General features: G+C 47.0%; 50 protein-coding genes, 1 pseudogene and 1 other annotated feature (2 of these 52 only partly in view). Of the genes and pseudogenes, 28 read left to right on the top strand and 23 right to left on the bottom strand.

From position 1 onward, the window contains the following. The 3 genes in view from pgsA to uvrY are tightly spaced (at most 47 nt apart) and all read right to left on the bottom strand, a layout consistent with a single transcriptional unit that may run on beyond the window. Window positions 1–482, bottom strand: the 5' portion of a protein-coding gene (gene pgsA, locus PUN32_RS04695; protein ID WP_274722003.1) for a CDP-diacylglycerol--glycerol-3-phosphate 3-phosphatidyltransferase. 76 nt of this gene lie to the left of the window's left edge; 482 of the gene's 558 nt are visible here — the first part of the coding sequence; its start codon is at window positions 480–482; the stop codon falls past the left edge of the window. A 47-nt stretch (window positions 483–529) separates the two neighbouring features. Beyond that, window positions 530–2,353: an excinuclease ABC subunit UvrC gene (uvrC, locus tag PUN32_RS04700; RefSeq protein ID WP_274722004.1), complete on the bottom strand. Its 1,824-nt coding sequence runs from the start codon at window positions 2,351–2,353 to the stop codon at window positions 530–532. An 8-nt stretch (window positions 2,354–2,361) separates the two neighbouring features. Continuing rightward, window positions 2,362–3,006 carry a UvrY/SirA/GacA family response regulator transcription factor gene (gene uvrY / locus PUN32_RS04705; RefSeq protein WP_166013154.1) on the bottom strand — a complete coding sequence of 215 codons (645 nt, stop codon included), beginning with the start codon at window positions 3,004–3,006 and terminating at the stop codon, window positions 2,362–2,364. Window positions 3,007–3,540: 534 nt separating this feature from the next. Between uvrY and PUN32_RS04710 the strand changes: the two genes are divergently transcribed. Continuing rightward, entirely contained in the window at window positions 3,541–5,904 is a 2,364-nt protein-coding gene (locus tag PUN32_RS04710) for a DNA polymerase II (RefSeq protein WP_274722005.1), read from the top strand. Between the two features lie 60 nt (window positions 5,905–5,964). Here the strand turns inward: PUN32_RS04710 and PUN32_RS04715 are convergent, their stop codons facing one another. Further along, window positions 5,965–6,732: a nucleotidyltransferase domain-containing protein gene (locus tag PUN32_RS04715; protein WP_274722006.1), complete on the bottom strand. Its 768-nt coding sequence runs from the start codon at window positions 6,730–6,732 to the stop codon at window positions 5,965–5,967. Window positions 6,733–6,926: 194 nt separating this feature from the next. On the opposite strand from PUN32_RS04715, the gene yeiP reads away from it, so the two are divergent. From yeiP to PUN32_RS04735, 4 genes are all read left to right on the top strand, one after another. Then, window positions 6,927–7,493, top strand: a complete 567-nt coding sequence (yeiP, locus tag PUN32_RS04720) for an elongation factor P-like protein YeiP (RefSeq protein ID WP_166013157.1) — start codon at window positions 6,927–6,929, stop codon at window positions 7,491–7,493. Between the two features lie 4 nt (window positions 7,494–7,497). Then, window positions 7,498–7,818 carry an HI1450 family dsDNA-mimic protein gene (locus tag PUN32_RS04725; RefSeq protein WP_274722007.1) on the top strand — a complete coding sequence of 107 codons (321 nt, stop codon included), beginning with the start codon at window positions 7,498–7,500 and terminating at the stop codon, window positions 7,816–7,818. A gap of 139 nt (window positions 7,819–7,957) precedes the next feature. After that, window positions 7,958–8,905: a DUF3187 family protein gene (locus PUN32_RS04730; protein ID WP_274722008.1), complete on the top strand. Its 948-nt coding sequence runs from the start codon at window positions 7,958–7,960 to the stop codon at window positions 8,903–8,905. 132 nt (window positions 8,906–9,037) lie between these two features. After that, complete coding sequence (locus tag PUN32_RS04735) at window positions 9,038–9,763, top strand: DUF3581 family protein (RefSeq protein WP_274722009.1); 726 nt, start codon at window positions 9,038–9,040, stop codon at window positions 9,761–9,763. 63 nt (window positions 9,764–9,826) lie between these two features. On the opposite strand, the gene PUN32_RS04740 is transcribed toward PUN32_RS04735, so the two are convergent. Further along, entirely contained in the window at window positions 9,827–10,288 is a 462-nt protein-coding gene (locus PUN32_RS04740; RefSeq protein ID WP_274722010.1) for a methyltransferase family protein, read from the bottom strand. A gap of 48 nt (window positions 10,289–10,336) precedes the next feature. Then, window positions 10,337–13,372, bottom strand: coding sequence for a D-2-hydroxyglutarate dehydrogenase YdiJ (ydiJ, locus tag PUN32_RS04745; RefSeq protein WP_274722011.1), 3,036 nt, complete (start codon window positions 13,370–13,372; stop codon window positions 10,337–10,339). Window positions 13,373–13,585: 213 nt separating this feature from the next. Between ydiJ and PUN32_RS04750 the strand changes: the two genes are divergently transcribed. The 6 genes from PUN32_RS04750 to PUN32_RS04775 all read left to right on the top strand — a co-directional run bounded on the left by PUN32_RS04750 (window position 13,586) and on the right by PUN32_RS04775 (window position 18,445). After that, a complete protein-coding gene (locus PUN32_RS04750) occupies window positions 13,586–14,263 on the top strand; it encodes a DUF3334 family protein (RefSeq protein WP_274722012.1) in 678 nt (225 codons plus the stop codon). A 135-nt stretch (window positions 14,264–14,398) separates the two neighbouring features. Then, on the top strand, window positions 14,399–15,082 hold the full coding sequence (locus tag PUN32_RS04755; protein ID WP_274722013.1) for a DUF2786 domain-containing protein: 684 nt from the start codon (window positions 14,399–14,401) through the stop codon (window positions 15,080–15,082). A gap of 94 nt (window positions 15,083–15,176) precedes the next feature. Then, on the top strand, window positions 15,177–16,190 hold the full coding sequence (locus tag PUN32_RS04760; protein WP_274722014.1) for a J domain-containing protein: 1,014 nt from the start codon (window positions 15,177–15,179) through the stop codon (window positions 16,188–16,190). Between the two features lie 132 nt (window positions 16,191–16,322). Then, window positions 16,323–16,505, top strand: a complete 183-nt coding sequence (locus tag PUN32_RS04765; protein WP_274722015.1) for a hypothetical protein — start codon at window positions 16,323–16,325, stop codon at window positions 16,503–16,505. A gap of 282 nt (window positions 16,506–16,787) precedes the next feature. Then, on the top strand, window positions 16,788–17,189 hold the full coding sequence (locus PUN32_RS04770; RefSeq protein WP_274722016.1) for a hypothetical protein: 402 nt from the start codon (window positions 16,788–16,790) through the stop codon (window positions 17,187–17,189). Window positions 17,190–17,338: 149 nt separating this feature from the next. Beyond that, window positions 17,339–18,445 carry a phosphoribosylaminoimidazolesuccinocarboxamide synthase gene (locus tag PUN32_RS04775; RefSeq protein WP_274722017.1) on the top strand — a complete coding sequence of 369 codons (1,107 nt, stop codon included), beginning with the start codon at window positions 17,339–17,341 and terminating at the stop codon, window positions 18,443–18,445. 74 nt (window positions 18,446–18,519) lie between these two features. Here PUN32_RS04775 and PUN32_RS04780 read toward each other — a convergent pair whose 3' ends face one another. Further along, entirely contained in the window at window positions 18,520–18,885 is a 366-nt protein-coding gene (locus PUN32_RS04780; protein WP_274722108.1) for a transporter, read from the bottom strand. A 423-nt stretch (window positions 18,886–19,308) separates the two neighbouring features. Between PUN32_RS04780 and PUN32_RS04785 the strand changes: the two genes are divergently transcribed. The 6 genes from PUN32_RS04785 to cydC all read left to right on the top strand — a co-directional run bounded on the left by PUN32_RS04785 (window position 19,309) and on the right by cydC (window position 26,842). Beyond that, entirely contained in the window at window positions 19,309–20,997 is a 1,689-nt protein-coding gene (locus PUN32_RS04785) for an NAD-dependent malic enzyme (protein WP_274722018.1), read from the top strand. A gap of 59 nt (window positions 20,998–21,056) precedes the next feature. Next, a complete protein-coding gene (locus PUN32_RS04790) occupies window positions 21,057–21,386 on the top strand; it encodes a DUF3392 domain-containing protein (RefSeq protein WP_274722019.1) in 330 nt (109 codons plus the stop codon). Next, window positions 21,359–22,117 (top strand): SanA/YdcF family protein, encoded by a 759-nt coding sequence (locus PUN32_RS04795; RefSeq protein ID WP_274722020.1) that lies wholly within the window; start codon window positions 21,359–21,361, stop codon window positions 22,115–22,117. The genes PUN32_RS04790 and PUN32_RS04795 overlap by 28 nt, the downstream gene beginning before the upstream one ends. A 151-nt stretch (window positions 22,118–22,268) precedes the next feature. Continuing rightward, window positions 22,269–23,225, top strand: coding sequence for a thioredoxin-disulfide reductase (gene trxB / locus PUN32_RS04800; RefSeq protein WP_274722021.1), 957 nt, complete (start codon window positions 22,269–22,271; stop codon window positions 23,223–23,225). Between the two features lie 115 nt (window positions 23,226–23,340). Continuing rightward, the gene (gene cydD, locus PUN32_RS04805; RefSeq protein ID WP_274722022.1) at window positions 23,341–25,128 is read left to right on the top strand and encodes a heme ABC transporter permease/ATP-binding protein CydD; all 1,788 of its coding nucleotides are present in this window, start codon (window positions 23,341–23,343) and stop codon (window positions 25,126–25,128) included. Continuing rightward, window positions 25,121–26,842 (top strand): heme ABC transporter ATP-binding protein/permease CydC, encoded by a 1,722-nt coding sequence (gene cydC, locus PUN32_RS04810; RefSeq protein WP_274722023.1) that lies wholly within the window; start codon window positions 25,121–25,123, stop codon window positions 26,840–26,842. Before cydD ends, cydC begins: the two co-directional genes overlap by 8 nt. Window positions 26,843–26,955: 113 nt before the next feature. On the opposite strand, the gene serC is transcribed toward cydC, so the two are convergent. Both serC and PUN32_RS04820 read right to left on the bottom strand, forming a co-directional pair. Further along, window positions 26,956–28,050: a 3-phosphoserine/phosphohydroxythreonine transaminase gene (gene serC / locus PUN32_RS04815; RefSeq protein WP_274722024.1), complete on the bottom strand. Its 1,095-nt coding sequence runs from the start codon at window positions 28,048–28,050 to the stop codon at window positions 26,956–26,958. Between the two features lie 120 nt (window positions 28,051–28,170). Further along, entirely contained in the window at window positions 28,171–29,436 is a 1,266-nt protein-coding gene (locus PUN32_RS04820) for a DUF945 family protein (protein WP_274722025.1), read from the bottom strand. 222 nt (window positions 29,437–29,658) lie between these two features. Here PUN32_RS04820 and PUN32_RS04825 point away from each other — a divergent pair, with 222 nt between their 5' ends. From PUN32_RS04825 to PUN32_RS04835, 3 genes are all read left to right on the top strand, one after another. Then, on the top strand, window positions 29,659–31,605 hold the full coding sequence (locus PUN32_RS04825; RefSeq protein ID WP_274722026.1) for an ATP-binding protein: 1,947 nt from the start codon (window positions 29,659–29,661) through the stop codon (window positions 31,603–31,605). Continuing rightward, window positions 31,602–32,099 carry a response regulator gene (locus PUN32_RS04830; protein WP_166013177.1) on the top strand — a complete coding sequence of 166 codons (498 nt, stop codon included), beginning with the start codon at window positions 31,602–31,604 and terminating at the stop codon, window positions 32,097–32,099. The genes PUN32_RS04825 and PUN32_RS04830 overlap by 4 nt, the downstream gene beginning before the upstream one ends. 198 nt (window positions 32,100–32,297) lie before the next feature. Then, on the top strand, window positions 32,298–32,846 hold the full coding sequence (locus PUN32_RS04835) for a hypothetical protein (RefSeq protein ID WP_274722027.1): 549 nt from the start codon (window positions 32,298–32,300) through the stop codon (window positions 32,844–32,846). A 139-nt stretch (window positions 32,847–32,985) separates the two neighbouring features. On the opposite strand, the gene PUN32_RS04840 is transcribed toward PUN32_RS04835, so the two are convergent. Beyond that, the gene (locus tag PUN32_RS04840) at window positions 32,986–33,573 is read right to left on the bottom strand and encodes a TfoX/Sxy family DNA transformation protein (RefSeq protein WP_274722028.1); all 588 of its coding nucleotides are present in this window, start codon (window positions 33,571–33,573) and stop codon (window positions 32,986–32,988) included. Between the two features lie 386 nt (window positions 33,574–33,959). Here PUN32_RS04840 and PUN32_RS04845 point away from each other — a divergent pair, with 386 nt between their 5' ends. The 4 genes from PUN32_RS04845 (at window position 33,960) to PUN32_RS04860 (ending at window position 38,785) form a co-directional block, all read left to right on the top strand. Beyond that, on the top strand, window positions 33,960–34,880 hold the full coding sequence (locus PUN32_RS04845; RefSeq protein WP_274722029.1) for an HDOD domain-containing protein: 921 nt from the start codon (window positions 33,960–33,962) through the stop codon (window positions 34,878–34,880). A gap of 17 nt (window positions 34,881–34,897) precedes the next feature. Continuing rightward, window positions 34,898–35,803 carry a lysine exporter LysO family protein gene (locus PUN32_RS04850; RefSeq protein ID WP_274722030.1) on the top strand — a complete coding sequence of 302 codons (906 nt, stop codon included), beginning with the start codon at window positions 34,898–34,900 and terminating at the stop codon, window positions 35,801–35,803. Between the two features lie 154 nt (window positions 35,804–35,957). Next, a complete protein-coding gene (gene panP, locus PUN32_RS04855; protein ID WP_274722031.1) occupies window positions 35,958–37,604 on the top strand; it encodes a pyridoxal-dependent aspartate 1-decarboxylase PanP in 1,647 nt (548 codons plus the stop codon). A 311-nt stretch (window positions 37,605–37,915) separates the two neighbouring features. Then, entirely contained in the window at window positions 37,916–38,785 is an 870-nt protein-coding gene (locus PUN32_RS04860) for a MurR/RpiR family transcriptional regulator (protein WP_166013183.1), read from the top strand. Between the two features lie 76 nt (window positions 38,786–38,861). Here PUN32_RS04860 and PUN32_RS04865 read toward each other — a convergent pair. Then, window positions 38,862–40,104 (bottom strand): annotated as a pseudogene (locus PUN32_RS04865) (iron-containing alcohol dehydrogenase). Between the two features lie 304 nt (window positions 40,105–40,408). Between PUN32_RS04865 and PUN32_RS04870 the strand changes: the two are divergent. Together PUN32_RS04870 and PUN32_RS04875 are read left to right on the top strand one after the other, a co-directional pair. Further along, complete coding sequence (locus tag PUN32_RS04870; RefSeq protein ID WP_000498418.1) at window positions 40,409–40,672, top strand: GrxA family glutaredoxin; 264 nt, start codon at window positions 40,409–40,411, stop codon at window positions 40,670–40,672. Between the two features lie 201 nt (window positions 40,673–40,873). Then, window positions 40,874–42,550, top strand: a complete 1,677-nt coding sequence (locus PUN32_RS04875) for an aspartate:alanine antiporter (RefSeq protein ID WP_274722035.1) — start codon at window positions 40,874–40,876, stop codon at window positions 42,548–42,550. Window positions 42,551–42,668: 118 nt separating this feature from the next. Here the strand turns inward: PUN32_RS04875 and clpA are convergent, their stop codons facing one another. Then, on the bottom strand, window positions 42,669–44,936 hold the full coding sequence (gene clpA / locus PUN32_RS04880) for an ATP-dependent Clp protease ATP-binding subunit ClpA (RefSeq protein ID WP_274722036.1): 2,268 nt from the start codon (window positions 44,934–44,936) through the stop codon (window positions 42,669–42,671). Window positions 44,937–44,971: 35 nt separating this feature from the next. Next, window positions 44,972–45,292, bottom strand: a complete 321-nt coding sequence (gene clpS / locus PUN32_RS04885) for an ATP-dependent Clp protease adapter ClpS (RefSeq protein WP_274722037.1) — start codon at window positions 45,290–45,292, stop codon at window positions 44,972–44,974. Window positions 45,293–45,765: 473 nt separating this feature from the next. Here clpS and cspD point away from each other — a divergent pair, with 473 nt between their 5' ends. Further along, the gene (gene cspD / locus PUN32_RS04890) at window positions 45,766–45,987 is read left to right on the top strand and encodes a cold shock domain-containing protein CspD (RefSeq protein WP_166013188.1); all 222 of its coding nucleotides are present in this window, start codon (window positions 45,766–45,768) and stop codon (window positions 45,985–45,987) included. A gap of 115 nt (window positions 45,988–46,102) precedes the next feature. Here the strand turns inward: cspD and PUN32_RS04895 are convergent, their stop codons facing one another. Continuing rightward, entirely contained in the window at window positions 46,103–48,331 is a 2,229-nt protein-coding gene (locus PUN32_RS04895; protein ID WP_274722039.1) for an NADP-dependent isocitrate dehydrogenase, read from the bottom strand. Between the two features lie 323 nt (window positions 48,332–48,654). On the opposite strand from PUN32_RS04895, the gene rluE reads away from it, so the two are divergent. Next, entirely contained in the window at window positions 48,655–49,368 is a 714-nt protein-coding gene (gene rluE / locus PUN32_RS04900) for a 23S rRNA pseudouridine(2457) synthase RluE (RefSeq protein ID WP_274722040.1), read from the top strand. 131 nt (window positions 49,369–49,499) lie between these two features. On the opposite strand, the gene hisIE is transcribed toward rluE, so the two are convergent. The 9 genes from hisIE to PUN32_RS04945 all read right to left on the bottom strand — a co-directional run. Continuing rightward, a complete protein-coding gene (hisIE, locus tag PUN32_RS04905; protein WP_274722041.1) occupies window positions 49,500–50,132 on the bottom strand; it encodes a bifunctional phosphoribosyl-AMP cyclohydrolase/phosphoribosyl-ATP diphosphatase HisIE in 633 nt (210 codons plus the stop codon). Beyond that, a complete protein-coding gene (hisF, locus tag PUN32_RS04910) occupies window positions 50,129–50,902 on the bottom strand; it encodes an imidazole glycerol phosphate synthase subunit HisF (protein WP_274722042.1) in 774 nt (257 codons plus the stop codon). Before hisF ends, hisIE begins: the two co-directional genes overlap by 4 nt. Next, window positions 50,884–51,621, bottom strand: coding sequence for a 1-(5-phosphoribosyl)-5-[(5-phosphoribosylamino)methylideneamino]imidazole-4-carboxamide isomerase (hisA, locus tag PUN32_RS04915; protein WP_274722043.1), 738 nt, complete (start codon window positions 51,619–51,621; stop codon window positions 50,884–50,886). Before hisA ends, hisF begins: the two co-directional genes overlap by 19 nt. A 42-nt stretch (window positions 51,622–51,663) precedes the next feature. Next, the gene (gene hisH, locus PUN32_RS04920) at window positions 51,664–52,275 is read right to left on the bottom strand and encodes an imidazole glycerol phosphate synthase subunit HisH (protein WP_274722044.1); all 612 of its coding nucleotides are present in this window, start codon (window positions 52,273–52,275) and stop codon (window positions 51,664–51,666) included. Next, window positions 52,275–53,348: a bifunctional histidinol-phosphatase/imidazoleglycerol-phosphate dehydratase HisB gene (hisB, locus tag PUN32_RS04925; protein WP_274722045.1), complete on the bottom strand. Its 1,074-nt coding sequence runs from the start codon at window positions 53,346–53,348 to the stop codon at window positions 52,275–52,277. The genes hisH and hisB overlap by 1 nt, the downstream gene beginning before the upstream one ends. A gap of 67 nt (window positions 53,349–53,415) precedes the next feature. Then, a complete protein-coding gene (hisC, locus tag PUN32_RS04930; protein WP_274722046.1) occupies window positions 53,416–54,456 on the bottom strand; it encodes a histidinol-phosphate transaminase in 1,041 nt (346 codons plus the stop codon). Between the two features lie 3 nt (window positions 54,457–54,459). After that, the gene (gene hisD, locus PUN32_RS04935) at window positions 54,460–55,755 is read right to left on the bottom strand and encodes a histidinol dehydrogenase (protein ID WP_274722047.1); all 1,296 of its coding nucleotides are present in this window, start codon (window positions 55,753–55,755) and stop codon (window positions 54,460–54,462) included. Window positions 55,756–55,759: 4 nt separating this feature from the next. Next, window positions 55,760–56,656, bottom strand: coding sequence for an ATP phosphoribosyltransferase (hisG, locus tag PUN32_RS04940; protein ID WP_166013195.1), 897 nt, complete (start codon window positions 56,654–56,656; stop codon window positions 55,760–55,762). A 50-nt stretch (window positions 56,657–56,706) separates the two neighbouring features. Next, window positions 56,707–56,844, bottom strand: a sequence feature (His leader region). A 189-nt stretch (window positions 56,845–57,033) separates the two neighbouring features. Beyond that, window positions 57,034–57,671, bottom strand: the 3' end of a protein-coding gene (locus PUN32_RS04945) for a Na+/H+ antiporter NhaC family protein (RefSeq protein ID WP_274722048.1). 964 nt of this gene lie beyond the right edge of the window; only the last 638 of its 1,602 coding nucleotides appear in the window; its start codon lies beyond the right edge, outside the window — the gene reads right to left on this strand; the stop codon is at window positions 57,034–57,036.

Consider the following 57,671-nt stretch of genomic DNA (forward strand, 5'->3'; position numbering starts at 1 on the left):
GTCGCTATATAAATGGCGATATAGCCAAGCCAAATCATCCAATCGTCGTAGCGCCAAATCAGCACCCACAAGGCAAACATCTGAGTTAACGTCTTAAACTTACCAACCCAAGATACCGCAACGCTGGCGCGTTTGCCGATTTCTGCCATCCATTCACGCAGAGCCGAAATAATAATTTCACGAGCAATCATAGTAACCGCAGGAATGGTGATCCAAATGTTATGGTAATGTTCGGTGATCAAAATCAGTGCCGCAGCCACCAGCACTTTATCCGCGACGGGATCGATAAACGCCCCAAAACGCGAGGTTTGACCTAATTTTCGCGCTAACATCCCATCTAACCAATCGGTAAATCCAGCCACCCAAAATACCATCGCGGCAGCAAATGGCGCCCATTCAAAAGGCAAGTAGAAGATCACGACAAAAACCGGGATCAAAAATAATCTGAGCAGAGAGAGAAGATTAGGAATATTAAAACGCATAATTTATAGGCTCTTTTCGAAGGCGGGTTAATGTTGCGATATTTTTCTTATTGTTTCAATGTTTGATAAATGTTTTCTGCCAATGCGCGGCTAATCCCCGGCACTTTGGCGATTTCTTCAACAGAGGCTCGCTTGAGCTCCTGCATACCACCTAAATATTTCAGTAGTGCTTGTCGCCGTTTTGGCCCGACGCCTTCAATCCCTTCTAGAGTACTGGTACGACGCGTTTTGCCACGCTGCACTCGATGTCCACTAATCGCATGGTTATGGCTTTCATCACGAATGTGTTGGATCAAATGCAACGCTGGCGCATCACTGGGTAAATGGAACTCATCGCCATCAATCGTGATCAGGGTTTCCAAACCAGGTTTACGCGTTGCCCCTTTGGCAATACCCATAATTTTTGGATACTTAGGCCAGTCTTGCCAGCAGGAAGAAATGATCTCATAAGCCCGGTTGAGCTGCCCCTTGCCGCCATCAATAAAAATAATGTCTGGGATCTTCGTGCTATCAAGCTGTTTGCTGTAACGACGCTCCAACACTTGCGCCATCGCGGCATAATCATCCCCGCCCGTAATGCCAGTGATGTTGTAACGCCGATATTCTGATTTAACCGGCCCTTCTTGATTAAACACCACGCAAGAGGCGATGGTACTTTCCCCCATCGTGTGCGAGATATCAAAACACTCCATGCGAGTGATCGCCGCCATGCCCAGCTCTTCTTGTAGGGCTTTAAACCGTTGGTTGATGGTCAACTTATGATTAAGTTTGCTGGTAATCGCAGTCTGTGCATTGGTATTGGCCAGTTTTAAATAGCGGCCACGAGTTCCGCTTGGGTTGGTATGCAACGTCACTTTACGTCCAGCTAACTCACAGATCGCAGTTTGTATTGCGTCTGTATCTTGCGCGAGATGTTGATTGATGATGATCCGGGTCGGAATCGTGCGAGCTTCATGCTGACTTAAGTAGTACTGGCTCAGAAAACTCTCAAACACTTCCTGTTGCGAAGTGGCGGGCGGAATTTTTGGGAAATGACTGCGACTGCCAAGTACCTTACCTTGACGGATCATCAAAATATGGATACATGCGATACCATTTTGTTGTGCAAAACCAAGCACATCCAAATCTTCTAAACTCTCATCCGAGACAAATTGCTGTTCTTGAACTCGGCGAATGGCTTGGATTTGGTCACGCGCTTTCGCTGCATCCTCAAAACGCAGTTCACGGCTCGCCTGCTCCATTTTTTCCACCAGTATCGACAGCACTTGCTTATCTTTACCTTGTAAAAACAGACGCAGATAATTGACGATGTCCTGATAGGCTTGCTCACTGACCAAGCCTGCAACACAAGGGCCTGCACAGCGCCCAATCTGGTACATTAAACAAGGGCGAGTACGATTGCTATATACCGTATCTTCACACTGACGCACTGGGAAAATTTTTTGGAGCAAATGCAATGTTTCGCGCACCGCGCCTGAATCAGGGTAAGGCCCAAAATATTCTCCGCGGCGTTTTTTCACGCCACGATGAGCAGCAAGACGTGGGTGTTGATGAGCACTTAAAAAAATGTAGGGATATGACTTATCATCGCGCAGCAGTACGTTGTATTTCGGTAAATACTGCTTGATGTAGTTATGCTCAAGGATCAGTGCTTCAGTTTCGGTATGAGTCACCGTGACATCAATCTTGGCAATATGGCTAACCAATGCCTTGGTTTTTTCACTGTCGAGATTTTTTCGAAAATAGCTAGTGAGGCGTTTTTGGAGATCTTTGGCTTTACCGACATAAATCACTTCAGCCTCAGCGTTGTACATACGGTACACGCCGGGCTGATGAGTAACGGTCTTTAAAAAATGGGTACTGTCAAACACGACCGACTCTATAATTTCTCAGTATCTAAGATCCCGTGTCGGATCGCTAAGTGGGTCAACTCCACATCACCGTTAATATTCAGTTTGGCAAATAAGCGATAGCGATAACTATTGACCGTTTTCGGGCTCAAACTGAGCTGCTCAGAAATATCGGTGACCTTCTGACCTTTAGTGATCATCAACATAATTTGTAATTCGCGCTCAGAGAGATCGGCAAACGGGTTTTCAGACGCAGGAGAAAATTGACTGAGCGCCATTTGCTGCGCAATGTTTGGTGAAATATAACGCTGACCACTGTGCACAATCCGGATCGCGTTGACCATTTCATCCGGGGCTGCGCCCTTGGTGAGATAACCTGCCGCACCCGCTTGCATCACTTTGGTTGGGAATGGATTTTCGGTATGTACCGTCAAGACAATAATTTTTATATCTGGATTGACACGCAACAGTTTTTTAGTGGCTTCCAAACCACCAATACCGGGCATATTCATATCCATTAACACCACATCAGCATGATTGGTACGGCACCATTTGACCGCATCTTCACCGCTGTCAGCTTCCCCTGCTACTTTCATTCCACGAACGTCTTCAATAATACGTCGTATCCCTGTGCGAACCAGCTCGTGATCATCTACAAGGAAAACACTAATCAAACTTGTATCTCCACACTTATTGATTGGCTCTACCCACTGAAATCGTGGGTGATAGCCAAGCTAACCCCAACCCACGCGGGTAACTTTTGTTTGGTGAATATGATGTGAAACCGACACTTTAGCAAGTACTTATTGTGCAAAGTGTCGAATCGCACTTCCTGCACATAAAAATCAATCAGTTAACAAAAATAATACGCATCAAATTGAGCAATCGAGTGAATATATTCTCCCTAATTGGCAACACACCATTGTTGATGACATTTTGATGAAATTTCTTTTGGCTAAACTTAATCGATTAGGCTCGGCTCCCCTTCCGATCATCCAGGCCACTCAGCATATAATATATCGCTGCAAAAGCCGTATAATGCACCTCTATACCCAAACAACTTGGCGTTGCGGGTAGGCGGCAAGTGAATGAGTCCCCATGAGCATAGGCAAACTATTTGATTGAGGTGAAGGAACGTAGCCAACACCGCTGCACCTTCAAGTAGCAAGGGGATAGCAGCCTAACCAAATGAGTAAAGGTGGATCGGATTGAAGATTGAACAAGGGTTTGTGTTAACACGCCACGCTAAAGATGTGGCGGGACAAACTCAGATTGAGCTGTGGCTGGCCACGGCTTCTGGCCCAACCCAGTTGATCATTCGCGGCGAACGCCCAGTGTTTTTCATCGAGCAAGCCTACTTATCCACCGTGGAGCAGATGGCGGCTGCGCTCAATGTGCCGATCCGTTTAGCGCCACTGGCCTTGCGCAGTTTTGCCGATCAAAACTTGGCTGGCTGCTATTGCTACACCATCCGCGATAGCCAAACCTTAGCCCAACATCTGACACAAGCCGACATTATTCCGCTAGAAGCGGATATCCGTTTGGCCGATCGCTATTTGATGGAACGCTTTATTCAAGGCAGCATCGAATTTACCGGGTCAAGCCAAAACTTAGGCTGTTATCGTCAAGTTCAGCAAGTCAAATGCCGTCCAAGCGATTATTTACCAAACTTAAGCGTGGTGTCGCTCGATATTGAATGCTCAGCCAAAGGGCAACTTTATTCGATTGGCTTGGCAAGTCCAATGGACAGCCGGGTGATCATGATTGGCCAAGCCCAGCCAAGTGATAGCGAGATCCAGTGGGTCGAGAATGAATATCAGCTACTCACAGCGCTGATCGCATGGTTTGCCCAATTTGACCCCGATGTGATCATTGGCTGGAATGTGGTCGATTTCGATTTTCGCGTACTGCATCAGCGCGCCGAATACCACCAGCTCAAACTCACCATTGGGCGTGCCCAGCAAGCCAGTTTTTTCCGCTCTAGCCGTCAATCGCAGCAAGGGTTTATCCATATTCCGGGACGGGTGGTGCTCGACGGCATTGATACCTTAAAAACTGCCACGTATCATTTTCGTTCATGGTCATTGCAGTCAGTCGCACTGGAACTGCTCGGCGAAGGCAAAGCGATTGATGACGCGCACGATCGCATGGATGAAATTAACCGGATGTTTATCCACGATAAACCCTCGTTAGCACGCTACAATCTGCAAGATTGTGTGCTCGTAAATAAAATCTTTGCACTCACTCATCTGCTCGATTTTGCGATCCAGCGTTCACGCTTAACCGGCGTCGAATTAGACCGCGTTGGCGGCTCAGTGGCGGCGTTTACCAACCTTTATTTACCACAACTGCATCGCGCAGGTTATGTCGCCCCAAACTTGCAGCCGGAAAACTGGGTGGCGAGCCCTGGGGGATACGTGATGGACTCTCGGCCTGGCTTATACGATTCGGTACTGGTGCTCGATTTTAAAAGCCTCTACCCTTCTATCATTCGTTCGTTTTTGATCGATCCTCTCGGGCTGATTGAAGGCTTAAAACTCGGTGTAGGCCAGCAGGCTAATCAAGCCGTACCCGGTTTTCGCGGTGGTCAATTTCATCGCAGCCGACACTTTTTACCACAAATGATCGAAAAGCTGTGGGCGGCGCGTGATGTGGCCAAACGCAATCAGGAGCAAGCGTTCTCACAAGCGATCAAAATCATCATGAACTCATTTTATGGCGTGCTCGGCTCATCCGGCTGCCGCTTTTTTGATACTCGACTGGCCTCAAGCATCACCATGCGCGGCCATCAAATCATGATCCAAACCAAACAGTTAATTGAAGCGCGCGGCTACCAAGTCATTTATGGCGATACTGACTCCACTTTCGTGGCGCTTAACGGTCAATATTCTCAATCGCAAGCCGATGCGATTGGTTATGCGCTGGTTAATGAGATCAACCAATGGTGGGCGGATCATCTCAAACATGAATACGCTTTAAGCTCGACGCTGGAATTGGAATACGAAACCCACTATCGCCGCTTTTTAATGCCAACCATCCGTGGCGCAGAAACTGGCTCTAAAAAACGTTATGCGGGTTTAAAAGGCGATGGCGATCAAGCGCAGATCATTTTTAAAGGCTTGGAGAGTGCGCGCACCGACTGGACACCACTTGCACAACACTTCCAACATCAGCTTTATTGGCTAATTTTCCAAGGACAGGATCCAAGCGACTATATTCGCAGCATGGTGGAACAGACCCTCGCCGGGCAACTCGATGAACAATTGGTGTACCAAAAGCGCTTGCGCCGTCACTTGCACGAATATCAAAAAAATGTCCCGCCGCAAGTACGTGCGGCCAGAATGGCAGATCAGATCAACGCCAAACTGGGCAGGCCACTGCAATACCAGCAGCGTGGCAACATTGCTTACCTAATGACGCTCAACGGTCCAGAGCCCAAAGCCTATTTACAAAGCGCGATTGATTATCAGCATTATATTGATAAGCAGCTTAAACCGGTCGCCGATGCTATTTTACCGTTTATTGGTAAACAGTTTGATCGACTGATTGCCGCTCAGCTTGGGCTATTTTAGGCCGACAAGTTAGCGAACCGCTTAGCCGATAGCAGGATGGATTAACCAACCCAACGCTGACTAACCGATCCGAAATTCGGTTTTTTGATATTGCGCTGCTAACCATGGCCCAAAACTGTCGATAAGACCGATCACCGACCGTTTGGGGATCACCCGTGGCTTCAACAATAAACCTAAGCGTTCAATTTCCAGCTGCTTGTCTGGATAATAACGCAGGAAATGTGTACCACATGCCAGCGGATCCTCCAACCACTGTCGATCGCGATGCATAATCAATGAATAACTGGCCCGCAGCAGTTTTTTCGCCATTAATTGTTGAGCTTTGATCTGTAACTGCGGATTGGTCGCTTGAGCAATGCTGTGCCGATAATCGGCTAACTTGACACCAACATCCATATTCCAATGCTTGGCAATCTCCCAGCTCGGTTCATAGTGGCCGAAACATTCCGCCAAATCATCACCGTATACACATACACAGCAGTGACGCAGCATAAATCCCCACGAAAAAATCGCGTCTAAAGTCGCGATCTCCTCAACGCTGGCCAGTTTGATCGAGACATCGGTGATCCACGGATAACTTTTTTGAAAACGCCAACGAATGGTATTGATTAACGTGGCACGGTTTTGTGTAAAAAACCCATGAGTCACCACCACCACATCCAGATTCGAGTGATTGGGCTGCGCCGTTTTACGCGCCACGCTGCCGTAAAGATAAAGACTGTGTAATGCTGTCCCTGCCCCTGCACGCCAAAAGCGTACCAAATCGGCAATCGCGCTTTGATATTCCGGCTGAAAAGGCTGTTGAGGGTCAATTACTGGCAGCGTCATCCGACTCACATAGTGATTTAAGGTGCAAAGGCCTTATGTTCCATGATGCGCGACCATCAATCAATAGCTAGCCGCTGGATTGCTTAGTAAAACACCACTTACTACACCGCACCCCATCAACAAGGGATAGATATTCCTTTTCTCCCCTTCCTTTAGTTATAATGCTGGCACTTTTTACACGAAGGATATATTTCATGCCAAAGGCAAGTGAACTCAAAAAAGGCTTTGCAATCGTTTCTAACGGCAAAACCCTACTGATCAAAGACATCGAAGTGACCACTCCTGGTGGCCGCGGCGGTTCAAAAATCTACAAACTGCGTTGTACTGACCTCAACACCGGTGCACGAGTGGATGAGCGTTACAAATCTGATGATGTGCTCGACACAGTAGAAATGAACAAACGTCCAATCTCTTTCTCTTATATTGATGGCGATGAGTACGTGTTCATGAACAATGAAGACTACACACCATACAACTTCAAGAAAGATGAAATCGAAGATGAACTACTGTTCATCACGGAAGATATTCAAGGTATGAGCGTGGTTTTGGTTGATGGTGAAGCAGTGGCGATTGAACTGCCATCTTCAGTTGAAATGGCGATTGAAGAAACCGATCCATCGATTAAAGGTGCTTCAGCCTCTTCACGGACTAAACCTGCACGTATGCCTACTGGCTTAGTGGTGCAAGTGCCAGAGTATATTTCGACTGGCGAGCGTATTGTGATCAATACTGCGGAACGCAAATTCATGAACCGAGCGTAATTTTATGGCAGAGTTAATTTCTATCGACGACACGATTGATACGGCCTACGACATCTTCTTAGAGATGGCACCCGATAACCTAGAGCCAGTCGATGTGATCCTATTCACCGCACAGTTTGATGATCGCGGCGCGGCAGAATTGGTCGATGTCGGTGATGATTGGGATGCGCACGTGGGTTTCGAAGTCGATAAAGAAATCTATGCCGAAGTACGCATTGGTCTGGTGAATGAGCAGAACGATGTGCTGGATGATGTGTTTGCCCGCATGTTAGTTAGCCGAGATCCAGATCAGAAGTTTTGTCATATGCTGTGGAAGCGTGACTAAACGGATTAACGCCAGCATTCAAGCTGGCGTTACTCTTTTGGCGGTTTATAAAAAGTTCAATTAAGCCTAACAGGCTGACGCCATTCGCAAAAAATTCAGCTAAGCTTAACTCAAGTGCAATCAAACTGTGAGTAAGACGATGCGAATTTTCTCACTGCTTACGCTTATTTGTGCTCTCTGCTCCTTTGATGTTTTGGCCAACCCATATCATTATGGCCCATTCAATCTCTATGCTCAGGCACCTCTTGCCAGCCATTCACTCACCCCACAACTGCGGGATGGCTACTCGCTGCCGTTAGATAGCTTACAACTGTATGGCGGATTTTCCGCAGCCAGTATCTGGAGCGACAGTCCAAGTTATCAAGGGGATTTCTATCAAAACCAATTTGCGATTGGCCTAAAATGGCAATTTGCACCGCGTTGGCAAAGCGAATTGAACTACCGAGACAGCCAAGCGTGGGATAATCAGTTAGATTCGCTGACAATGGGCTTTCACAACCTGTTTGGTCTAGATCAAAATGGGCGTGATAGTGTGGCAAAGCACCGTTTTCATATTGCGATCCCCGAACATAATATCCAATGGGATGGTTTTGCCGGCAGCACTCTCAGCCGTGCGGTTACACTCTACACTCAATATCAGCTACATAGCTCTGCACAACACGGGCTCTCTATCGGTGCCAGCTTATATTACCATCAACGTGGGCTACTGCGCTTCAGCCGCTTTGAGCAAGCATTACAACTCAATTACACCTACCAATATGACTTACATCGAATCTATGTCATGTTGGGGATGGTACATCATGATAGTGCAACCGGCACTTTGCCACTAAAATCCCTTTCCCTCAGCAGCGCCATCGGCTATGAATACCAACTGCATCCCAAGCACCATCTATTTACGTCGTTTCATTTTTACCAAGGTAGCGTCGAAAGTCCTGCTGCACTTGAAAAACCAGCCACTGAATACGTGCTCGGTTATCGCTATCTGCTGCCCAGTAGCGCCATTGAGTTAGCGTTCACCGAAAACGTATTTAGTATGGATAATAGCGCAGATATTGCGCTGCATATCACCTACCGCTATCGGATATAAGTTACCGCAGATTCAATGTGTTGAGTTATGGTATCGACATTCAAACTCAGCCACATTTTTTACACTGGATAGACCAATCATTTGTCGATTGTGCCCTATAATGACCGCTGTTTCATTTAAATAGCGATAACCATGTTTCTGAGCGCATACCATTCAAGTCAACAACAGCAATTTCAATTTACTCGCCAGCAAGCGAGCCACTTTGCCAAGCTGGTGGCGGGCGATTTTAACCCGATCCATGATGAAGACAACAAGCGCTTCTGCGTTCCGGGTGACTTGCTATTTGCAGTATTACTGCAAAAACAAGGAATTAGCCACAAAATGCGCTTTGATTTCTCAGGTATGGTCAGCGATGGCGTTGCACTGCATATTGAAAATAAATGTCAGCGTGAAAGTGCGGTAGTTGATGCTAACGGCAAAGAGTACCTACATATGTCGTGTGAAGGTGAGGTTAACCATAACTCAGACTTTATTGAACACGTGGTCACCAGCTATGTGCAGTTTTCCGGGATGAACTTCCCACATATTATGGTCCCACTGATGGAAGCGCAGCAAATGATGATCAACTGTCAGCGCCCATTAGTGATTTATGAATCAATGGAAGTCGAGTTTAACCGCCTCGACCTCACCCACCCGGAGGTTGAATTTGCTGGGGCAACATTTGATGTTGATGGTAAACGCGGCTTAGTCACCCTCAACTTCGTATTCAAAGATCAAGGCCAAGTGGTCGGCAAAGGGCTAAAACGTATGGTCGCCAGCGGATTAAAACCGTACAACCAGGCTGACATCGATGATCTGGTCAATCGTTTCAATGAGCGCAAACAAGCCTTTCTGCGCCAACTTGAACAAGCAGCTTAAGTACCACCTCTTCAATAACCCGCCAAGTGCGGGTTATATTTTCTCAATTCTCTGTATCGCTGATCATAGCCAACGTCGCACACGCTGAGTGTAATTGAGATAAACTTCACCAAATTTAGCGTGTAAAATCCGCTCCTCTGGCTCAATTTGGTAGTGATTCATATACATCACAAAACCTGCACTGATCACTAAACTAAGCGCATTTTGTTGCCAATAAGCCAAGCCAAATAACAGCAGTAACAACGCGAGATACATCGGGTTACGGCTTAAGGCAAATACACCACTATCCACCACCGTGACCGTGAGATCGGGCGCTAATGGATTGACGGTGGTTTTATAGCGCCGAAATTCCATGATCCCCGCCAGACCTAAAAATCCCGCCATACACAAGCACAATGCCATGATCACATTAGGGAACGGCAATGCGAGAGTCAGTGAACTAAACCAACGTGCGCTGAGATGGATTAAGCTTAACGCCACTAAAAATACCGCAACCGGTGGCACTTTTAACTGCAAGTTTCTCATCTTGCTTTCTCGCTCTGATAAAAAGCCCTGCTCAACTGGGCTAATGGCTTACAGTAACTGCAGCAACGCTTGCAACGGATGCTTAGGTTTGAGTTGCTCAAAGCGTTTCACCTGACTGCGACAAGAATAGCCAGTGACCAAACAACGCTCTTTGGGTAATGCTGATAATGCCGGTTGCCAGCTCAACTGGTAAATATCACGCGACATGGCCAGCTTATCAGCCTCATGGCCGAAAGTACCGGCCATGCCACAACAACCGACCGAAACCACCTGTAGTGCTGCATTAAAGTGACGAAAAATCGTCACCCATTCTTGCTCAGCCTTAGGCAGCTTGGTTTTTTCAGTACAGTGTGCCAGCAGATACCAAGGCTGCGTGTCACTCGCTTGCAAGGCAAACTCGGCTAAACGAGGAGTGAGCCATTCATGTACGGTGAACACGGCAAAATCACCACGATGTTGCGCCAAAGTTTCTACATATTCATCGCGATAACAGAGCACTAGCGCCGGATCGACCCCAACTAACGGAATATTCAGTGCCGCCACTTGTGCTAAAAAGCTCGCCGTATTACTTGCCGTGGCACGGAACTGGCGTAAAAAACCTTTGATGTGCTGCGCTTTACCATTGGGTTTAAACGGCAGCAATACCGGTTTTTTACCCAATTTGAGCAGCAGAGCCACAAAATCTTCCACCACCTCGGCGTCGTAATAGCTAGTAAACGGATCTTGCACAATCAACACGTGTTGATCGCGTTCAGCTTGAGAGAGTGCCGCCAACCGCTGCATATCAAACAACACCACCGGATGACGACGCAACCGCTGTGCCAAAGTGGGCACCGACAAATACGGCGTATCCACATAGCCTACTGTTTTTGCGGTTAATTTCTGCACGGTCGAGCGAGCTAAAATGCCATTCACCAGTTGGGGCGCTTTGGCCATCACTGGCAGTAAGGATTCGATGTTGGCCACCAAATAATCTTTCACCGGACGTGGGTAACGCGTGTGGTAAAGATTCAAAAAGCGCGCGCGAAAACTCGGGACATCAACCTTGATCGGACACTGACTAGCGCAAGCTTTACAGGCCAAACAACCATTCATCGCCTCGTATACTTCATGAGAAAAATCATACTGCTTATCTTTGGTCAGCGCGTGACGGACTCGATCAAGCAGCGACTTAATGGTTGGTGATGATTCCAGTGTCGCTTGCTCAAGATCAAGAATATCCACGCCCTGCTCGCTCAATTGCCGTAACCATTCACGCACTAGACTCGCGCGCCCTTTCGGTGAATGGCGACGATCAGCCGTGACTTTCATGGAGGGGCACATCGGTGAGCTGGTTTCGTAGTTAAAACATAAACCGTTACCGTTACACTCCACTGCAGCTTTAAAGCTGTCGCGCACTTTGACATCTATTTGCCGATCGTAAAAACCGCGTTTAGTATCAGAGACTTTCACCAGCTCAAAGGGGGTATCCAGCGGTGTGCAAATTTTGCCCGGATTCATCTTATTATGCGGATCAAACGCCGCTTTCACTCGCCGCAATTCGGTAAACAGCTCTTCACCAAAAAATTCTGGACCGTATTCCGAGCGATAACCTTTGCCGTGCTCTCCCCACATCAAACCGCCATATTTGGCGACCAGTTTAACCACTTGATCGGAGATTTCAGCCATCAACAGCTCTTGCTTGGGATCACATAAATCAAGTGCCGGCCGCACATGCAGCACCCCAGCATCCACATGACCAAACATGCCATAAGCCAACTGCTTCGAATCGAGCAGCGCGCGAAATTCAGCAATAAAATCTGCTAAGTGTTCCGGCGGAACACAAGTATCTTCAGTGAAAGCCACCGGTTTTGCTCGCCCTTTAGCTGCCCCAAGTAAACCGACGGCTTTTTTGCGCATGGTATAAATTCGGTTGATGCTGGCCAAATCACGGCACACTTGATAGCCGATGATCCCAGCTTGCTGATCCGCCATCATCTGCTCAAGTTGTGTGGTCAGTTGAGCGACTTGTTGATCGATCTCAGTATGATCTTGCCCAGCATATTCCACGATATTAATGCCTTGCATCTCTTTACCCGGCACATCACTCAACAGCTCTTTGACGCTATGCCAAACAATATCTTGCTTGGCCAAATTGAGCACTTTGGAGTCGAGCGTTTCCACCGACAGCGCTTTGGCTTGTACCATCAAAGGGGCATTGCGCAGCGCAGAATCAAAACTGTCGTATTTGACATTGACTAAGGTGCGCGCTTGCGGAATCGGGGTTAAATTGAGTGTGGCTTCAGTAATAAACGCCAGTGAGCCTTCTGCGCCACACAATACACGGGTAATATCAAAGCGATCTTGCGCCTCATCAAATGCATTGCTTAAATCGTAACCGGTTAAAAAACGGTTTAAGCGCGGAAACTTAGCTACAATTTGTGCACGCTTACTACGGCAGACTTGCTCTGTCACTTGCAAAGCTTGCGCAGCAAAACTGTGCGGCTCTGGAAGACCTTGTGTAAGATCCGTTTCAAGCAGTGAGCCATCAGCCAATACCGCTTGCAAAGACAGAACATGATCCGAGGTTTTGCCATATTGCAATGAACCTTGCCCAGAAGCATCGGTATTGATCATGCCACCTAAGGTCGCGCGGTTACTGGTTGATAAATCTGGGGAAAAGAACAATCCGTGACCACGTACCGCATCATTAAGCTGATCTTTGATCACCCCCGCTTGCACGCGCACCCAGCCTTGCTGTGGATTGATTTCCAAAATGCGATTCATATGACGCGATAAATCCACCACCACCCCTTTAGTCAACGATTGACCATTGGTGCCAGTACCACCACCGCGAGGGGAAAACGTCACACGCTCAAATTCAGGTTTTGCATTGAGCTTACCGATCAGTACCACATCTGCCGTCGATTGCGGATACACCACTGCTTGAGGCAATTGCTGATAAACACTATTATCAGTCGCCACCGCAAGACGGCTAGAGTATTGGGTTTCAATGTCGCCGTTAAATCCCGCGAGCTTTAACTGATCTAAAAAGGTTAAAACCACCGGGTCAACGTCGGATTGGTGATGAAGTCTTGGTAACATTTGCTTCCTGCCCCCTACTACGCTGATCCTATCAGCTTTGGGTATTGTTAGATTTTAAAGAATAATCTTTGAGTTGAGTCACTTTACAACATTTAAAAGGGTGATCAAATCAGAATCTGAATGCCAGAATGCGCTGCAACAGAATTTTTTCAACTTTATGTATTGCTTACCTATTCTGTTATTTATCTCTCTAGAACTGTATGGAAAAAAACGATGAAAAAAAATCACATAGTCACCACCGAAGATATTTTACTTATGCTGTGCCAATCGGTTTCTACGGTTCTCACTTCCGCGACGCATTCACCGGTTCACTATTCTGCGATGGTACAAAAAATTAATAAAACCTCGCTAAAACCGGATTTTGGCTGTTTTGTCCTATTCGATGGTGGATTCACTGGATTAGTGGTGATCAACTTTGCCGCCAAAGCTGCACTTGAGATTTACACCAATTACATGCGCAATATGGGCATGCCAGAAGAAGAATTGGCCATTTTACACACCTCAGATGAGGTTGGAGATGTGTTAGGTGAGCTGATGAATCAGTTGGTGGGCGATTTTACCAATAAAGTGCGCAAACAACTGCAAACCAACATCACCCAAAACCAACCGAAAATGCTGTCACTTAACAAACAGGTTGTGCTGTCGGTTGATACCAATTTAGACCGTCCACAAGCACGCCGAGTGACCTTTTCTACCGCCAATAACAATATTTTCTACCTAGAATTGGCGATGGATAAAACTGAGTTTATTCAACTCGAAGAATTTGATGTGCAAGAGGATGAAAGTCCAGACGATATTTTACAAGCCGCTCAGCAACAACTATCATCGGTTGCCGCGCCTTCTGCAACTGAAGCAAGCGCTGAAGATTTACTCGCCCAGCTCGGGCTTTAACTTTACTCTTCACTTATAATCCATTGCTAATCAGAGCCATCTTGCAACAGATGGCCTCTTCCCTTTTCCTTGGCGGCCAAAAAGGCTAGAATGTCGGACTTTTCTTTCGCTGTACCGAATCTGCTTTACTGATCAATGGATAAACAAAAAGCCCTTAAAAAAATCGCTAAATGCCTTGAGTTAGGCAATTCTGCCAACGTCAATGAAGCCGCGAATGCAATCAAAATGGCGCATAATTTGATGCTCAAGTACGGTCTTGATAAAGACGATATTGAGTTCATCAAAATGGGGAAAACCCAGTCAAGCCATTTGCTGCCCGCCGCCATATCCTCAGGTATTTTGCGGGTGATCCGCGGAATTAATACTCGTTTTGGCGTAGAAGCGGTATTGCTTAATCACAAGGGGTTAAAACGCGTTGAGTTTATTGGCGAAGCGGATCGCGCCATCTTTGCGGCATTCGCATTTGATATTATTTATCGTGAAATGAATGAGCACACGGGCCAATTTCGCAACAGCTTTGCCGGCAGCGGCACTTCTTCCCTCGAGGTCACTCGGCGCGTCAACTCTTTTGTTTCCGGTTGGATTGAAGGTGCGTTAGAAAAATTACCGATCATCACTCCAGATGATGATTCAATGAACAAAATCAATAGCTACATTGATAAAGAATTCGAAAATATTGACCGTGAAACCTTCAAACAACAATTAAGAGAAGCGATGAAAAATCTCACCGCAGACTACGAGACTGGCCTTAAAAAAGGGCGCCGTGTATCAGTCAATCGGCCGATCCACGGAGCACAAGCGCCGAAGCAGTTGAGATAATGCTGGGTTAAGCACGGCAAAAATGCATCGGCGAGCCACACAACGCTAGCGGATTGTTGGCTAAACTTTTTATCTTGTTAAGGAAAAAAAGACCATGAGTTTACGCCGTTTATGGTTGTGTTTGCTCTTATCATGCCCACTGGCCGCCAACGAACTGAGCGAACTGCTCTCGCTTGCCAACGCGCAAAACCCACAGGCGCAATACCAACTCGCCCTAGCTTACCAAACGGGCAGCTCGGTAACACAAAATCAACATGAGGCATTTTATTGGTTTTTACAAGCCGCCGAGCAACAGCATCCTGCAGCAATGGCACAAGTGGCCAATAGTTATATGACTGGGCAAGGGGTTGAACCCGATGCACTGCAAACTCAATACTGGCTCACTCAATTAGCCCTTAGCGGCAATATTCGCGCTACCACCACCTTAGCCGCATGGTACCAACAGCAGACAGCCCCCATCTCGACATTCGACTTAGCCGAGATTTGGTATCGAGTGCATGCCAAGCAAGATCCTCAAGCCGAGCAAGGTTATGCGGATTTACTCGAACAAAAATTCAATCAGCAGCGTGAAAAACAGCTCAATAGCATAGCGCAGTTCGACCAATTAATAGATCAAGACCTCAGCTTACCAGCGACAACGCACGAGCCCACCAGCCAGCAAGATACTCAAACCGATTGGTGGCCGTTCACGCTCAGCATATTATCACTGTTAATGATGGCATTGATCATTGTGCTACGCCGCCATTGGCCACCACGACACCGTCGACTTGCAGCGCCTGACCGTGAATTACATACTCAACTCCAAGCACAGCAATTGACGATAAAACGCCAAAAACAACAATTGGATCAGTTACTTCAAACTTGTCAACGCCTGCAACAGCAATCCTACAATGCTGATCAGCAAAAGATGGTAATGGCATTGGCACAGATGGGCTTTGAACCGACTCAGTCACTTGATATTAAATCGGTTAAACTGCGCTATAAGCAGTTATCAAAAATTTACCATCCCGATCTAGGCGGCAGTGAACAAGAGATGAAACGGCTTAATGGCGCCGTAAAAATGGTTATCGATTCGCTACATCATCCACAAATCAAACAAACTGAGTGATGCTCACCACTGTTCAGTCAGATCTTGCGCTGTGCGATCGGTCGCTTCCCATCACAAATCACTCACTTTTTTTGCCCACTCATGCGATAATTTGCGCAAAATTTACGCCTGATTTTGCTGGGAGAATAGACCATGTATAGCGTAATAGGCACCTGTGATTGGTGCAAACAGGCAAAACCACTGATAAAACATCAATACCTCGATGGCAAGGCTCATTATTCCTGTGCCAGTTGTAATGAGTTGGCTCGTTTGGATGTTCGGCAATTTAACTTAGCTGAAATGGCATTGCGAAACACACAGCAAGCTATACGCTAATCCCTCTCTGGCTTGAATGAGAAAAAGCACCTTAGTGTGCTTTTTCTGTTTTATTACCAACCCTCACTGATTTAACTCACGTGCTGCCGCTCACAAAACTCAACCATGCCGAATATCTTGCTTGAACGAACACAAAATTAATAATCAAATAAAATCAATTAGATAAAATTGCACATAGCATCCACAATCGACAGTTGTGTTTTTTTTACCCAAAAATAAGTTGCAAAATCAGCCAACCAATAATACTGTTATTATATACAGCATGGATAAAGAAACAGCATTATGTGGCACTCTGACTTCAAACCTTTTAGCAGACATGTATCGCGCACTCGGCATCGCTTACCCACGACTCATGAGTCAAATAATATCGCTCACTTTATGCGCCAACTCGCTCGTTTATCTGAGCGAGCACAGTGGATCCTGTATACGGCGCAATGCCAACGGCCCAGCACTCAATCATTGAGTACCCATCACATTGACTGCGGCAAAGTGATCCACCTTAAAGCATCAAAATCTCACTCTGAAGCTGAGATTGTCGCGCAAGCCATTGCTTGCCGTACCGCCAGTGCGATTGTGGCCTCCAGCGCGATAGACCAAGAGACTCAGCAGCAGCTGCAACATTTTGCCCAACAGAATGACTGTGCGCTGTTTTTCATCAAGCAAGCCCCACTCGCTCTGCATTGAGCGTGGTAGGAATGGGTTATAACAATTTAAGCAAACGTTTGCTTTTTATCTGGCGACAGAAATTAGTTCTGGTATTATGCGCTCAACAGGTGATTTTCCACCACGGTCAATCACAAAAATGATGTTTGAATCCAGATAGGAATGTCTCAATGAGCCTTGCAGATCAAGTCCTTGCCGTCAATGACGACCTCCCAATTCGTACTCATCAACCGGTTCACAGCGGCAAAGTCCGTTCTGTGTATTGGTTGACCGAGCAAGATAGCCGCCGCCTAATCAAAGAAAAAGGTTATCCGGTGACCGCAGACGCTCCCTTAGCCATCATGGTGATCAGTGATCGTATTTCGGCATTCGATTGTATTTGGCACGCAGAAGGGGGGGTACAGGGTGTGCCGGGCAAAGGAGCGGCATTAAATGCCATTTCCAATCACTGGTTCAAACTGTTTCAACAGCACGGATTGGCAGATAGCCATATTTTAGATATTCCGCATCCATTGGTATGGATTGTGCAAAAAGCACGCCCAATCAAAATTGAAGCCATTTGCCGCCAATATATTACCGGGTCGATGTGGCGTGCTTATAGTAAAGGCGAACGCGAGTTTTGCGGGATCACGCTACCTGAAGGACTCGCAAAAGACCGTCCATTACCAGAGCTGCTATTGACTCCATCAACCAAAGGTATTTTGCGTGGTATTCCCGGCGTACCTGAAGCCGATGATGTCAATATTTCGCGCCAAGACATTGCAGAAAACTACGCTGCATTTAACTTTAACCAACCACAAGATATTGATCATTATGAAATTTTGCTCAAACAAGGTTTCTCGGTGATCCGTGAAGCGCTAAGCGCTGTTGGGCAAATTTTTGTCGATACCAAATTTGAATTTGGTTACGTGACCGATGCTCAAGGGCAGCAAAAACTGATCTATATGGATGAAGTAGGGACGCCTGACTCATCGCGAATTTGGGACGCTGAGCAATATCAACAAGGTAAAATTGTCGAAAACTCCAAAGAAGGGTTCCGCCAGTTCCTGCTCAACTATTTCCCTGATCCAGACATTTTGCTCAATAAAGAGCGGATGCCGGAACGTGAAGCTTTAGCGCGTGATAATGCACTGCCTCTACAAGCGCTATTAGATATTTCACGCACCTATCTTGGGATCGCAGAAAAAATCACCGGTAAGCCAATTACGCTCAGCACTCAACCAAAACAAGAGATCATCGACATTTTGGATAAAGAGTACGGTTTGATCGAACACTAAATAACATAATGCACAAAGGGGCATGAATGCCCCTTTGCTTGCTCACCCTCTCACAATTAACTGGCTAATTTCATTTACCATTTAATTAACAATTCATCTTGATTGGTGGCTTCAATACAGGCCGCACTTTTGGATTGAATCATAGTTAACTGCTGCTCATCGAGAGCATAAGGCATTACTAACGTCAGCTCTTCAATCCCTTGCTGTTTGGCTAATTTAACCAAAGTGATCACATTTGATTCATCACTGCGTCGGGTAGAGAGCTGCTTTAACGCAATATCCCATAGCCGATCTTGAGGACTTTGCGGCTCAAGGCCATGATCTTGCCCCATCGTTTTTGACCAATCGCGGCCAAACACCGAGGCCAATAAGCTAATTGCTTCAGCAAAAGTCCATTTTTGGCTGCATGACACCCCTAAGAAGGCGGTATAATCAAACACAGCGCTGATCCTTGCCTTTTCCATTCTGTTCTCCGACACAATTGGCAACCCAACACACTATTAACTAATCTTTTTTATATAGCAATACGATATATAAAAAAGGTCTTTTATACTTTAAAAACAAATTAAAAGGCTATATAAAAACCAAATTAATAACACTAGAGATACATATTTTATATGATATGTGCTTAGTTGATTAATATTTCCATACTCAAATGAAATCTTTTCCCCAGAAAGCAATAATCCATGTTCATCATATTATCGCTAAACGATTGATGAATAATTGAACCATAAATATGGCAAATTATGTACTCGTGCACAGAAGCATAATAATCAAAAACAGCCATCCGATTGTCCACTTACAATTCAGCTCGCAAATCGGTATTCTTTTGCGGTCTCTGCTACCCTATCAACAGGTCGACTATGAATAACGATAAACGTCCACTCTATATCCCCTATGCTGGCCCAGCTCTGCTCAGTACTCCGTTGCTTAACAAAGGCAGCGCTTTTAGCGCAGAAGAACGTGCTTCATTTAACCTCGAGGGCTTATTGCCCGAAGCCACCGAAACCATCCAAGAACAAGTGGTGCGCGCTTATCAGCAGTATCGTGGCTTTGAAAGCGATATGGATAAACATATTTACTTGCGCAATATTCAAGACACCAACGAAACCCTATTCTATCGCCTGGTACAAAACCATATTTCAGAAATGATGCCGATCATCTATACCCCTACTGTCGGCGCAGCGTGTGAAAATTTTTCTAATATTTATCGCCGTGGTCGTGGGCTATTTATCTCTTATGCGAATCGTGATCGCATCGATGACCTACTCAATAATGCTGCCAACCATAATGTCAAAGTGATTGTGGTTACCGATGGTGAACGCATCCTTGGCCTTGGTGACCAAGGCATAGGCGGGATGGGGATTCCGATTGGTAAGCTGTCGTTATACACCGCCTGTGGTGGAATTAGTCCCGCTTACACTTTGCCAGTGGTGTTAGATGCCGGAACCAATAATCCACAGCGTCTGGCGGATCCAATGTACATGGGCTGGCGTCATCCGCGGATCACAGGGCCAGACTACGACCAGTTTGTTGATGAGTTTATCCAGGCGGTGCAGCGTCGCTGGCCTGATGCTTTAATTCAATTTGAAGATTTCGCCCAGAAAAATGCCATGCCACTGCTTGAGCGTTATAAAAATCGCGTGTGCTGTTTTAACGATGATATTCAAGGTACCGCGGCGGTAACGGTCGGCTCTTTATTAGCGGCTTGTCAAGCCGCTGGAAGTCAACTCTCGCAGCAGCGGATCACCTTTTTAGGTGCTGGCTCTGCCGGTTGTGGGATTGCCGAAGCGATCATTGCGCAAATGGTCTCGGAAGGCATCAGCGATCAACAAGCACGTTCACAAGTGTATATGGTCGACCGCTGGGGACTACTCGAAGAAGGTATGCCCAATCTGCTCGATTTCCAACAGCGTTTGGTCCAGAAAAAAGCCAGCACCCAACATTGGAGTACCGAACAAAGTGGCTACTCACTGCATGATGTGATCCGCAATGCCAAACCGACCGTATTGATCGGCGTTTCTGGCGCACCGGGGCTATTTAGTGAAGAGATCATCAAAGAGATGCATCAGCACTGCCCACGACCGATTATCTTTCCACTGTCGAACCCAACCAGTCGAGTCGAAGCGCTGCCAAGCGATATCATTCGCTGGACCAATGGTGAGGCTTTAGTCGCCACGGGGAGCCCATTTGATCCCGTATTACACGACGGTAAAACCTACCCCATTGTACAATGCAACAATAGCTATATTTTTCCAGGCATCGGCCTTGGGGTGTTAGCGGCCAATGCACGCCGAGTTACCGATGAAATGCTGATGGAATCCAGTCGAGCGTTAGCCAGCAGCTCGCCGATGGCGATCTATGGCCATGGGCCATTATTACCGCCGTTGGAATCGATCCATTCTGTATCGAAAAAAATTGCTTTCGCGGTAGCCAAAAAAGCCATAGAGCAAGGTATGGCACCAGAAATTACCGACGAAGCGCTAGAGGCATCCATTGAGCAGCACTTCTGGCAACCGGCTTATCGCCGTTATAAGCGCACGGCCTTCTAAGCGAAACCGAACAGCCCCGAGTAACAGGGGCTGTAACAACCATCCAATAAGTGGAAACCATGCAACTTTTTGATTTTTTATCGCCCGCCGGCCAAATTCTGCTGCCTTACTTGAATGAAATTGCCACAGCACTGATCGCTTGTGGGTTAGTCATGTTTGGCGGTGAGATGAATGCATTTTTGCGTCAAACATTGCGCAATCAACATTTTCTGGTACGAACCCTAGCATTTATCTTTATTAACGCGTTTGGATACGGTTTAATCATCATCAAAGCAACCCCTTACCTTGCGCAACTCTTCGCGCAGTTGGATTCAGGTATCATGCTGACTGTTATCGTAAGCTGTTTTATTGTGATAGGCCTATGGGCACAAAGAAACCGTCAAATCTAACTCTACGCCGAATCAGCGTGGCTATCGCGACACCATTGTGCCATTTACCTTGGCGTAAAATAAGCAATACCCTGCTATTGGTGTTGAGCTTGGTGTTGGTTAGCTTATTGGCGATTGATCGTTGGGTTACTTGGCAGACGCAAAGTAACATCATTAACGACACACAAAGCGCACCGTCTTTTCAAGTCGCGGTGGTGCTGGGTACCAGTAAATACATAGGTAGAACACTCAACGAGTACTACATCCACCGGATTGATGCCGCGATCGAGCTTTACCAACAAGGTAAAGTTAGCAATTTCTTGCTCAGTGGCGACAATGCGCATCGCTCATACAACGAACCTTGGACCATGAAACGCGACTTACTGCGAGCAGGGATCCCCAATGAGCATATTTCTCTCGATTATGCCGGTTTTCGTACCTTAGATTCGATAGTCCGCGCTAAAGCGATTTTTGATACCGACAATTTTTTGATCATTACCCAGCGTTTTCATTGTGAACGAGCCCTGTTTATTGCTCACTTTCAAAATATCCAAGCATCCTGCCTCGCGGTCCCTGGACCGAGCAGCCATTCCGGCTTCAAAGTGCGTTTACGTGAAGTGTTTGCGCGCGCTTACGCAGTGTTTGATCTCTTTGTGCTCAATACCCAACCGAAGTTTCTTGGCCCTAAAGAGCCTATCATTATTGAACAAAGTGAAGTCACAGCAAGCGAAAGCCCGCCATCAAATCCATAGTTGTCAGCGACGCTAACCAATTTGCTCGGTAAACCACTTTTCTTCACTCACCACATTCCCTACAATCAAAAGCGATTCTTATCATTCGCTTATGTTTTATCACTAGAACAAGCAATGAGCCAATGCCCTTTCGTCCTTATTGGAGTGCTCCATGAGTAACGTGAAACACAGCAAACTGCTAATTTTGGGCTCTGGCCCTGCTGGGTATACTGCCGCGGTTTACGCAGCGCGCGCTAACTTAAAACCGGTGCTGATCACCGGTATGCAACAAGGTGGTCAATTGACCACTACGACCGAAGTCGAAAACTGGCCCGGTGATGCCGAGGGTTTAACCGGACCCGGTCTGATGGAACGAATGCAAGAGCATGCACAGCGTTTTGAAACAGAGATCGTGTTTGATCATATTCAATCGGTCGATCTCTCTACCCGCCCATTTCGTTTAACTGGCGATAGCCAAACCTACAGTTGTGATGCGCTGATCATCTCAACTGGCGCATCGGCGAAATATCTTGGTTTGGACTCGGAAGAAGCGTTCAAAGGCCGCGGGGTTTCAGCTTGCGCCACCTGTGATGGTTTCTTTTACCGCAATCAAAAAGTAGCGGTGGTGGGCGGTGGCAATACCGCGGTTGAAGAGGCGCTTTACCTGTCTAACATCGCCGCCGAAGTCCATTTGATCCACCGCCGTGATAGTTTCCGCAGCGAGAAAATCCTGATTGATCGTCTGATGGAAAAAGTCGCCAACGGCAATATTGTGCTGCACACCCATCGCACGTTAGAGGAAGTGCTCGGTGATGAGATGGGTGTTACAGGGGTGCGTCTGAAAGATACTCAATCCGATGCCACTGAAGATTTGGCTGTTATGGGGGTCTTCATTGCCATCGGCCATCAACCCAACTCGCAAATTTTTGCCGATCAACTTGAGATGAATAACGGTTACATTGTGGTGCAATCCGGTCTAAATGGTAATGCCACCCAAACCAGTATTGAAGGTGTGTTTGCCGCCGGTGATGTGATGGATCATAACTATCGCCAAGCAATCACTTCCGCTGGTACCGGTTGTATGGCAGCCTTGGATGCCGAGCGTTATCTAGACAGCCAAGCCAAATAACCAACCGTTCACGTTAGGCTGGTTTTTATTTCCCCAAGCCCGCTAGGTATTACCGGCGGGCTTTTCTTTGTATACTGGCGCCCATTACAATTATTATGCTCATAAAGTCTTGCCAATGGATAACCAAAAACAGCGCAGTTTAAATCTGTGGCTCAAACAGCAAAGTCAACGCGCTAAACGGTGGCTTGCCATCGCCATAGGATTGGGAGTGTTATCAAGCCTATTTCTAGTGGCACAAGCGGCGTTGCTTGCCTCGATCTTGCATCAGCTGATCATTGAACAAATCGATAAACAGTTGCTGATCCCACACTTTTTCGGCTTAACACTGCTGATTGCACTGCGTGCCCTCTGCGCTTGGGGACGTGAAATCGCTGGCTTTCGCTGCGGTGAAGAGATCCGTCGTTATATCCGTCAATTAATTCTCGATAAGCTGCGGGAACTGGGGCCGGCTTATATTAAAGGCAAGCCAGCGGGCGCGTGGGCAAGCTTGCTATTAGAGCAAGTCGAAGAGTTACACGACTTCTTTGCGCGTTACCTACCACAAATGGCGCTGGCCGTGCTAGTACCGTTGGTGATCTTGGTGGTCGTGCTTCCGGTCAATTGGGCGCCTGGATTGATTTTCCTGATCACGGCACCGTTAGTGCCGCTGTTTATGGCCTTAGTCGGCATCAAAGCGGCAGAAGCGAGCCGTAAAAACTTTAAAGCACTACAACGCTTATCAGGCCATTTTTACGATCGTCTACAAGCGCTCACCACGATCCGCCTGTTTGATCGCGCTGGTGCAGAAACCGAGCAAATGCGAGCTGCATCGGAAGTGTTTCGTCACCGCACCATGGATGTATTGCGTATCGCGTTTCTCTCCTCGGCGGTACTGGAGTTTTTTACCTCAATCTCGATTGCGCTAACTGCGGTTTATTTCGGCTTTAGTTATATTGGAGAGCTGAATTTTGGCTACTACGGTGCCAGCGTAACCCTGTTTGCCGGACTGTTTGTGCTGATTTTAGCGCCGGAGTTTTATCAGCCACTGCGTGATCTCGGCACTTATTACCACGCTAAGCAGCTAGCGGTCGGAGCGGCAGAATCGATTGTCGATTTTCTCGACACTGAGGCCGCAGCACTGCACAGTGGCCAGCAAACGCTCGCGGCCGAGCAAGCGATTGAAATCGTCGCCGATCAACTGATCGTACTCAGCCCGCAAGGTCAACGTTTAGCCGGACCACTCTCTTTTACCCTACAAGCGGGCCAAACCAGCGCCTTGGTAGGGCCAAGTGGCGCAGGCAAAACCAGTTTAATCAATACCATTTTGGGCTTTATGCCCTACCAAGGTAGCTTAACCATCAACGGTATTGAACTGCGTGAATTAGATCATGCACAGTGGCGACAAACCATCAGTTGGGTCGGCCAAAATCCGCTACTACTGCACGGCAGCATTCGTGACAATGTCACACTCGGTAAGCAGGAGATCACTGAACAACAACTGAATCAAGCGCTGCAATCCGCTTACGCGACCGAGTTTGTGGCACAGCATGGTTTAGACTATCCCATCAGTGATCGCTCACAAGGTCTATCAGTAGGTCAAGCCCAGCGTTTGGCTTTAGCGCGTGCCATGTTACAAAATGGCTGCTTCTGGCTACTCGATGAGCCAACCGCTAGCTTAGATGCTCGTAGCGAGCAATATGTGATGCGTGGACTGAAGCGCAGTATTCAACAGCACACCGCTTTATTGGTGACTCACCAGTTACAGCCACTGCATACGGTCGAGCAAATTTTAGTGATGGAACATGGCCTACTGGTGCAAACCGGTCATTTTGATCAATTAAGCCAACAAACCGGCTTATTTGCCACTCTGCTCGCAGCCAACCAAGCACAACAAATCGCGGCGCAAGGGGATCTCGATGCGTGAATTGCTACCTTACCTAAAATTGTATAAAAAACATGCTTTCAGCTTAACCCTTGGTATGCTACTCGCACTGCTCACCCTACTCGCTTCGATTGGCTTGTTGATCCTGTCCGGCTGGTTTTTATCGGCAGCCTCCGTCGCAGGGTTAAGTATTGCCAGAGAAACCTTTAACTACATGTTACCCGGTGCCTTTGTGCGCGGCTTTGCCATGGGGCGTACCGCAGGCCGTTGGGGAGAGCGTGTGGTTAGCCACAACGCGACCTTCAAACTGCTGACCGATTTACGGGTATTTTTCTTTGCCAAGCTTACCCCACTGATCCCTGGGCGCTTAAGTGCAGTACGCGATGCCGATATGCTGAATCGCATCGTGGCCGATGTTGATGCCATGGATCATGTTTATCTACGTTTAATCAGCCCGGTCACCGTCGCGGTATTGGGGATTGGTGCGCTCACCAGTCTTATTGCTTGGTTTGATCGTGAACTCGGCATCACGCTAGGCGCGCTGCTGTTAGTGATCATCCTGGTATGGCCAACGCTGTTCTACCACTTAGGCAATCGCAACGGCCAGCAGCTCACTCAGCATAAAGCCGAACTGCGTATCCGTACGCTCGATTGGTTGCAAGGGTATAGTGAATTAACTATTTTTGGTGCAGAAGCTCACTATCGCCAAGCGATCTTACGCATTCAAGATAAACTGCTACTCAATCAATCGATGAATGCAAAAATTTCAGGATTAGCTCAATCACTACTGCTACTGGCGAATGGCTGGACATTAGTACTCATGCTGTGGCTAGCCGCCGATGGGGTGGGTGGACGCGCGCCCGATCCACTGATCGCACTAGTCGCGTTTGCCACACTAGCCAGCGTAGAATTACTGATGCCAATGGCAATGGCATTCCAACATTTAGGCCAAACCATGACTTCGGCTCGTCGGCTGAATGAAATTATTCTCGCTAAGCCCGAAGTTGAATTTGCGCCACACTCAGCCGCGCACAATGGACGGTACGATATCGCTTTGCAAAGCGTGAGTTTTGCTTACCAAGCTCAGCAATCCAATACGATCGATAACCTAAGTTTAACCCTGAGCACAGGGCAAAAAGTGGCGATCGTGGGGCAAACTGGCTCGGGTAAATCGACTTTAATTCAGTTAATTTGCCGTTATTGGGATGTAGACTATGGGCAAATTACCATCGGTGGCAGCGATATTCGCCAATGGTCAGAAAGTGACTTGCGCGCGGCGATCAGCGTGGTCAGTCAGCGAGTGGATATTCTCAACGGCACACTGCGGGATAATCTGATCTTAGCCAAACCCAGCGCAAGCGATGAGCAGTTAAGCCAAGTTCTGCAACAAGTAGGATTGGATCAACTGCTAGAAGACACCGCGCTCAATACTTGGCTGGGAGACGGCGGTCGTCAACTCTCGGGTGGTGAAAGACGGCGGATCGGCATTGCTCGCGCTCTACTGCATAATGCGCCGATTTTATTACTCGATGAGCCAACTGAAGGCTTAGACAAACAGACTGAGCAGCAAATCATGCAGCTACTGCAAGCGCATTTTGCCGAGAAAACCGTGCTATTGATCACCCACCGGCTGGTTAATCTTGAGCGGATGGATGCGATTGCGCTCATTGAGCACGGCCAGTTAGTGGAATACGGTCATCACCATGATCTGCTTGCCAAGCAAGGCCGCTACCATCAGTTAACTCAAACCCTGTAACCTTATGAAAAAAATCCCTAAAAGCTTTGATTAATCAGCCTTTAGGGATCCATCATTTTTGCAAGTCATCCGCTAGAGTGATCGATTAGCTTAATGATCGCGTCAATGCGAAATTAAGCATATTGCTCAGCAAACTCACGCATAAAATCAACCAAGGCTTGTACACCTTGCAAGGGCATCGCGTTGTAGATCGAAGCTCGCATGCCTCCCACCACTCGGTGGCCTTTCAACGAGACCAGCCCACGAGCTTGCGCCAATTCCAAGAAAGTACTGTCCAATTCCGGTTTCGCCAGTTGGAAAGGCACATTCATCAACGAACGGTTCGCTGGGTGAATATTATTACGATAAAAATCCGAACTATCGATATAGTCATATAGCAGTGCAGCTTTCGCACGGTTGACTTGCTCAATCGCTCGCACCCCACCTTGCGCTTTCAACCACTGAAACACTAACCCAGAAAGGTACCAAGCAAACGTTGGCGGAGTATTGAACATTGAGTCTTGCTCAGCCAAAATCTTGTAATTAAGCACACCTGGTAGTAAATCACTGGCCAGATCTAACAAATCATCACGCACAATCGCAATACAGATCCCAGCCGGGCCGATATTTTTTTGCGCTCCCGCATAAATGACACCGTACTGCGACACATCGATTTCACGAGACAAAATGGTCGATGACATATCGGCGACAATCGGTTTATCGGTTACCGGTAAATCGTTAATCTCAATCCCATCAATCGTTTCGTTAGGACAAAAATGCACATAAGCAGCCTGCTCAGCAATGCGCCATTCGCTGGCCGGTAACACCGCAACTTTGCCCTCTTTTTCAATTTTGGCATCGAAAACATCCACCGAGCAGTATTTTTTCGCTTCTTTGACCGCACTAGCTGCCCAATAACCCGCATCAATATAGGTTGCAGTCTGCGCCGATCCTAATAAATTGAGCGGTACTGCAGCAAATTGCGCCCGTGCGCCACCTTGGCAAAACAGCACTTTGTAATTGTCTGGAATGTTGAGAAGATCGCGCAAATCGCGCTCTGCCTGTTCGGCAACTTGAATAAATGGCTTACTGCGATGGCTGATCTCCATCACCGAAGTACCGAGGTGATTCCAGTTTACCAACTCCGCTTGTGCCTGCAGCATGACCGCCTTAGGCAAGGCAGCTGGGCCAGCGCTAAAGTTGTAAACCGTATCGGTATTGTGCTCCATGTGTTGTTTGCTCCTGCTAACGAAAAGTGTTGTGATTAATACCACTTTTTCCCGCAGATAAAAAGCGCGAAAAGAGACCTTACGGCCTCTTTTCATCAGCAAACCATCGTTAGCAACAAGCTAGCCTTGCGACATCAACAGCGGCATGATCAGCATCATTAATGGCATGGTTTTTCCGCTTGGGAACACCACGTTACCGTCTTTAATTTCGGCTTCCAACGTATAACCTTGCTCATTTTGAGTCATCATCTCCATCATGACCAATTGATCCACCGCCTGCTGAATGAAAGGAAAACTTTCGGCAAGCTGATGAGAGACAAATGTTTTGCTTTGCCCGGTTAAGGCTGGGATCACCGCTAATGGATCTTGCAGCAGATTTTGTGTACCTTCTGGCACCGCGAGTCGCCAATCAGAGGTGACATGACCACCAGAAATTTTGGCGGTAAATTTATCAATCGCAATAAAAAAACCTTGCTGAAACAACGCATCAACTTGCGGCAGAATTTGTGCAATATCTTGCTCACTCATTTCTGGAGCATTTTGATATAGTTGAGATAGCGCCTTAGTCGCCTCGGTATCGAGATCACCCAGCGTAAAATCTAACCCAATATCCTGCCATTCCCCCTCGCTATATTGCAGCTTAGCAATCTGCATTTGATGGGCGGTCGTAAAACGAGTCAGAGTCTTATCCAACGCAGAAGTAAAATGGTAGGCAAAACCATCCAAATCCAATTCGGTTTGGCCTGCTTGATTGACGCCCAGTTTACCCAGTCTGAAATTCTGCGCACCGAGCCACAAGCCATCACTCTCTTTACCTTGTCCCTCTAGCGTCATTTGGCTCAACACCATTTGGGCTTGATTTTCAAAATCAAACACGACGTTCGGCATGCTGAGTTGGAAGGTAATTTCCCCTAATTTGGTCACTGAGCCAGTCAGTTGCGTCGGCTCAATCATCACACTGACCGGCACTTCGCCTTGGAACATATAATTCCATTGTTCCAAATTGACAGTGTAGTCAGTATTGCCATTTAAATGCGTAGTCGAGTGCATCTGCACCGGAAACTGTGGATATTGTGGCAAGGTTGAGATGGCCGCAATACCGAACAGACCATGTTGTAGTTGACTATCGACCAAAATTTCACTGGGGATCCCTTCGGCTTGTAGCTGCGCAGCCAAGATTGGATCACTAATTTGATAACGGGTTTGCATGTGTGATGAGAGATAACCACGCTGATAACTTACCAATTCCGCGGTGATCGATGAGCTTTCGAAACGGTTAAGGCCATCTTTAATCACTGATTCCCCAATTTGCCCAACCGCAAGCGGCCAGCATAACCCTAGCGCAACAGCCCCACCCACGGCACCGATTATTTTTATTGATTTCATCGTCGTCTATTTCCTTGCGATTGAATCTGTGTAGTTTAGGTGACCAAACACTGACAAGATACAAATAATTGTCAGTATTAGGGCAAACTCCTAGCAAAGTATGAAATAAATCAGAGTATTGAATTGCAACACTGTCGATCAGAAATTCTTCAACTCGGCTCCCATTTCCCTTACGCTATCCCTGCTACAGTAACCATCTAACCCGTGGCCAGAGAATACGTTGTGAATCGGTATGCCCTACTCATTTTAGACAACCATCCACTAAGCGTTGCAAATTGGTGTCAAGAATTGGCGAGCTTTGCTGGAAAATTCAATATCTACAGCAGCGGGTCTGTCGAAGAGGCTGAGCAACAACTTGAGTTTATAGAACAAAGTGAACAAATCGTCGCATTAGTTATCGCTAGCCATCATCCAGAGCTCAATGGGGCTGAGTTTTTGATCCGACTCGATAAAATTGCTCATACCAAATTCGCCCGCAAGGTTCTGATCAGTGGTGACGAGGATATCCAAGCTATTCTCAATGCAGTCAATGAAGGGCGTTTAGATTACTGCCTAACTCAACCGCTACCAGAGCATGCTCTCTACAAAACCGTGGTACAAGAACTCACCTCTTTTGTGCTTGAACACGATAAAGACAATGTTCTCTCTTACAGTGCAGTGCTTGATCAGCAACGCTTATTACGCGCGCATATCGATAATAAAATGCGTAGTTATCGTGAAGGATTCATCTCTGACTACCACCGCCTGTCAGATAATGAATTAGCCGAAAAGGTGATTGGTGCTCTGCATCAAATTTTTGCCGAGCAAGATGATACCCAAGCGTGTCGCAGCTATTCGGCCCAACATCTGCTGACTAAAGAAGGCGAGCCAAACCGCTTTCTGTGGTTTATCACTGAAGGCGAAGTGGCGCTGTATAAGAAAGATGACCTTGGTCAGCAACGTGAAGTGGTACGTCACACCAAAGGCAATATTGTCGGTGGCATGTCATTTGTTACCGGTGAGCCATCATTTTCGACCGCCATCACCTTAACCAAAACCGCAGTGATCAAACTCGACCGCGAGGTGTTTGCCAAAGTAATGCATAACGACACCAGCTTATTGCCACTGTTTACCAACTTATTGCTGCGCCATTTCAATCGTCGTTTACAACGTAGTATCACCACCAAATTGGAGTTACAAAAAACCCTCGACTCACTCGAATCGGCCCATCAGCAATTAATGGAACGCGAAAAGATGGCTATGCTCGGTCAATTAGTCGCGGGGGTGGCTCATGAATTGAACAATCCAGTAGCGGCCATATTACGCGGTACCGAAACCCTCTCGAGCCATATTGGCCATCTGCTCAATGAAGAACAACGTACCCAAATCGAATTGGGGGCAAATTTATTGCGCCAAGCAATGCAAGCGCGCCCCATATCCACCTCACAAGAACGCAGCAAAGCCAAACAGTTGGAAACCATCATTCATCATCGACTACTGGCCAAAAAAATGGTCAAACTGGGTCTCGATGACAATCAAAATTTAATCCAATTCGCCAAAAGCGATCCTGACGCGGCACAAAAACAGCTAGAACAATTAGAAAGCTACCATCTCACGGGTAGTACTTTGCGTTCGATTCAAGTCTGTGCACAGCGTATTGCCGATATGGTCAAAAGCCTGAAAGGCTATGCAAGGCCGGACGATGAAACCTATCGCTTAACCGATATTCATGAAGGGATAGAAGATACTCTGGTCATTTTCGAAAATCGCTTGAAACGACACACGGTAGAAAAAGAATACGCCGCACTACCACTGATTTACTGCTTACCTATCGCGTTACAACAAGTGTGGACCAATCTAATTTCCAATGCGATTGATGCATTTCCTGAACATGGCCGATTACGGATTGAAACCGAGCAACAGCATTATCAAGATCAAGAATACGCCGTGATCCACATTACTGACAACGGATGTGGCATTCCAGCACAACTCACCGAGCAGATTTTTGCCCTCAACTATACCACCAAGCGCGAAGGCAACTTTGGGCTTGGTATTGGTCTGTCGGTATGCCAACAGATCATTCAACAACATCAAGGTTGGATTGAGGTCAAATCTGAGCCCAACCAATACACCAGCATGACCGTGTGGCTCCCTTTAGTCGCACCAAAGTTGGCCAGGAGCAAGCCATGAACAAATATCTGATTTTATGTGTAGATGATGAACGAGAAGTGCTCGACAGCGTGGTGCAAGATCTCGACTGTTTCGAACAGCACTTTATTATTGAAGCAGCACAATCGGTGGCAGAAGCCAAATCGGTGATTGAAGATTATCGAGATGAACAGGTCGCGTTGGCGTTAATTCTGTGTGATCACATTATGCCAGAGCAGACTGGGATCCAATTTTTGATTGAATTAAATCAAGATGTGGATACCGCTAAAACGCGCAAAATGTTACTCACTGGTCAAGCAGGATTGGAAGACACGGTACAAGCGGTTAATCATGCCAGCCTACACTTCTATATTGCTAAACCGTGGCAAGGTGAACAATTACGACAAGTGGTCAAAGAGCAGCTCACGCACTATGTGATTGCCAACGAAAGTGATCTAATGCCTTGGATCCAGATTTTGGACGCTGAAAAAATCCTCAATGCGATTGCAGCAAAAAGAATGAGCTTTGGTGAGTAGCGTCAATCCGAATTTGGCATCTAATTTGCTTAAATTTCATCTAAACGACAAAACTCTGACATTTTTTGATAGTAGCGTGATACATCAATGCTTTATGATGTCAAACCATGAACCCGGAGCTGATGTATGGCTTCAGCCGTTGCCTATTCGTCCGCAGCGGCCTTGGAATTAATCTGAAGAGATAGGTTTATCTTAATTATGCGTAAAACAATCCTGGTAACTGCACTACTTCTTGGCGCAGGTTCAGCGGTAGCTCAAGGTGAGCGTGATAACCGCGCAGTAATGAGTAACTTTAGTTATGACTACCTAGAAGCGCGTATCGGCGCTAGCCCTATGACTTTTGGTGCTGCGATGAGCCGCTCTATTCATCCCAATGCGCACGCAATTGCTCGGATCGATTCAGAGTTCGAAAGTGATTTCGACTTTGCTGCAGGATTAGGCTTCCACGCTCCAGTCAACAACTGGGCTGATTTGACTGGGGAAATGTTATTTCGCTTAGTTGATGATCGCAAACGCTCTAGCGCTGATACCGGAATGGAACTGAATATCGGTATTCGCCAATGGTTAGGTCCACAGCTTGAAGTCGGTGGCAAAGCGGGTTATGTCTCGATTGATAATAATGACGACTGGTTAGGCTCAGTGTATGCACGCTTCCATGCCACCGAATTGTTTGCACTCGGAGCGGAAGCGCGCTTTAACGATTTTTACAACGATCAGGTGATGTTTACTGCTCGCTTTAATTTTTAAACGCACTTGGTTAACCACCAATAGCGTTTAACCTTATCCGCTGTAGCAAGTCACAAATGCCACAAACGATTGATAAACATAAAAAAATAAGCCGGTATCATCCGGCTTATTTTTTATCACGTTAATGGTGTGGCATGTTTCAACGTAGCTGACAACTTTCCAGCAACTGACGCTTACGTGGCTCTTGCAGCAGTTTCCAATGAATACTCTCAATCGCACCGGCAAACTTCCACAATAACTTCACATCAACATCGCTACCATAAGTCTGACGCACCTTATTAAACACCGCTGGCGCACCTAACTTAATAAAGGTTTCAACATCATCGATACCGGCTTTTTTTACCATGCGCTCTAAGGTGAGTTGCATATTGGGCAGATCACGTAGACGACGACTAGCGACTGAACGTTGAAACTCACGCTGATCCACCGAAAATTGAATAGAACGCTCGATAATCGAATCTAGCTCTGGATAATTTTGCTCATAAAGATCGGTAATATCATAATAATTCACTGTAGCCGTAGTCTGTTTTTTGACATGACGATATTTTTCACACCCTAAATCAATCAGCTCAGGGTCTAACTCCTCGCAACCGCGGATAAAAATACGCTCTTCACTAACCAACACGTACATCGCATCGTGCTGAAACAACCCGATACCACCAAACATAGAACGTCTTTGATATGCGCCAAACTTAGTTATGTAATTTAAAAACTGTTGCTCATTCATATCCATTGATCCTTTAATCATATTCCCCGATTAAGGAAGATCACCAGATAGCAGCAATAAAGCGAAAATATGAATTTCTTAGCAAGCCTATTCAATCTTTAGTATTGGCTTGCTTTTTTTTGTGTAGACAATGATAGTTAACGAAGCAAAATAAGTCCGGACTTATCTCACACTGATGCAATTTGATCTGGGCACATTATGAGATCAGTATCACAGTGTCAATTTTTTGTTGACGCCGCTAATTAAGCCAAAAACATTCAAGCAATCAATACGTTTTAGCCGTAATTCAAACCAAAGTTATTCGAGGCGTAAAAAGCTTGGAACTGTTTGCTTATTTGGTTTAGCGATAGTAAAAATGCAGCTCACTTTGCTTGATCGTGTATTTTATGAGTCACCTATCTTTTTACTGGTTACCAGAAACAAAACATCAACTCATCCAAGGATTGGAAACTGAGTTTGCGCAATTGGTCGAGCTTTCGATTAGTACTGGGAAAATCTCCCTCCCCCCTATTTCGGATGTGGTACTGAAAATTCAGCGGCTGTGTTTGATTGAGTCAACTTCGATCTCCGATGTGGCCGATTGCTTGATTGAAGATCCAGGCCTGTCGGCTACGGTCATTCGAATCGCCAACTCGGTGGTCTTTAATCGACGTAACATTACCTGCAATGAGATTGTGACGGCCGTTTCTCGACTGGGTATTTTACGGGTACGTGATATAGTCACCGCGCAAGCCATCGAACAGCTCAAACATTCGGTCAATCTGAATAAAGCGTGCCATCATATCTTGGTAAAAAGCGCCATGGCATCGCGTGAACTGGGTGCGACAATGTTACTAGTGGCACAAACATTCAAATCGATTGATCCGAAAAAATACCACTGTCTTGAGTTAGAAAAGGCATTATTAGTCGGTTTATTGGCGGATATTGGTCTATTCTGTCTAGTCAATGAGTACCATCTGTATCTGCAACACGGTCATTATCTCGACCCGAACATTGCGCTGCAAATCTTCCAGTCACAATGTTCACCGATCAGTCAATCAGTCTTGCAACATTGGGGATTCGATAGCGACTTTTTAGAAGTGTCATGCAATAGTGAATTAATCAGCGCCCGACCAGAAGTGAGTTATCTGGATGTTGCGCGTATCGCACATCATCTGCTGCTCTTTAGAAAACGAGATGAAGCACTAGATGATCACGAGGTTGAGATCAACGCGGAAGGCGCAGAAGTGCTTTACCAACTCAGCAATATGAGTGAGATGGAATTTAAACATAAGTTAAGTGATGTGATCAGTGCCAGCGGTATCTGAAGCACAGTGAGGAAATTATGCTATCAGGGATGATGTTTATTTTGGCACCACTACTGGTCGGTTATCTGGTTACCCTCCATAACCCATTACACCTGCATCGGTTGAGCCGCGCGACTTCACATCTAGTATATGTGATCCTATTTTTAATGGGCTTAAGTTTGGCAGGGTTAGATAATCTACAAGCCAATCTACAGACTATCGTTAAATATAGTGCGGTCTTTTTCGTGATACTAGGCACATGTAATTTACTGGCGCTACCTGTAATTGATCACTATTTGCCACTGCGTACCGACACCAACCACACTAAACTATCGCTTTCAAGCATGATGTTAGAGTCAGCCAAACTGATTTTGGTGGTTGGCGCAGGACTAGTAATCGGTATTTTACTTAATCAAAATCTAGCGTGGGTGGAATCAGCTAGCAGTTGGATTTTATTTCTGCTGCTGTTTTTTATCGGTATTCAACTGCGCAATAGTGGCTTGTCATTAAAACAGATCCTGCTCAATAAACATGGCATGATCATCGCTGTGGTCATCGTCGCCACAAGTTGGTTAGGTGGCGTACTCGCCGCCTGGCTGCTCGATATGCCACTCTATCAAGCACTAGCAATGGCTTCCGGGTTTGGTTGGTATTCGTTAGCTGGAATTCTGGTCGGCGACGCATTCGGCCCAGTATTAGGTGGTGCATCGTTTATGATTGAACTGCTGCGTGAACTGGTCGCACTGGTGTTGATCCCGATGCTGATCCGCCGCGTGCCATGCACCGCGATTGGTTATGCTGGAGCCACGGCGATGGATTTTACATTACCGGTAATTCAGACCACTGGCGGGGTAAAATGCGTCCCGGTAGCGATTGTAAGTGGGTTTATTCTGAGTCTGTTAGTTCCGATTTTGATCTTATTTTTTGTCTCTCTTGCCAGCTAAAGCGTAAGATTCGATTTGTATATGGTTGACATTTTTTAGCTGGCACCTAGCATCCATGCAATCAAGGCTTTCCGAATTAAGACGGGACATTGTCACCATTTTGAATTAAATTGTCGCGCCTAATGCTCATCAACTCAAATATCCACGACGCTGTATGGTATCAGAACAAAAAACTGCGCAAGTCAACTTCGATTCCCTGCTCAAGATCTTCACCGTGCCTGAAGGTCCGGATTCGACATTAACCCAAATTGATGAAGAGCTATCGCGCAACTTAAACGATTTCTTGCGCAGACACATTGTCGCTGAAGAAAAACCGCTCAAAGAGATTGAGAAAGATTTTTCTAACCCGTGCATTCCTGAACAGCCGCAATTCGTTTCCGATCATACCCAACATTTACTCGATCGCTTGGTATCGCACTCGGTGCACACCGCTTCACCAAGTTTTATCGGTCATATGACCTCGGCACTACCCTATTTCTTGATGCCGCTGTCAAAAATCATGATCGCACTCAACCAAAATCTGGTCAAAATTGAAACGTCTAAAGCTTTTACGCCCTTAGAGCGGCAAGTGTTAGGCATGATCCATCGTTTGATTTACGGGCAAAGCGACCATTTTTATCAGCAATGGATGCACAGTGCCCAGCACTCGCTCGGTGCATTTTGTTCAGGTGGAACCATTGCCAATATTACCGCGCTTTGGGTAGCGCGTAATAATGCACTCAAAGCCAATGGCGATTTCCCTGGGGTTGAAAAAGCCGGCCTATTTAAAGCGATGCAGCACTATGGCTATCAAGGTTTAGCCATTTTGGTTTCCGAGCGTGGCCACTATTCATTGAAGAAAGCCGCCGATGTACTTGGGATTGGTCAAGAAGGGCTGGTAGCGGTGAAAACCGATGCCAATAACCGGATCTGTCCACTCGATTTACAGCACAAACTTGCCGAACTGCGCACACGTAACATAAAAGTCTTTGCGGTGGTCGGTGTTGCTGGCAGTACGGAAACCGGCAGTATTGATCCACTGCGAGCGATTGCCCAAATTTGCCAACAAGAGCAGATCCATTTCCATATTGATGCGGCTTGGGGCGGAGCAACGTTAATGTCCCATCGCTATCGTGCTCTGTTAGATGGGATTGAACTGGCCGATTCGGTCACCATTGATGCGCATAAACAGCTCTATATTCCGATGGGCGCAGGCATGGTGTTATTTAAAGATCAGCACGCCATGCGTTCAATTGAGCACCATGCGCAGTACATTTTGCGGCAAGGTTCGAAAGACTTGGGTAGCCATACCTTAGAGGGCTCTCGCTCGGGAATGGCCATGCTGGTCTACGCAAGCATGCACATTATTAGCCGCCCAGGGTTTGAGCTCTTAATCGATCAAAGCATACAAAAAGCGCGCTATTTTGCTGATTTAATTGAGGCACAAGCCGATTTTGAGTTGGTGTCTCAACCAGAATTGTGCCTGTTAACTTACCGCTATGTTCCAGCACAGGTACGAAGTGCGCTCACCCAATCACAAGGGTCACAACGGGCACAACTGAATGAATTAATTAATGAACTCACTAAATTTATTCAGAAAAAACAACGCGAAACCGGCAAGTCATTCGTATCGAGAACTCAGTTAAATCCACATCAGTGGGATAAACTGGCGACAATCGTATTTCGAGTGGTACTCGCCAACCCGCTGACTACTCAAGAAATTTTACATAGTGTATTAGAGGAACAGCGCGAAATTGCCCAACAAGCACCGAAGTTAATGCAACAACTTACCGAGCTAGCGGCACGCATTGTCAACCACTAACATCCTGACCAAGAGTGACTAAAAACCGAAATAAACTTTCAGATTGTGGTCACTCTTGGTGCAATCAGCGCCAAGAAATCGCCAATATGACGGAAGCTGGCCATCAAATGTGTAGTTTTTATAAAATTTAATTGAGGCGGGTCATATTCTTACTGTCTTAATGAGAGTTTCATTTCTGCTTCTGTGGTGCTTGGGTTTATACTCTGGCAATTGGCGTTGGTGGGTTCATCATATGGAAACCATTGATTTATCACCGGTTGTTTCCAGCCACACCCTAACCGACGAGTTGTGCTCTAGCCTGCGTGAACACTATGAATACATTAGAAAAAATTCAAAAAAATCTGGAAAATTTCAGCAAGTCAGAGCGTAAGGTTGCTGAAGTGATTATGGCATCACCACAAACGGCGATTCATTCCAGCATCGCTACGCTAGCGAAAATGGCAGACGTCAGTGAACCCACCGTCAACCGTTTTTGCCGCCGCTTAGATACCAAAGGTTTTCCGGACTTTAAATTGCATTTAGCCCAGAGCCTAGCCAACGGTACGCCCTATGTGAACCGTAATGTAGAAGAAGATGATGGCCCAGACGCTTATACGCATAAGATTTTCGAGTCGACCATGGCATGTCTCGATGTCGCCAAAAATAGTCTCGACCCGCTCCAAATTAATCGTGCGGTTGACCTGTTAACTCAAGCCAAACGTATCTCTTTTTTTGGTTTGGGGGCTTCCTCCGCTGTCGCGCGCGATGCTCAAAATAAATTCATCCGCTTTAATATCCCAATTAGCTGTTTTGAAGATATCGTGATGCAGCGCATGAGCTGTATTAACTGCACCGATAACGATGTGATTGTGCTGATTTCACATACCGGGCGCACCAAAAGCCAAGTTGAAATTGCTAATCTGGCGCGTGAAAATGGTGCAACGGTGATTGCCATTACTGCGAAAGATTCACCACTCGACCAAGCCAGTTCATTATCGATTTGCTTGGATGTTCCGGAAGATACAGACGTGTACATGCCAATGGCAAGCCGCGTGGTCCAAATGACCGTGATTGATGTACTGGCAACCGGTTTCACTCTACGCCGTGGTTCCGGTTTTCGAGAAAATCTTAAGCGGGTCAAAGAAGTGTTAAAAGACTCGCGCTACGATAAATTGCCACCTTACTTTAACCCAAGTCATTAATGGCAAGAGGTATCACAACGGAGCCTAATGGCTCCGTTGTCGTATCAAGTATTGGGCTCCCCGAATCATTCACCCATCAATACCATCCACTCAACCGGTTATTCTTGCTGCAACAAATGGGATATTTTTGCAGTGCCGACAGCCTGAATCACGGGCAAATCCTGCGGATAACAAGCACACACTTGCTGCAGAATATGCGTCAAGCGTTGTACGGTAAGTGGCATCGGATTGCCTTTAATGGAGGTCGATTTGAGCGCATCCGTCGCCACCCGTTCAAATGAGGTGGTGCATACGCCAAAATCGGTCAAGTTGGGGATGCTCAATTTTTCTAGCATCATATTAACCCACAAAATACTGTCTTCGACTCCGGCATTTTTACGCCCGGTTAAAATACGCGAAATGGTTTGATAGCGTTGCAAAATATCACTGCGCCCAGCCTCTCGGGCAACTTGAATATTTTCACGCATCACAATCGGCGCTAACCGTGCAGTGATCACGCTATGGGGAGCCTCTAATTTCCCCCCTAACGCGGCGGCTAGTCCATGTGCTGCACCTAATTTGGCATTGGTAGAAGCCATACCACCTAACATGGCAGCAAAAGATAAATCACTGCGCGCCTTTTTATCATCCCGCAAACACGCTGGAATTATCGAGCGACTTAAGCGACGCAGCCCTTCTTCACAAATCATATCGGTCAACGGATTAGACTGACCACATACATAAGCTTCCATCACATGGGTAAAAGCATCCAATGCTCCACGCCCTGAAATCAGCCGATCAGTGCCATAAGTCAACGTGGGATCGATAATCGCCACATCGGCTAACATATCTGGGCTGCGTAAGCTGACTTTAACCCGATCCTGCGCCGATCGGAGTACTGCATTGCGCGTCACCTCAGAGCCAGAGCTGGCAGTGGTAGGTATCGCAATAAAAGGCAGCGGCTTAGCTTTGAGCGGAACACTGCGTCCCACCACCTCCACATAATCATACACATTGCCTTGATTAGGAATGACCGCAGCAACCGCTTTACCCATATCCAGCACACTACCACCGCCAATCGCAACTACCATATCTGGATTAAAACGGCGACCTAGCAGCGCCGTCTCTTCCACCATAGTGATATTCGGTTCACCCGTTACCTGTACATGCTGATAACGCAGTTTTTGCTGCTGTAAATAGGCCACGATCGCTGCATAACGTTGAGGGTTTTTGCCTGAAATGAGTAGCACACTGTAGCCATACTGACTAATGATCGACAGAGCGTTGTCTAACGACCCTTCACCGAAAATGATCCGTGTCGCGGTCATAAATTGAAACATGCAGCCTCCAAGCTCTCTGATACATCATCAACCACTAGCTTGCCCGCAAAGTGGCTAAATTTGTTTGACCCAGTACAACTTGCCAAAATTAACCACAAAAAAATCAAGGCTTATTGCACCATCTCACACCTAAATATAGTCGTTTCAATCTATTCCATTATAATTGCGAGCAAAAAAATCGAACAGTAAAGCGAATGACTGGCCATTTCATCGTTTTTAGCTATTGAATAAAGAGAAAAAAACACACTTTATTTCCCACATCGGATCGGGCATAGTACGCGCAAATAAAATGAGGGAGAAAGTTATGTTTGTGGTCATTTTTGGTCGTCCTGGTTGTCCTTACTGTGTTCGCGCGAAAGAACATGCTGAAACGCTCAAAGCAAAGCGTGATGATTTTAACTACCGTTATGTTGATATCCACGCCGAAGGTATTACCAAAGCAGATTTGGAAAAAACCATTGGTAAACCTGTAGAAACCGTTCCACAAATCTTCATTGATGAGCAACACATTGGTGGTTGCACCGATTTTGAAGCTTACGCTAAAGAAAATCTTGGCCTGTTTGACTAAGCTAATCTAGTTGCTAATAAGCCTGCTCATTTGCAGGCTTTTTATTAACCGGAGCATACAAAATCTCTGTCTTATTTTTAGCGATTAGATGGTGATTCCGACCCATAAATGCAAAAATTCACTTATCTTTTTATATTATTCAGCTACAATTCCCCCAATTTTATTCTTTCCTCTCTTGCCACACGTAAATTGAGTTAAATCGTGAATATCGATGTCGTTTTATTGCTAGAGCAAAATCCTATTTTGCTGATTTTTGTGGTCTTGGCGATTGGTCTCTCGTTCGGAAAAATCCGTTTTGGTAGTTTTCAATTGGGCAATTCCATCGGCGTATTGATCACCTCCTTGATCATGGGCCACCTTGGTTTTGCCTTTACGCCTGAGGCATTAACCATCGGTTTTATGCTCTTTATCTACTGTGTCGGTATTGAAGCCGGCCCCAATTTCTTTGGCATTTTCTTTCGTGATGGTAAGCACTACCTAATCCTAAGTTTGGTGGTGTTGATCACCGCCACATCGATTGCCTATTTTGGTGGCTATTATCTCAACCTTGGCTACGGGCTAGCGGCGGGTATGATGGCCGGTGCGCTAACGTCAACCCCTGTGCTAGTTGGTGCACAAGATGCTTTAAATTCAGGGTTGGCCTCCGTGCCACGACAGATGGATCTCTCGTTGGTGCTGGATAATGTCTCGGTCGGCTATGCGATGGCGTATTTAATTGGCCTGATCAGTATGATCATGTTTGCTAAGCTGCTGCCTAAATTACAAAAACAAAACCTCTCTGATTCTGCGCAACAAATTGCGCAAGAGCGCGGTCTTGGTAGCCAACGTAAAGTCTATCTACCGATTATTCGCGCTTATCGAGTCGGACCAGAGCTGATCGATTGGATTGATGGACGTAACTTGCGTGAATTAGGCATCTATCGTCAAACCGGTTGTTATATTGAGCGCATTCGTCGTCACGGCATTTTAGCCCACCCCGATGGTGATGCAATTTTGCAAGAAGGTGATGAAATTGCACTGGTAGGTTTCCCAGATAGCCATGCACGACTCGATCCTAGCTTTCGTAACGGTAAAGAGGTCTTTGACCGTAACCTACTCGACCTGCGTATCTCGGAAGAGGAGATCGTGGTAAAAAGTGACAGTATCGCCGGTAAGCGGCTCTCCGATCTGAACCTTTCTGAATATGGCTGTTTCCTCAACCGAGTGGTACGGGCACAAATTGAAATGCCGATGGATCTTGATATTGTGCTCGCCAAAGGTGATGTGCTGCAGGTCAGTGGCGAAAAAAGCAAAGTCAAAGGACTCGCCGATAAGATCGGCTTTATCTCCGTCCATAGCCAAATGGCGGATCTCATTGCTTTTTGTAGCTTTTTTATTCTGGGCATTCTGTTCGGATTGATCACGATGACCTTCGGCCAAGTCTCTTTCAGCCTAGGTAATGCGGTAGGACTGTTGCTATCTGGTATCACCTTAGGCTTTTTGCGCGCCAACCACCCGACTTTTGGTTATGTACCACAAGGGGCACTCAATATGGTCAAAGACTTAGGCTTAGCGATTTTTATGGTCGGAATTGGCCTCAGTGCGGGTAGCAAAATGTTCCAACACCTTTCTGAGGTCGGGGTACAAGTGATTGGTCTGGCATTCTTAGTCAGCGTCGTACCCGTAGTGTTTGCTTATTTAGTCGGGGCATACCTGCTAAAGATGAACCGAGCTTTACTGTTTGGTGCCATTATTGGAGCTCGCACTTGTGCACCAGCGATGGATATTGTCAATGAATATGCCAAATCAACCATTCCGGCACTCGGTTATGCAGGAACCTACGCCATCGCCAATATTTTAATGACCCTGACTGGAACAATTTTTATCTTGCTCAACTAAATACCAAGCATATTCAGCACTGCGATCACGTTATTAACCAGCTTGCATGATTAAAAAGGCACCTTACGGTGCCTTTATGTTATTGAGTGTGTGATATTGCGTGAGGTCGTTGATTGGGTTAGTGAACCACTTCTTTACGAGTGGCGAAATATTCGAACGATAACCGCTCACTACTCAAGGTGACTTTGACGGTACCACCATCAACTAAGCAGCCAAACAACAACTCATTAGCCAATGGTTTTTTCAGTTGCTCTTGGATCACTCGCGCCATCGGACGTGCACCCATCTCACGATCATAGCCTTTGTTGGCTAACCAGTGACGCGCATCTTCTGAGACTTCTAGAGAAACACCCCGTCCATCTAACTGGGCTTGCAGCTCCACGATAAACTTATCAACCACTTGATGGATCACTCGCTCATCAAGACGATTAAACCAGATGATGTGATCCAGTCGGTTACGAAACTCAGGGGTGAAAACCTTTTTGATTTCCGCCATCGCATCATGGCTATTATCTTGCTGGATCAAACCAATTGATTTTTTGACCGTTTCCGCTACCCCAGCGTTCGTGGTCATCACTAAAATCACATTACGGAAATCCGCCTTACGACCATTGTTATCGGTCAGCGTACCGTTATCCATAACTTGCAATAACAAATTAAAAATATCGGGGTGAGCTTTTTCGATTTCATCGAGTAACACGACCGAATGAGGATGTTTAATCACCGCATCGGTCAGCAAACCACCTTGGTCATAACCAACATAGCCAGGAGGCGCACCAATCAAACGACTCACCGAGTGACGTTCACCATACTCCGACATATCAAAGCGCAGCAACTCAATTCCGAGCACTTTAGAAAGCTGCAATGTGACTTCGGTTTTGCCCACCCCTGTAGGACCAGCAAATAGGAATGAACCGACCGGTTTGTGTTCTGCCCCTAAACCGGCGCGAGTCAATTTAATCGCCTCGGTCAATACATCAATCGCAGGATCTTGGCCAAACACCAACATCTTCATTCTTTGATCAAGATGTTTGAGGATATCTTTATCAGAAGAGGAAACCGATTTCTCCGGGATCCGCGCCATTTTCGCGACCATAGTCTCAATATCAGTCACACCGATCGTCTTTTTACGCCGACTGGCCGGCATTAAACGCGCACGCGCTCCCGCTTCATCAATCACGTCAATCGCTTTATCCGGCAGATGGCGTTCATTAATGTATTTAGCGGAAAGCTCAACCGCAGCACGTAAAGCTTTGTTGGTGTAACGAACATCATGGTGAGCTTCATATTTGCTTTTCAAGCCCATCAAAATTTTAGTCGTGTCATCCAGTGAAGGCTCGACCACATCGATTTTTTGGAAGCGGCGCGAAAGAGCACGCTCTTTGTCAAAAATATTATTGTACTCTTGATAGGTAGTTGAACCGATACAGCGCAACTTACCGCTACTGAGCAGAGGCTTGATTAGATTGGCGGCATCCACTTGACCACCAGACGCCGCCCCCGCGCCAATAATAGTATGAATTTCATCGATAAACAGAATCGCATCTTGCTCTTTTTCAAGCTGTTTAAGGATCGATTTAAAGCGTTTCTCAAAATCGCCACGATATTTGGTTCCCGCGAGCAGCGAGCCAATATCGAGCGAGTAAATCACGCTGTGTTGGATCACTTCCGGTACATTACCTTCAACAATGCGCCATGCCAGACCTTCAGCTATCGCGGTTTTTCCCACCCCTGCCTCGCCAACCAATAATGGGTTATTTTTACGGCGACGGCATAGGACTTGAATGGTACGTTCCAGCTCTTGATCTCGCCCAATCAACGGATCAATCTGACCTTGTTTGGCTAATAGATTAAGATTGGTCGCAAAGCTCTCCAAACGTTCATCCGCACTGAGTTCTTCTGAACTGTCACTGCCAACCGAATCCCCAGAAGAATCTTCGTTATGGTTCGAGGCTTTGCTTATGCCATGAGAGATAAAATTGACAATATCCAAGCGGCTAATGTCATTTTTTTTCAGTAAATACGCTGCATGTGACTCTTGTTCACTAAAAATTGCGACCAAGACATTAGCGCCGGTCACTTCACTGCGCCCGGAAGATTGGACATGAAATACCGCCCGTTGTAATACACGTTGGAAACTTAAGGTCGGTTGTGTTTCACGAGTCTCATCATTTTTAGGGATCAATGGTGTGGTTTGATCAATAAAGGTATCCAACTCGCGGCGTAAGATGTCAATATCGGCCTGACACGCTAGCAGGGCCTCTCGCGCAGCATCATTTTCCAACAATGCCAGTAGGAGGTGCTCAACGGTCATAAATTCATGTCTTTTATTGCGAGCCCGAGCAAACGCGCTGTTCAAACTCGACTCTAATTCTTTGTTAAGCATACAGCCTCCTTAACCCACAATCACAAAACACAAGCTTAAGCTTGCTCCATCGTGCATAAGAGCGGGTGCTCATTTTCCCTTGCATATAGAGTAACTTGAGCCACTTTGGTCTCTGCCACTTCCGCAGTAAATGTGCCACAGATGGCTTTCCCCTGGTAATGCACTTGCAGCATGATTTGCGTCGCCCGATCGATATCCATGCCGAAAAACCGCTCAAGTATTTCAATTACAAAGTCCATCGGCGTGTAGTCATCGTTGTTTAATACTACGTGATACATAGATGGCGGCTTGATGGCCGTTTTTTCTTGCTCCAGTAAATCAAAGTCTGGAGAGACCCATTCAAAATTTTTACTCATGATCATTCAATATATTAGGACTGCTCACCGACAATTTCACACTGAAGTGCGCTAAGCCAAGTCAGTTTAACACTGAGCATGATCTTAACCCTCTGCAGTGAATTTCAGCTCTTCTTTAGAGACTAATCTAGCAATGGTAACGCTGCAAATAAAACATAGCGAATGGTGATCTGCACAAGGGCGACTGCTTACTTTCCCACCACCGATATCCATTGGATAAACATGCTTGGTATCCGTGGTAAATGACAAATTTATATAACTTACCCTTAAAAAATTGAGCTTTCATATCAAACTGTGTGCTTTTTATACGTTTATGCTATTGACTGCGCTCTATCATCGTCTAAATTGGTCAATTAGTGACTAAGTTTCAGCATCGGCTGAATCGCTATTCACTTTGAGAACTCACCAACGTCACATGACAACATGGGTTTTCTTTTCAACATCAGTTAGATAATGCATGAGGGATGTATAGCATGGCGACAGGTACAGTAAAATGGTTCAATAATGCCAAAGGCTTCGGTTTTATTTGCCCAGAAGGTGAAGACGGAGATATTTTCGCTCATTACTCAACCATTCAAATGGACGGATACCGTACACTCAAAGCCGGTCAACAAGTTTCTTATCAAGTGGAACAAGGTCCGAAGGGGTACCACGCCAGTTGCGTGATGCCGGTTGAAGGCCAAGCGACCAAATAGCGATAATCAGCACCACGGTTTGCAATACGCAAAGCGGCAATAACCATTTAATCATAAGACAAACCCGCCAATCTTGGCGGGTTTGGTTTAACGAAAGCTTAGTACCATGTCGCCATCACTTGCGATCAATTATCGCGTTGAAAGTGGCACTTGGGCGCATCAACGCTGCAGCTTGGCTAAACTCAGGGGCATAATAGCCGCCAAGATCACCAGGCTTGCCTTGCACACCATTCAGCTCGGCCACGATTTTAGCCTCTTGTTCAAACAGTTGCTTGGCGATAGGGGCAAACTCTGCGGCTAATTCTGCATCCTGTTGCTGCTCTGCCAGCGCTTGTGCCCAATAGGTTGCCAGATAAAAATGACTACCACGGTTATCGATTTGACCCACACGCCGTGCCGGTGATTTATCCATATCTAGGAACTTGCCAGTGGCTTTATCGAGTGTCTCTGCTAGCACTTGTGCTTTACGATTGCCGGTCACCACACTCAAATGCTCCAACGATGCCGCTAACGCCAAAAATTCGCCGAGCGAATCCCAACGTAGATAATTCTCTTTTTGAACTTGCTGAACATGCTTCGGTGCCGAGCCACCCGCACCAGTCTCAAACAATCCACCACCATTCATCAGTGGCACTATCGATAACATTTTTGCCGACGTGCCAAGCTCAAGGATCGGAAACAGATCGGTGAGATAATCACGCAGCACGTTACCCGTCACCGAAATAGTATCTTGTCCGGCCTTGATTCGCTGCAGTGAGTATTGAGTTGCTTCAACGGGCGAGAGGATCTTGATTTGCAAACCTGTGGTATCGTGCTTGGGTAGATATTGCTGCACTTTTTTGATCAATTGCACATCATGTGCCCGCGCCGGATCAAGCCAGAAGACTGCGGGAGTATTTGACGCGCGAGCACGAGTGACCGCCAGTTTCACCCAGTCTTGAATTGGCGCATCTTTGACCTGACACATGCGAAAGATATCGCCCGCTGCTACGGATTGTTCCAACAGCACTTTACCCGCTTGGTCAATCACACGCACCACACCTTCAGCCTCAATAATAAAGGTCTTATCGTGTGAGCCATACTCTTCCGCTTGTTGTGCCATCAAACCAACATTGGGCACACTGCCCATCGTAGCTGGGTCAAACGCACCGTGTTGTTTACAAAAATCAATCACGGTTTGGTAAACACCCGCGTAGCAACGATCAGGAATGGTCGCTTTGGTATCTTTTGGCTTACCATCGGGCCCCCACATTTGCCCAGAAGTGCGGATCATCGCAGGCATCGAGGCATCCACAATCACATCACTGGGTACATGCAGGTTAGTGATACCGCGGTCTGAATCGACCATAGCAAGCGCCGGTTGAGTGGCGTACACTGCTTGAATCGCCGCTTCAATCTCTGCGCGTTGCGCTGCTGGCAACGATTGAATTTTTGCGTACACATCACCCAAACCGTTGTTAACATCAACTCCCAGCTGCTCAAACAGCGGGCCATATTGATCAAAAACCGCTTTGTAGTATACCTTCACCGCATAGCCGAAGATCACCGGATCCGAGACTTTCATCATGGTCGCTTTCATATGCAATGAGAACAGCACATCTTGTGCTTTGGCATCCGCGATCTCTTTTTCAAAGAACGAAATGAGCGCTTGTTTGCTCATCACACTGGTATCAATGATCTCTTGATCTTGCAGTGCAAAGGGCTTTTTCAGCACTTTCACCGCGCCGTCTTTACCCACCAATTCAATCGCGACTTTAGTTGCGCCGCTCACAGTCAGCGATTTCTCGCTGGCAAAAAAATCTCGCTCGCTCATGCTCGCCACATGGGATTTCGAATCCTGACGCCAAGCCCCCATCGAGTGTGGGTTCTTCTTGGCATAGTTCTTCACCGATGCTGGCGCACGGCGATCAGAATTCCCCTCACGCAGCACTGGGTTTACCGCACTGCCCTTGATCTTGTCATAGGTTGCTTTAATCGTTGCTTGTGCAGGGTTGCTGGGCTCTTCTGGATAATTGGGTAGCGCGTAGCCTTTCTCTTGCAGCTCTTTAATCGCGGCTTTGAGCTGTGGCAGCGAGGCAGAAATATTCGGCAGCTTAATGATGTTAGCTTCAGGCATCTGCGCGAGCTGACCAAGTTCAGTTAATGCATCACCAACCCGCTGAGCCTCGGTCAAATATTCAGGGAAATTAGCCAGAATACGGCCGGCTAACGAAATATCTCTCGTAGCAATATTAATGCCTGATGATGCGGTAAATGATTGAATAATTGGTAGTAATGAATAAGTCGCTAGCGCTGGAGCTTCATCAGTAACGGTGTAAATAATGGTAGGCTTATTAGTTGGCATGAACTTTCCCTATCTGTTCTAACAGCGTCATGGGATGCCATGACCCTGTGTAACTGTCGGCACTTAAGTGGGCAACATCCCCCGCCTAAGTACGATCTTTTCCTAAGTACTCTCTTGTCACTCTTACAAATCTGCTGCTTAAATCGCGTTGCGCCGCTTGCGAGCTCGTCCTTGAGTGAGGTTATTTATAATTAAACAAATTACGGCCAATAGTCTATTATCTTGTGCGCTAAACCTTTCTCAGGCGCGCAAATGATAGCTGAACTTGTGCCCTGCGAAAAACTTTCAATACATTTTATCGACATTTTTACAAGGTGCTTAACATGCCCTCGCACACCTCCCGTGATGCCGCGCTCGCTACCGCCAAAACTAAAGCGCATTTTAAGCGTTCTGCAACCCCAAAAACGGCTCGTGCTCACAGTGGCTCTCATCGCAAGCGCACGCCCAGCCAGCCGCCTGTCACGACGCGTTCCACTTCGCATCCAATGACGGCGGCGGCGCGCAAGGTTATTTTGTTTAATAAACCGTATGATACCTTAAGCCAATTCACTGATGGTGATGGCAGAACCACGTTAGCGGATTATATTCCGATTAAAGAGGTCTACGCCGCAGGACGGTTGGATCGCGATAGTGAAGGGCTACTGATTTTAACCAATGATGGAATTTTGCAGGCCAGATTGACTCAGCCGCAATCCAAAGCGCCCAAAACCTATTGGGTACAAGTCGAAGGCGCGCCACAAGAGAGCGACCTTGAGGCCTTGCGCCGCGGCGTGATCTTAAAAGATGGCCCGACTTTGCCGGCCAAAGTCGAAATCATCCCCGAACCCACATTGTGGCCGCGTAATCCTCCGGTACGTTTTCGCGCGGCGATCCCCACGACTTGGTTAGCTATTACCTTGATCGAAGGACGTAATCGCCAAGTTCGCCGTATGACCGCGCACATCGGTTTTCCAACCCTACGTTTGATTCGTTACGCGATGGGCGATTGGAATTTAGGTGATTTACAACCCGGTGAATGGCGTGAAATGACGCTTTAACACTCTGACTTCTACCCGATATAGCCCAACGGCTTAGCGTTGCAACCAACACCTCGGCAGCTTCAAGTCGGAAGGGAATAACGCCCCAATAATGGGGCGTTATTGTTGAGTTGGATAGACTCTTCTACCAATTACTTATGCCGTTGTTTAAGCTTATTGATCACATCATTGATGGCTAAGCCTTGATCTTGCAGCAATACCAGTAAGTGATAGATCAAATCGGCAGATTCACCAATCAGCTCCTCTTGATCACCAGCGGTGGCGGCCAACGCAACTTCAACCCCTTCTTCACCCACTTTTTGCGCGATACGTTTAGTGCCACTCGCATATAACGAGGCAGTGTAAGAGGAACTAGGGTCGGCATGTTTACGCTCAGCCAGTAACGCTTCAAGCTGATGAAGCCAAACCATTTGTGACTCCTCCTGCGCATCGCTATCCCAACAGGTCACGCTACCAGTGTGGCAGGTTGGCCCTATTGGGTTCACTTTGACCAGTAACGTATCTTGGTCACAGTCCAGCGCGATATTTTTCAGTTGCAACACATGGCCCGAGGTTTCACCTTTGGTCCACAAACGCTGTTTACTGCGCGAGAAAAAAGTCACTTGCTCTGTTTCAAGGGTTTTTTGTAACGCTTCAGGGTTCATATACCCCAGCATTAACACTTGGCTGGACTGAAAATCCTGCACAATCGCAGGCACCAGTCCATCGACTTTCTGCCAGTCAATACGCTCGCTTAGCGTGGCAAATGGGCTTGCTGGAGTCATCGTCTCACCTCAATTCTTTGTTGTTGTAGATACTGCTTGAGTTCACCGATATTGATGATCTGCTTGTGAAAAACCGAAGCGGCTAAAGCGCCATCGACGTTGGCTTGGGTAAAGGCTTGCGCAAAATGTTCCATCGCCCCTGCACCACCAGAAGCGATTAACGGCACGCGGCATACTGAGCGGACTAAATTAAGTTGCTGCAGATCATAGCCATTACGCACACCATCTTGGTTCATCATATTAAGGACAATTTCCCCCGCGCCACGCTGTTGCACCTCTTGCACCCAATCGCAAGTTTGCCACTGGGTGGCACGAGTGCGACTTTCGTCACCGGTAAACTGATAGACCTGATATTGGCCTGTCTCTTTATCAAAATAAGAGTCGATGCCCACTACGATGCACTGCACGCCAAAACGGTCGGCAAGATCGGTGATCAGTTGTGGATTCGCCAGTGCGGGCGAGTTAATCGAGACTTTATCCGCGCCAAATTCCAAGATCCGCGCCGCATCTTGCGCCGATTTGATCCCCCCTGCGACACAAAAAGGAATGTCGATCACTTCCGCCACGCGTGCGACCCAGCTTTTATCCACCACTCGACCATCACTGGATGCGGTAATATCATAAAACACCAGCTCATCCGCGCCTTCTTCGGCGTAACGCTTGGCCAGCGGCACAATGTCTCCAATAATTTCGTGGTTACGAAACTGAACACCTTTCACCACCTGTCCATCGCGCACATCCAGACAAGGTATTATCCGTTTTGCCAACATGCGAATGCCTCCTGCGCAGTAAATTTCCCATCCAATAGCGCGCGACCGACAATCACCCCCGCAACACCTGTGCCCTTGAGTGCCTCAATATCGGCCAGTGAACCAATACCACCGGAGGATTGAAATTGCACTTGTGGATATTGACGACAGAGATCGCTATACAGCTCCACGTTCGAGCCGGCTAGCGTGCCATCTCGGGAAATATCAGTACACAGTACGTGCTGTAAACCGACCGTTAAGTAATCATCAAGCAAAGCTTCGATCGTCACGCCGGAATCTTCCTGCCAGCCGGAAATGGCCACTTTGCGCGCACCCTGCGCATCAATATTGATATCCAAGGCTAAAACAATTTTCGCTGCGCCGTATTTTTCCATCCAGTTTTTGACTAATTGCGGCTGTTTAACCGCGGTAGAGCCCACCACCACACGCTGCGCACCGGCTTCCAGCAGATCCAGCACATCTTGTTCGCTGCGAACTCCACCACCAATTTGGATATTGGCCGGTGTGCTGGCAAGTAGGCGAGCAATCAAATCCAGTTGACGCACTGTGGTATTTTTTGCGCCTGTTAGATCCACCAAGTGCAGCCAATCTGCTCCAGCTTGGTGGTACAAATTAAACTGCTCGGCGGGATCTACTTTATATTCGGTCACTTGTCCGTAATCACCTTGATACAGACGCACCACCTGACCTTCAATCAAATCTAATGCGGGAATAATCATTGGGGTTCCTTGTATTGCGCCAACGTTCGCTAGCGCTTGTCCCTAAAGTTCAAGAAAGTTTTGTAGTAAGCGTGCGCCCGCTTTAGAAGAGCGCTCTGGGTGAAATTGCACCCCGTAATAATTGCCGACTTGGATCGCCGCACTGAACGATTGCCCATACTCACACTCGGCAATCGTATAATCGCCGACTGGCAGAGCAAAACTGTGTACAAAATAGAAATATTCGTCACGGGCAATCCCCTCAAACAGCGGATGTCCCGCTTTGGCTTGCACCGTGTTCCAGCCCATGTGTGGCAACGGCAGAACGCCTGTTTGTAGCAAACGGACTTCACCATCGACCAAACCTAAACACGCGACCATTTGATCGGCTTGCTGGCCTTTCTCTGCGGAAAATTTGCCAAGCAGTTGCATGCCAAGGCAGATACCAAGCAGTGGCTTTTCAACCCGTTTCACCAGTTCAATCAAATCGCGTTCAGCGAGATTTTTCATCGCTTCACTCGCCGTGCCAACCCCAGGTAACAGCAATTTATCCGCACCTAACACCACCTGAGGATCACGCGAAATCGTCACTGGATAACCTAAGCGCTCAATGGCAAACTTGACCGAAGAAATATTGGCGCAGCCAGTATCAATAATCACCACCTTCTGAGTCATCACAGCACTCCTTTACTGCTTGGTAACTCGTTACCTTGCACGGTGATCGCTTGACGCAGCGTACGGCCAAACGCTTTAAACAGACTTTCGATGATGTGGTGATCATTTTCGCCACTGGACGAAAGGTGTAGCGTACAGGCTAAGGTATCGGTCAAGGAGCGGAAGAAGTGATAGACCATCTCGGTCGACAGATCGCCTACTTGTGGACGGCTAAAGCTCGCAGCAAATTTCAAATATGGGCGCCCCGAGAGATCGAGCGCGCACTGGGCCAAACATTCATCCATCGGAAGAGTGAAACCAAAGCGCCCAATACCACGTTTGTCACTCAGCGCTTCACGCAGCGCTTGCCCCAGAGCCAAGGCGGTATCCTCCACCGTGTGATGATCATCAATATGCAGATCACCAACCACTTTCAGTTGCAGTTGGAAACCGCCGTGGGTGGCGATTTGATCCAACATATGATCAAAAAATCCCAAGCCAGTTTCAATCTGATTACCACCAGTTTGGTCAAGATTGACTAGAACCTGAATATCGGTCTCTTTGGTTTTACGCACCACTTGGGCAACCCGCGGCTTGGTGGTGAGTTCTTTAACAATATCCAGCCAACCCATGGTTTGTGGGTGGTATTGAATACCACGCAGCGCCATATTTTCCGCCAGTTGCAGATCGGTGCTGCGATCGCCAATCACGGCTGACGATTTGAAATCAATTTTGCCACCTTGCAGATACTCTTTGACCAAGCCCAGCTTCGGTTTACGGCACGAGCAGTTATCGCGATCGAAATGAGGGCAAATCAGCACCTGATCAAACTTAACGCCTTGCGATGCAAAAATATCCATCATCATATTATGTGGCGCATCGAAATCCGCTTGAGGGTAACTGGCAGTGCCTAAACCATCTTGATTGGTCACCATCACCAAGCGATAACCCGCCTCTTGCAGCTTAAGCAAACTTGGGATCACATAAGGCTCAAGTTTGAGTTTATCCAAGCGGTCAACTTGGTAATCCACTGGCGGCTCAACAATTAAGGTGCCGTCGCGGTCGATAAACAGAATTTTTTGTTGTTTGCTCACAATAAATGTCCCTTTCATCAGCAGCCCGCGCTACGCGCTGCTGTAAACCAAATTACTGAAAACCCAATTACTGGTAGTAGTTGCGGATAAACGCGACGGTTTTCTCACACTCTTCGCGGTTGCCAACACTAATGCGCACACAATTTTCAATCGGTGAGTTACGCAAAATAATTCCGTGTTGCCATGCGGCGTTGAACAGCGCATCACCATCCACAAATTTGACCAATAGATAGTTACCCCAACCTTCAAATACCTGCACGCCCGGTATCATCGACAAGCCAACTTGCAAATAAGCGCGGTTAGCGCCAAGTTCCAGAACTTGATATTTGGCACGTGCCAGTCCCAGTTCAGATAAGGCTTGCACCGCAATTTCTGCCACTGGTACCGGTACTGGATAAGGCGCAATCACTTTGAGCAGTACATTAATCAGCTCAGGACTCGCTAGGGTAAATCCGCAGCGCAATCCGGCCAACGCGAAGGCCTTGGAAAGGGTGCGTAGAATCGCTAAGTTCGGATATTGGGCGAGCAAATCGACCGTCGACGCTTCAGGACAAAAATCGATATAGGCTTCATCCATCACCACAATCGCCCGATCTTTGGTCATTTCAAGTAATTCAATAATGTCTGAACGTTGCACCAAATTGCCAGTTGGGTTATTTGGACTACACACAAACACCAGCTTAACCCGATCTAAATTAGCCGCAATGCTTGGCAAATCGAGCTGCCAGTCAGCGGTCAGCGGTACGCGTTTGCGCTCAACGCCAAAAGTTTCAGCACTGATGGCATACATGCCGTAAGTCGGAGGACAGAATAAAATGGCATCTTGATTCGGCTCACAAAAGGCTCGGATCAAAAGTTCAATCCCTTCATCGGCCCCACGCGATGTCAACACTTGCTCTGGACGCACTCCTGCATAGTTTGCGTAAGCCTCAAGCATCGCTTTGGGTTGACAATCGCTGTAGCGATTAAGGCGGGCAAAATCGGTTTTATATTCATTGTTAAACGGCGATTCGTTAGCATTAAGCCACACATCACCACTGCCGCCAATCCGCCGCGCAGAAAGATATGGCGTTAAGCCTTGTACTTGTTTACGAGCCAGTTTTTCCATAATTTATTGAGCCTTCTGTAATTTTTCCACGCGAATTGTCACCGCACGTTGGTGTGCGTCTAACCCTTCCGCTTGCGCCATCGTCACTACGGTTGGTGCCAGCAACAGCAAACCATCAGCACTCAGCTCTTGCACTGTCATGCGCTTACTGAAATCGGCTAGGCCAAGGCTGGAATAAGTACGAGTGTAACCGTAGGTAGGCAGGACATGGTTGGTGCCTGAAGCGTAGTCCCCTACCGATTCTGGAGACCAATCACCGAGGAAAATCGAACCCGCATTATCAAGCAGTGGCACCAACTCACGTGGATTGCGCGTCTGTACAATTAAATGTTCAGGGCCGTAGTAATTCGAGATCGCAACCGCTTGAGTGAGTGATTCGGCAATAATGATCAAACTGGAAGCCAAAGCTTGCTCGGCAATACTGGCACGAGTCAGCGTTTTCAATTGTTGCTGCAGCGCATCAATCACTTGATCGGCCAACACCGGAGATGGTGTCACCAGCACCACTTGCGAATCTGGCCCGTGTTCCGCCTGACTGAGCAGATCAGCGGCGATAAAATCGGCATCTGCTGTGTCATCAGCAATCACCAACACTTCTGACGGTCCGGCTGGCATATCAATCGCTGCGCCACGAAAATCGTTACTCACTTGGCGCTTTGCTTCCGTGACATAGGCGTTACCGGGGCCAAAAATTTTGTCGACTTTGGGCACCGTTTGAGTGCCGTAGGCCATCGCGGCAATCGCTTGGCCACCTCCTAAGTTGTACACCTCATCGATGTTGCACAGCTTAGCAACATAGAGTATTTCATCGGCGATCGGCGGTGGCGAGCAAAGCACTACTTTACGACAACCGGCAATTTGCGCTGGCACCCCGAGCATCAGCACGGTTGATGGTAGCGGTGCGCTGCCACCGGGAATATACAGACCCACTTGATTGATCGGGCGAGTCACTTGCTCACACACCACGCCTGGCATAGTTTCCACTTTGATTGGCTGCATTTTTTGCGCCTGGTGAAATTTGCTGATGTTGTGGTATGCCAGCTCTAACGCCTGCTTCATCGTTTCCGACAAACGCGCGGCGGCGGCATCCATCTCTTCACGTGAAACACGCAGCGAAGCCGGTTTCACCCGATCAAATTTTTCAGTGAGTTCAAACAGTGCAGCATCGCCCTCGCTACGCACTTTCGCGACAACCTGCGCTACCGCCGCGGTGATGTTTGCCCCTTCCGTTATCGCGGGACGTTGTAAAATCGATTGTTGCTGAGCTTCACTCAAAGAGTGCCAAACTACGGTTCTCATCGCTTTACTCCATCATTTTTTCAATTGGTAACACCAGAATTGAACTCGCACCGAGCGCTTTGAGCTGCTCCATGGTTTCCCAAAATAGGTTTTCTGAGCTCACCATATGTACCGCCACTTTAGATCGATCCGCAGAGAGCGGCAGCACAGTGGGATCTTCAGCACCAGGTAATAATGTTTTGATCTGAGAGAGTTTTTCTACTGGTGCGTGCAACATAATGTATTTGGATTCTTTCGCTTGCTGCACTCCGTGCATCCGCGTGAGCAGTTTATCGATCAACGCCGCTTTATCGGCAGCAAAAGTGCCAGGACGCTGGATCAGGGTCGCTTTGGATTCAAAGATCACTTCCACTTCTTTGAGACCATTGGCTTCTAAGGTTGCACCGGTAGACACAAGGTCGGCAATCGCATCCGCTAAGCCGGCACGCGGTGCCACTTCTACCGAGCCAGTTAACATACAGGTGCTAAACTCGATCCCTTGGCGATTCATATACGCTTTGAGTAGCTGAGGATAAGTGGTGGCAATCCGTTTACCATTCAGATCGTGCGGAGTACGGTAGTCGGCATCTTTTTCAATCGCAATCGAAAGACGACAGCCACCAAAATCCATGCGCCGTAAGGTGATAAATTGATGCGGTTGATTAAGCGCAAGGCGGTCTAAGCGCGTTTCTTCTAATACGTTTTCGCCCACAAACCCTAAATCCACTACCCCATCCATGATTAATCCAGGAATGTCATCATCACGAACGAGTAACAGATCAATCGGCATATTCAGTGAATGAACCACTAAGCGCTCACCCATGATGTTAAATTTCACACCGCATTTTTTCAGCAGTTCTTGACACTCTTGGCTCAAGCGGCCTTTTTTCTGTAACGCAATTCTCAGTCGTTGTGTTTGCATAACATGCTTCCTTGGCAATTTGTTGAATTTATTTGTTTTTTCAAAGCGTAAAACAAAAACCCTCGGGAGTTTAGTCTCCCGAGGGTTAGAATCTTGCTGTAGCTCTGATTTCAACTCCGGGAGATTCCAGTCCCCCGGGTATGCGTACATCTCCCCGAAAGACAGCTTAGGGATGATGGTGATGATGAATGTTCATTACGAAATTACGCATACTTAGTGATTTTCTATCTGTTTGAGAACTGCATTCACACTAACTAAGCTGAGTCGTTTTTTCAACCACAAATTGATACTTTTCTGGTTATTTTTTAATAGTAGGTTTTTTATGTACAAAAAAGGAGGTCCTCGGACCTCCTCGTAGCACAAGCGAATTCAGTCGATTATACCGACACTTGCTTACTCAATTTGGTTTTCGAGAGTACAGCAAGAACTAAGCAGATCAACACAAAGCTGACCGATGCCGCCGCTAACGCCAGCCACAATGAAGCGAAGATACCGAGTACCACATAACCAATCGCAGAAACTAAAGCCACCGCTAATGCGTAAGGCAACTGAGTAGCAACGTGGTCGATATGGTGGCAGCGCGCACCCGTCGATGACAAAATGGTCGTATCTGAAATCGGCGAACAGTGATCACCAAATACCGATCCGGCTAATACCGCACCCAACATCGGCAGCATTAAGGCCACATCGGTTGCACCAGCCATATCGCCCGCAATCGGCAGCATAATGCCAAATGTGCCCCATGATGTTCCGGTCGAGAATGCCATCGCACCAGACAGAACAAACAGAATCACCGGTAACCAGTAAGGTTGAATGTTGCCTTGCACCAATGAAGAGAGATAAGTGCCGGTTTTCATATCACCAATCACCGAACCAATCGTCCATGCAAAGATGAGGATCAAAATCGCACCAAACATCGATTTTGCGCCGATCCACAAGGTATTAGCCACTAGCTTAACTGGCAGCTTTTGACGTAGCACAGTAATAAACGCCATCGCCAAACCGACTAGGCCAC

Source organism: Vibrio chanodichtyis, assembly GCF_028863985.1.
GTDB lineage: Bacteria > Pseudomonadota > Gammaproteobacteria > Enterobacterales > Vibrionaceae > Vibrio > Vibrio chanodichtyis.

Bases quoted from the DNA above. Each gene is read 5' to 3' on its own strand.
- PUN32_RS04715 (WP_274722006.1), bottom strand. From the start codon at position 6,732: ATGACGCTGCCAGTAATTGACCCTCAACAGCCTTTTCAGCCGGAATAT.
- yeiP (WP_166013157.1), top strand. From the start codon at position 6,927: ATGCCAAAGGCAAGTGAACTCAAAAAAGGCTTTGCAATCGTTTCTAAC.
- PUN32_RS04725 (WP_274722007.1), top strand. From the start codon at position 7,498: ATGGCAGAGTTAATTTCTATCGACGACACGATTGATACGGCCTACGAC.
- PUN32_RS04730 (WP_274722008.1), top strand. From the start codon at position 7,958: ATGCGAATTTTCTCACTGCTTACGCTTATTTGTGCTCTCTGCTCCTTT.
- PUN32_RS04735 (WP_274722009.1), top strand. From the start codon at position 9,038: ATGTTTCTGAGCGCATACCATTCAAGTCAACAACAGCAATTTCAATTT.
- PUN32_RS04740 (WP_274722010.1), bottom strand. From the start codon at position 10,288: ATGAGAAACTTGCAGTTAAAAGTGCCACCGGTTGCGGTATTTTTAGTG.
- ydiJ (WP_274722011.1), bottom strand. From the start codon at position 13,372: ATGTTACCAAGACTTCATCACCAATCCGACGTTGACCCGGTGGTTTTA.
- PUN32_RS04750 (WP_274722012.1), top strand. From the start codon at position 13,586: ATGAAAAAAAATCACATAGTCACCACCGAAGATATTTTACTTATGCTG.
- PUN32_RS04755 (WP_274722013.1), top strand. From the start codon at position 14,399: ATGGATAAACAAAAAGCCCTTAAAAAAATCGCTAAATGCCTTGAGTTA.
- PUN32_RS04760 (WP_274722014.1), top strand. From the start codon at position 15,177: ATGAGTTTACGCCGTTTATGGTTGTGTTTGCTCTTATCATGCCCACTG.
- PUN32_RS04765 (WP_274722015.1), top strand. From the start codon at position 16,323: ATGTATAGCGTAATAGGCACCTGTGATTGGTGCAAACAGGCAAAACCA.
- PUN32_RS04770 (WP_274722016.1), top strand. From the start codon at position 16,788: ATGTGGCACTCTGACTTCAAACCTTTTAGCAGACATGTATCGCGCACT.
- PUN32_RS04775 (WP_274722017.1), top strand. From the start codon at position 17,339: ATGAGCCTTGCAGATCAAGTCCTTGCCGTCAATGACGACCTCCCAATT.
- PUN32_RS04785 (WP_274722018.1), top strand. From the start codon at position 19,309: ATGAATAACGATAAACGTCCACTCTATATCCCCTATGCTGGCCCAGCT.
- PUN32_RS04790 (WP_274722019.1), top strand. From the start codon at position 21,057: ATGCAACTTTTTGATTTTTTATCGCCCGCCGGCCAAATTCTGCTGCCT.
- PUN32_RS04795 (WP_274722020.1), top strand. From the start codon at position 21,359: ATGGGCACAAAGAAACCGTCAAATCTAACTCTACGCCGAATCAGCGTG.
- trxB (WP_274722021.1), top strand. From the start codon at position 22,269: ATGAGTAACGTGAAACACAGCAAACTGCTAATTTTGGGCTCTGGCCCT.
- cydD (WP_274722022.1), top strand. From the start codon at position 23,341: ATGGATAACCAAAAACAGCGCAGTTTAAATCTGTGGCTCAAACAGCAA.
- cydC (WP_274722023.1), top strand. From the start codon at position 25,121: ATGCGTGAATTGCTACCTTACCTAAAATTGTATAAAAAACATGCTTTC.
- serC (WP_274722024.1), bottom strand. From the start codon at position 28,050: ATGGAGCACAATACCGATACGGTTTACAACTTTAGCGCTGGCCCAGCT.
- PUN32_RS04820 (WP_274722025.1), bottom strand. From the start codon at position 29,436: ATGAAATCAATAAAAATAATCGGTGCCGTGGGTGGGGCTGTTGCGCTA.
- PUN32_RS04830 (WP_166013177.1), top strand. From the start codon at position 31,602: ATGAACAAATATCTGATTTTATGTGTAGATGATGAACGAGAAGTGCTC.
- PUN32_RS04835 (WP_274722027.1), top strand. From the start codon at position 32,298: ATGCGTAAAACAATCCTGGTAACTGCACTACTTCTTGGCGCAGGTTCA.
- PUN32_RS04840 (WP_274722028.1), bottom strand. From the start codon at position 33,573: ATGAATGAGCAACAGTTTTTAAATTACATAACTAAGTTTGGCGCATAT.
- PUN32_RS04845 (WP_274722029.1), top strand. From the start codon at position 33,960: ATGAGTCACCTATCTTTTTACTGGTTACCAGAAACAAAACATCAACTC.
- PUN32_RS04850 (WP_274722030.1), top strand. From the start codon at position 34,898: ATGCTATCAGGGATGATGTTTATTTTGGCACCACTACTGGTCGGTTAT.
- panP (WP_274722031.1), top strand. From the start codon at position 35,958: ATGGTATCAGAACAAAAAACTGCGCAAGTCAACTTCGATTCCCTGCTC.
- PUN32_RS04860 (WP_166013183.1), top strand. From the start codon at position 37,916: ATGAATACATTAGAAAAAATTCAAAAAAATCTGGAAAATTTCAGCAAG.
- PUN32_RS04870 (WP_000498418.1), top strand. From the start codon at position 40,409: ATGTTTGTGGTCATTTTTGGTCGTCCTGGTTGTCCTTACTGTGTTCGC.
- clpA (WP_274722036.1), bottom strand. From the start codon at position 44,936: ATGCTTAACAAAGAATTAGAGTCGAGTTTGAACAGCGCGTTTGCTCGG.
- clpS (WP_274722037.1), bottom strand. From the start codon at position 45,292: ATGAGTAAAAATTTTGAATGGGTCTCTCCAGACTTTGATTTACTGGAG.
- cspD (WP_166013188.1), top strand. From the start codon at position 45,766: ATGGCGACAGGTACAGTAAAATGGTTCAATAATGCCAAAGGCTTCGGT.
- PUN32_RS04895 (WP_274722039.1), bottom strand. From the start codon at position 48,331: ATGCCAACTAATAAGCCTACCATTATTTACACCGTTACTGATGAAGCT.
- rluE (WP_274722040.1), top strand. From the start codon at position 48,655: ATGCCCTCGCACACCTCCCGTGATGCCGCGCTCGCTACCGCCAAAACT.
- hisIE (WP_274722041.1), bottom strand. From the start codon at position 50,132: ATGACTCCAGCAAGCCCATTTGCCACGCTAAGCGAGCGTATTGACTGG.
- hisF (WP_274722042.1), bottom strand. From the start codon at position 50,902: ATGTTGGCAAAACGGATAATACCTTGTCTGGATGTGCGCGATGGACAG.
- hisA (WP_274722043.1), bottom strand. From the start codon at position 51,621: ATGATTATTCCCGCATTAGATTTGATTGAAGGTCAGGTGGTGCGTCTG.
- hisH (WP_274722044.1), bottom strand. From the start codon at position 52,275: ATGACTCAGAAGGTGGTGATTATTGATACTGGCTGCGCCAATATTTCT.
- hisC (WP_274722046.1), bottom strand. From the start codon at position 54,456: ATGGAAAAACTGGCTCGTAAACAAGTACAAGGCTTAACGCCATATCTT.
- hisD (WP_274722047.1), bottom strand. From the start codon at position 55,755: ATGAGAACCGTAGTTTGGCACTCTTTGAGTGAAGCTCAGCAACAATCG.
- hisG (WP_166013195.1), bottom strand. From the start codon at position 56,656: ATGCAAACACAACGACTGAGAATTGCGTTACAGAAAAAAGGCCGCTTG.